We start from the raw sequence: 57,671 nt of genomic DNA, 5'->3' as shown, positions 1-57,671 counted from the left end.
GGCGCGGCCTATCAGGAGCAGCCGGTATCCGTCTCCGGAGGCCACAGCCAGTCGGTGAAGTTCACCACGTCCGCCAACGCCAACGGCCGGGCCACGGTGATCGCCCAGCTGTACACGTTGGACGGCCGGCGCTACGGCGAGGCCGTCACGTTCGACGTGAAGGTCACCGAGATCACCGCCACGGTGATGCTGGTCATCGGCGGCGGTGTCCTGCTCCTGGTCCTCGCCGGCTTCCGGATGTACACGCAGCGCAAGCGGGCCGCCGCCCGTGCGGACCAGGGCGGATCCGGCAAGGACCCGGAAGCCGATGACGACGAGGACGGGGCTGAGAAGCCCGGTGCCTCCGAGAACCCCGACGACCCCGAGGCGCGTCCCACGGAGTCCGAGGACCGCTCACGGGCAGGTGACCCGGAGCAGCCGAGTGACCCGGCACCGGACACCGCAGCGGAAAACGCCGACCCGTCCGGCACGGGTGAGAGAGTGGACCGTTGAGGATGTCGTGGCCGGTCGGCCCGGGACGATGAGGTGGGGTAACCATGAACGCGCCGTACGACGGTGACCGCGGTCAGGCCGTGGACGGCTCGGGCCACCCCGAGGGTCCCGTGCCCGACCACGGCCAGACGCCGCAGCCGCCCGCGGACATGTACCTCCAGGACGCCTACGACCAGGATCCCTACCGGGCGCAGGACCTCTCCGCCCAGGACCCGGTCTCCGAGGCGCTCTACGACCGCGCCGCGCACCCCCCGCCGCCCCCGGGTACGTACCCGCCGCAGCAGCAGCTGTACGGCCCGCCGTCGCAGTCGCCGTACGCCCCCGACCCGCGCGTCTGGGCCCAGACCCCGGCCCCCGAGCCGGAGGGCCCCACCCAGTACCTGCCGTACGGCGACGACCCGCGCACGACCCAGTTCGTCGGTGTCGACGACCTGGTAACCCAGGCCGGCGAGCAGCGGCACGAGCCGGACGCCTTCGCCCATCTGTTCCGCGACCAGCAGCAGGGCGGCGGTCACCCCTCCTACGACGACCAGTCCCAGGTTCCCTCGCCCGTGCCCGCTCCCGGGCAGTACGGCGCGACGCCCGGGCCGGACGAGTACCGCGGCTCCCAGGGCCCCGGTCCGTACGGCGGTGCCGCTCCGGCGCCCGGGCAGTACGCGGCGCCCGCGCCGGGCCAGTACGCGGCGGCCCCCGCCCCGGAGGCGGCCGAGGCGCCGGTCCAGGAAGCCGGCGGCCCCGCCGCGCCACCGGCGGCCGCTCCCAAGAAGGGCGGCCGTGCGGGCGGACTGCTGAAGTCCAGCGCCGTGATGGCGGCGGGCACGATGGTGTCCCGGCTGACCGGCTTCATCCGCTCGGCGCTGATCGTCTCGGCGCTCGGCGTGGGCCTGCTCGGCGACACCTTCCAGGTCGCCTACCAGCTGCCGACCATGATCTACATCCTCACCGTCGGCGGCGGCCTCAACTCGGTCTTCGTGCCCCAGCTGGTACGGGCCATGAAGGACGACGAGGACGGCGGCGAGGCCTTCGCCAACCGTCTGCTGACCCTGGTCATGGTGGCGCTCGGCGCGCTCACCGCGATCACCGTCTTCGCCGCCCCGCTCCTGATCCGGGTCCTGTCCAACCCCGTCGCCAGCAATCCGGCCGCGAACGACGTCGGCGTCACCTTCGTCCGCTATTTCCTGCCCTCGATCTTCTTCATGGGCCTGCACGTGGTGATGGGGCAGATCCTCAACGCCCGCGGCCGGTTCGGCGCGATGATGTGGACCCCGGTCCTGAACAACATCGTCATCATCGTGACCCTGGGCATGTTCATCTGGGTCTACGGGACCGCGGAGACCTCCGGCATGAAGGTCACCAGCATCCCGCCCGAGGGCCAGCGCCTGCTCGGCATCGGCGTGCTGCTGGGCCTGGTCGTGCAGTCCCTGGCGATGATCCCGTATCTGCGTGAGACGGGCTTCCGGCTGCGGCTGCGCTTCGACTGGCGGGGCCACGGACTCGGCAAGGCCGTCACCCTCGCCAAGTGGACGGTCCTGTTCGTCCTCGCCAACCAGGCGGGCGCCATGATCGTCATCCAGCTCTCCACGGCCGCGGGCACGGCGTCCCCCGTCGACGGCACCGGCTTCGCCGCCTACGCCAACGCGCAGCTGATCTGGGGACTGCCGCAGGCGATCATCACGGTCTCCCTGATGGCCGCCCTGCTGCCGCGCATCTCGCGCTCGGCCTCCGAGGACGACGCCGGCGCGGTCCGGGACGACATCTCCCAGGGCCTGCGCACGACGGCCGTCGCCATCGTGCCCGTGTCCTTCGGGTTCGTCTCGCTCGGCATCCCGATGTGCACGCTGATGTTCGGCTCCTCGGGCACCAGCGAGGCCACCAACATGGGCTACATGCTGATGGCATTCGGCCTCGGCCTCATCCCCTACTCGGTGCAGTACGTCGTCCTGCGCGCCTTCTACGCCTACGAGGACACCCGGACGCCCTTCTACAACACGGTCATCGTGGCCGCGTTCAACGCCGCCGCGTCCGGTCTGTGTTACGTCCTGCTGCCCGCCCGCTGGGCGGTGGTCGGCATGGCCGCCGCCTACGGCCTGGCCTACGCGATCGGCGTCGGCGTCGCCTGGCGCAGGCTGCGCAAGCGACTCGGCGGGGACCTGGACGGCGCCCGGGTGCTGCGCACGTACGCCCGGCTGTGCATCGCCTCCGTCCCGGCCGCCCTGCTCAGCGGCGCCGCCTGCTACGGGATCGGCCACAGCCTCGGCCAAGGCGTCGTGGGATCCCTCGCCGCTCTGCTGGCCGGTGCGGCGATCCTGTTCGGTGTCTTCTTCGTCGCCGCCCGAAAGATGCGGATCGAAGAGGTCAACTCATTGGTCGGTATGGTGCGCGGACGCCTGGGACGCTGAGACCGGGGGTAGGCGCACAACCATCGTCCGCCGCTGTGTGTCGTGCATAGCGGCGGACTGTGGGCACAATTGGGTTCGGCGTCGGGCTGCGCGCATCGGGAGTCGGTCGGCGTGCATCGAATGGGGAGGCAGGAACGACGGTGGCGGAACGGAGCACAGCTGCCGTCGACGTGGCAGACAACAGCGGTGACAAGCCGCTGACCGCAGAGGCGGACCAGTCCACGGCCGACGGACCGGCCAACAACCGGGAGCGGGACACGGACAGCGACGAGGCACAGGGGAGCCCCACGAGCGAGGATTCCGGCAAGGCCTCGCCTCCCGAACTGCACAGCGGGCACAAGCTCGCCAGACGCTACCGCCTCGAGGAATGCGTCACCCGTCTGGACGGCTTCAGCAGCTGGCGGGCCGTCGACGAGAAACTCCGCCGTGCCGTCGGGGTCCACGTCCTGCCGGCGGACCACGCGCGGGCCCGTTCCGTACTGGCCGCCGCACGCTCCGCCGCGCTGCTCGGCGATCCGCGTTTCGTCCAGGTACTGGACGCCGTCGAGGACAACGACCTCGTCTACGTCGTCCACGAATGGCTCCCCGACGCGACCGAACTGACCGCGCTCCTCGCCGCGGGCCCGCTCGACGCGTACGACGCCTACCAGATGGTGAGTCAGGTCGCGTCCGCGATGGCCGCGGCACACCGCGAGGGCCTCGCGCACCTGCGCCTGAACCCCAACGCCGTGCTGCGTACGTCGACGGGCCAGTGGCGGATCCGCGGACTGGCCGTCAGCGCCGCCCTGCGCGGGATCAGTTCCGACACCCCGCAGCGCACCGACACCGAGGCCATCGGCGCCCTGCTGTACGCCACGCTCACCCAGCGCTGGCCGTACGAGAGCGACGCCCACGGCATGGCGGGGCTGCCCAAGGACATCGGCCTGATCCCGCCGGACCAGGTACGCGCCGGCGTCCACCGCGGTCTGTCCGAGCTCGCCATGCGGGCGCTCGTCAACGACGGCGCCACCGCCTCGCGCCACGAGGCACCGTGCACTACGCCGGAGGAACTGGTCAAGGCGATCGGTGAGATGCCCCGCATCCGCCCGCCGGAGCCGACGTTCACCGCTCCACCCGCCTATCAGCGCACGTCGTACCAGCAGGGCACGTACGGCCGTCCGGCACCGCACCCCGGCGTCACCCAGCCGGTGCCGACGCCTCCGCCGCCGCTGCAGAGCCGTACCGGCAAGGCGCTGAAGTGGACCGTCTCCGCCCTGCTGATCGCCGCGCTCGGCCTCGGCAGCTGGCAGTTGGCCGACGCGCTCATGGAACGGGGCGGCAAGGCCGACGACCAGAACCAGACCCAGACGACGGACGGCGACGACAAGAGCCCGAAGATTCCGGCGTCCGGCAAGCCCATCAGCATCAGCGCCGCCCGGGACTTCGACCCCTTCGGCGACCAGTCCGAGAAGCCGTCCGAGATAGAGAACGTCTACGACGGCAGCCCCTCCACGTACTGGCAGACGGACTACTACCTCAGTTCCGACTTCGGCCGCCTCAAGTCGGGGGTCGGCGTCATCGTGGACCTCGGCAAGGTCCAGCAGGTCGGGAAGGTGACGGTCACCTTCGTCGGAAATACGTCCGTCGAACTGCGCAGCGCGAGTGCGGACGCCACCGAGGAGCCGACGTCGTTCGACGACTACGGCAAGGTCGCCGAGGGCTCCGGAACCACAGTGGAGCTCAAGCCCTCCAAAGCCTTCCAGAGCCGGTATCTGCTGGTGTGGCTCACCGATCTGCCCAAGCAGGCGGACACCGGGGAGTGGCGCGGCAGGCTGGCGGACGTCAAGGTGACCAGCTGACGGCATCTGCCGCGAGGAGAGGGTGCGATGGCGGACGGCACGAGGGGTGAGGGGCCCACCGATCAAGAGTTGCTCGCCCGCCACGTCGAGGGCGATCCCGATGCCTTCGGTGAGCTTGTGCGGCGGCATCGGGACCGGCTCTGGGCGGTAGCCCTGCGCACTCTGGGGGACCGTGAGGAGGCCGCTGACGCCGTCCAGGACGCACTCGTCTCCGCCTACCGTGCCGCGCACACCTTCCGCGGCCAGGCGGCCGTCACGACGTGGCTGCACAGGATCACCGTGAACGCCTGCCTGGACCGGGCCCGTAAGGCCGCCTCCCGCAAGACCGCGCCGGTCGACGACGCGGAACGCCTGGAGCAGCTGCTGGAGCCGCACGAGTCCGCCTCGGCCCCCGCCGAGCGCCACGACCTGCACCGCCAGCTCGTCGAGGCTCTGGGAACGCTCCCGGCCGATCAGCGGGCGGCCCTCGTCCTCGTCGACATGCAGGGTTACCCCGTCGCCGAGGCGGCACGGATCCTCGACGTGCCCGTCGGCACGGTCAAGAGCCGGTGTGCCCGTGGCAGAGCCAGGCTGCTGCCGCTCCTCACCCATCTGCGCCCGGACGGCAGCGGTGACGACGAGAAGCCCGGCCCCGAGGGGAACCGGACGCGAGGCGCATCCGTCCCACCCGCAGCGGGACCGCACCGGACGGGCCCGCCGGCAGCAGGCCAGAGCGATTCAGCCGCAGTGAAGGGCGGAGGTGGACGAGCGTGACGTCGTCGACGACAGACATGGCCGGGCATCCGGACGTCGCCGAGATCTCCGACCTCGCCGAAGGCCTGCTCCCCCCCGCACGGACCACGGACGTACGGCGGCACCTGGAGACCTGCGAGCCCTGCGCGGACGTCTACGCATCGCTGGAGGAGATCCAGGGCCTGCTCGGAACCCTGCCGGGGCCCCAGCGGATGCCCGACGACGTGGCGGAACGCATCGACGCCGCCCTCGCCGCCGAAGCACTGCTGAACGCGGCAGCTCCGGCAGCACCGGATGCGTCCGCCGAGGACGAGGGCCACGACGGCACGCATGTTTCACGTGAAACATGCGCGACCGACCGTCCCTCCGGCCGTGCCCGCACCTCCACCACGGGCCCGGGCCGCAAGGACCGCAGGCGCACCGGACGGCGCAGGATCGCCGCCCTCGGCGCCGTGGCCGCGGCAGCCGCCCTGGGGATCGGGTCCGTCATCGTGGCGTCCGTGACTGGAGGCAGCCCGGCCGACGACACGGCGGCCCACAAACAGCAGACCGCGCCCGTGGACACCTTCTCCGAGGCCAAGCTGCAGCAGCAGGTCACCGAGCTCGTCGGCGGCGACGGGCAGGACACGCGGAGCGGGCCGCGAACGCCGCACAGCTTCGGCACGCAGTCCGAGACGGAGAACCACGTCCTCACCCAGCCGACGATCGTTCCCGAGTGCGTCCAGAAGGCCATCGGCCGCGACGACGCCGCGCTCGCCACGGAGGAGGGCGTCTACAAGGGCAGGGAAGCACTGCTCGTGGTGCTGCCGGACACCCTCAACGGCAGCCGGGTCACCGCCTACATCGTCGACTCGGCCTGTGTGGACCAGCCCGCCGTCGGCAAGGCCACCGTGCTGCTGCAGCACACCTACACGCAGCCCTGAGCCGCCCTTCCTCGTCGTCCGCCGTGTGCCCCGACACAGCGGGAATGCGCGCCCCTTAGGATCCGTTGGGTGGGATGAGAGCTCCGACCGAAGCTCCACCCGGACCTGAAGACGCAGTCCAGAGACGAGGAATGAAGCCGTGAGCGACGTCCGAAACGTGATCATCATCGGCTCCGGGCCCGCCGGCTACACGGCGGCGCTCTACACCGCGCGCGCGTCGCTGAAGCCGCTGGTGTTCGAGGGCGCCGTCACCGCGGGTGGTGCGCTGATGAACACCACCGAGGTGGAGAACTTCCCGGGCTTCCAGGACGGCATCATGGGCCCCGAGCTCATGGACAACATGCGCGCCCAGGCCGAGCGCTTCGGCGCCGAGCTCATCCCGGACGATGTCGTCGCCGTCGACCTCGCCGGCGAGATCAAGACCGTCACCGACACCGCGGGCACCGTCCACCGGGCGAAGGCCGTCATCGTCACCACCGGCTCCCAGCACCGCAAGCTCGGTCTGCCCAACGAGGACGCCCTGTCCGGCCGCGGCGTCTCCTGGTGCGCGACCTGCGACGGCTTCTTCTTCAAGGACCAGGACATCGCCGTGATCGGCGGCGGTGACACCGCGATGGAGGAGGCCACGTTCCTCTCCCGGTTCGCCAGGTCCGTGACGATCGTCCACCGTCGCGACACCCTGCGTGCCTCCAAGGCGATGCAGGAGCGCGCCTTCGCCGACCCGAAGATCTCGTTCGTCTGGGACAGCGAGGTCGCCGAGATCCAGGGCGACCAGAAGCTGGCGGGCCTGAAGCTGCGCAACATCAAGACCGGCGAGCTCTCGGACCTGGCGGTGACCGGCCTGTTCATCGCCATCGGTCACGACCCGCGCACCGAGCTCTTCAAGGGCCAGCTCGACCTGGACCCGGAGGGCTACCTGAAGGTCGACGCCCCGTCGACCCGCACCAACCTGACCGGTGTCTTCGGCGCCGGTGACGTGGTCGACCACACCTACCGGCAGGCGATCACCGCTGCCGGCACCGGCTGCTCCGCCGCTCTCGACGCCGAGCGCTTCCTCGCCGCGCTCACCGACGAGGACAAGGCCGAGCCCGAGAAGACCACTGTCTGATCCCCACCCTCCCCGCACCAACCAGTTAAGGAGCCCGCCGTGGCCGGCACCCTGAAGCAAGTGACCGACGACTCCTTCGAGCAGGACGTCCTCAAGAACGACAAGCCCGTGCTGGTGGACTTCTGGGCCGCCTGGTGCGGACCGTGCCGCCAGATCGCGCCGTCCCTCGAGGCGATCGCTGCCGAGTACGGCGACAAGATCGAGATCGTCAAGCTGAACATCGACGAGAACCCGGGCACGGCCGCCAAGTACGGCGTCATGTCCATCCCCACGCTGAACGTGTACCAGGGTGGCGAGGTCGCCAAGACCATCGTCGGCGCCAAGCCCAAGGCCGCGATCGTCCGCGACCTCGAGGACTTCATCGCCGACTGATGTTTCACGTGAAACACGAAGGGGCCGACCCGTCTGGGCCGGCCCCTTCGGCTTGCAGCGCTTGAGGTGCTTCAGTGCGCTTGAGGTGCTGCGAGGCCTCCAGACCTCGGCATCATCACAGCGGCCGCAGCACCGGCTCCTTCTGTACGGCTCCGAGCAGCCGGTCCAGCGCCATCTCCACGTCTTCCTTCCAGGACAGCGTGGACCGCAGCTCCAGTCTCAGCCGCGGATGGTAGGGATGCGGCCGTACCGTCTTGAAGCCCACGGCCAGCAGATGATCCGCCGGCAGCACACACGCGGGCTCCTTCCAGCGGGCATCCCCGAAGGCCTCGATCGCCTTGAAGCCTCGCCGCAGCAGATCCTTGGCGACCGTCTGCACCATCACCCGTCCCAGCCCCTGCCCCTGGTACCCCGGCAGCACGAAGGCCGTCATCAACTGCACCGCATCCGGAGCGACGGGACTGGTGGGAAACGCCGCCGAGCGCGGCACATAGGCGGGAGGGGCATAGAGCATGAAGCCCACCGGTACGTCGTCGACGTAGACCACCCGACCGCAGGACCCCCAGTCCAATAGGACCGCGGAGATCCATGCCTCCTTCTCCGTCTCGGAGGTCCCCCCGGCTACCGCGGCTTCGCCGCTGACGGGGTCGAGCTCCCAGAAGACGCACGAACGACAGCGCTGGGGGAGATCTTGAAGGTTGTCCAGCGTGAGCGGTACGAGCCGACGCCCCATGAACGCTGTTCCTCGCTTCCTTCGCCCGTCGCATGGCGGGCGGCTGTGAGAGCACTCCGTTCCCTGAGCAGGCTGCCGATGAATCCACCGGCCGCGCCCAGCCCCAGTCCCGCGCTCACCAGTCCGGTGCGGCTGATCGTTCGCATGGCCCCTGCCTGCCTCTCAGAGGTGCTGCCGGGTGATTGCGCCGTCTCGTAGGCATCGTATCCACGATGGAGGACGTGGGCACCGACGGAAAAGCAAAGGGCGAGCCGTGTTCCGGTAGCACCGGACACAGCCCGCCCCTCGGCAACCAGAGCACCCTCAAGTGCTCCACCTGCCCGAAGGTCAGGACTCGGTTTCCTCGTCCTCTCCGGCCGCGAGGCCCTTCTGCAGCACGGGGCCCTCGCCGGGAGCGAGGCTTCCAAGAATGCGCTCGAGGTCTTCCATGGAGGCGAACTCCACGGTGATCTTCCCCTTCTTCTGCCCCAGGTCGACCTTCACCCGTGTCTCGAAGCGGTCCGAGAGCCGGGTCGCCAGCTCAGACAGCGCCGGAGAGACGAGAGCACCCGCCCGCGGCCCCTTGGCCCGCTGCGGCTTCTGCGGCCTCGAACCCATCAGCGTCACGATCTCCTCGACCGCCCGCACCGAGAGCCCCTCCGCCACGATCCGGTGAGCCAACCGCTCCTGCTCCTCCGAGTCCTCGACGGAGAGCAACGCCCGGGCATGCCCGGCGGAAAGCACTCCGGCGGCCACACGGTTCTGCACCTTCGGGGAGAGCTTCAGCAGACGCAGCGTGTTGGACACCTGCGGGCGGGACCGGCCGATGCGGTCCGCCAGCTGGTCGTGCGTGCAGTTGAAGTCCTTCAGGAGCTGGTCGTAGGCGAAGGCCTCTTCCAGCGGGTTCAGCTGGGCGCGGTGCAGGTTCTCCAGCAGCGCGTCCAGGAGGAGCTGCTCGTCCTCCGTGGCCCGCACGATCGCCGGAATGGCCTCCAGCCCTGCTTCGCGGCTGGCGCGGAGACGCCGCTCACCCATGATGAGCTCGTAGCGGCCGGGCCCCGTCTGCCGGACGACGACCGGCTGAAGGAGACCGACCTCCTTGATCGACGTCACCAGCTCCGCGAGAGCGTCCTCGTCGAACACCTTGCGAGGCTGCCGCGGGTTCGGAGTGATCGAGTCCAGGGGCACTTCCGCGAAGTGAGCCCCCAGGGGAGGCTCGGGCAGTCCCGCCACGGCACTCGGCGCCGACTCTTCTGTTTCACGTGAAACAGAGGTCAGCGTGGCCACCTTCGCAGCCGCCACTCCCCGGTCGCCGGACAGCCCAGGCACCGAGGAAGAGGACGCGGACGCCGCGTTCCCCAGGGCGGCCGAGGCCACCGACTTCTCGGTCGGGGCTGCGGGAATCAGTGCGCCAAGACCACGGCCCAACCCCCTTCGTCGCTCACTCACTGGATCCCCTCCACCATGTTCGGGTCATTCTGTGCGCCGATATGAGCCTGGGCCGGGTCGTAGTTGACCCCCACGCCCCTCAGCGCGATCTCGCGTGCCGCCTCCAGGTAGGAGAGGGCTCCACTCGATCCTGGATCGTAGGTCAGCACCGTCTGCCCATAACTCGGGGCCTCCGAGATACGGACGGAACGCGGGATACTCGTCCGCAGGACCTCTTCGCCGAAGTGGCTGCGCACCTCGTCCGCGACCTGCGACGCCAGCCGTGTGCGGCCGTCGTACATGGTGAGCAGGATCGTCGACACATGCAGGGTGGGGTTGAGATGCCCTCGCACCAGGTCGACGTTCCGAAGGAGCTGCCCCAGCCCCTCCAGCGCGTAGTACTCGCACTGGATCGGGATCAGCACCTCCTGGCCCGCGACGAGTGCGTTGACCGTCAGCAGACCAAGGGAAGGCGGGCAATCGATGAGGATGTAGTCCAGCGGCTGCTCATACGCCTGGATCGCCCGCTCCAGCCGGCTCTCCCGCGCCACCAAGGAGACCAGCTCGATCTCCGCGCCGGCGAGGTCGATGGTGGCGGGGGCACAGAAGAGGCCCTCGACGTCGGGAACCGGCTGGACGACCTCGGAGAGCGGCCGGCTCTCGACCAGCACGTCATAGATGGACGGAACCTCGGCGTGGTGATCGATGCCCAGCGCGGTGGAGGCATTGCCCTGCGGATCGAGGTCGACGACCAGCACACGGGCCCCGTGCAGCGCCAGCGACGCGGCGAGGTTGACGGTCGTCGTCGTCTTGCCGACGCCGCCCTTCTGATTGGCGACCACGATCACGCGGGTCTGCTCGGGCCGCGGCAGCCCCTCACCGGCTCGGCCCAGAGCCTCCACCGCCAGTTGGGCCGCTCGACCGATCGGCGTGTCGTCCATCGGAGGCGGTGTTTCACGTGAAACATCCGCCCCCATCGACTCGGCGCGGGGACCGGGGACCGGATCGGTCATCGGTCCCGCGATGTTGGCGTCGGACCGCAAGGATTCACTCTCCTCGACTTCAGGCTCGCAATGAACAGAGCCTCCCATGCCTTCGGGGTGGTGAACCAGTGAGGCCTGACGTTCTGTGGAGAAATCCACCTCTGTGGACAACTCCCTAGCCCGCAAGAGGGTCGGATCCTCGGGAGAGTCCGGATCCTCCGCGAGAGAACCGAGAGGCCTCCGGTCGCGAGGTTCGGCCGCGGCGCGACCGCGGCTGATGATGCCGTGCAACAGTGAGCGACGTTTCACGTGAAACACGATGCACAGCACCCGAGGGCGATCCATCGCGACACTCCGGCACGCACAGGCGGGGAGGCTTGTGTGGAGTACGGAGCACCCTCGGAGCACCGCCCTGAGGGGCACTGCTATCGGAGCACCGCCCTCAGGGCACTGCCCCCAGAACCGCGCCCCTCAGGGCAGCGTCGTCAGAGCGCCGCCCTCATCCACGCCGCCGGCGTGCCCGTCCCGTCCGGGCCGCCTTGGCCCGCTTCGCGGCGAAGCGCACTCCGCCAGGGCTCTCGCCGACCTCGACGCGCACCACCGTGGACTGGGGATCCACGACGCCCTCACCCACATGCAGGATCGACGTCTCCACCGCACCGAGCTTGCTCAACGCCGTGGCCGCGGCCTTGAGCTCTTCCTCCGCCGTGTCGCCCTTGAGGGCGAGCATCTCGCCGTAGGGGCGCAGCAGCGGAATACCCCAGGTGGCCAGGCGGTCCAGCGGCGCGACGGCACGGGCTGTCACCACGTGCACGGGCGGAACCTTGCCCATGACCTCCTCGGCCCGGCCCCGCACCACGGTCACATGATCCAGGCCCAGCAGCTCCACCACCTCGGTCAGGAAGTTGGTGCGCCGCAGCAGCGGCTCCAGAAGCGTGATCTTCAGATCGTCCCGGACCAGCGCCAGCGGAATCCCGGGCAGTCCGGCGCCCGAGCCGACGTCGCACACCGTCACTCCCTCGGGCACGACCTCCGAGAGCACCGCACAGTTCAGCAGGTGCCGCTCCCACAGGCGCGGGACCTCACGGGGACCGATCAGGCCCCGCTGCACTCCCGCCTCGGCGAGCAGCTCCGCATAGCGGACCGCGTCCGCGTAGCGATCACCGAACACCTCACGTGCCTGCTCGGGCACAGGGGGAAGCTCCGCTGCCTCCGTCACGGGGGACCGTCCTTCCGTACCGCATCGGCGCCCGGGCGCCGATGCCAGAACCACCAGAACTATCAGGCTGACAAAATTCGGCCCCGCCTGCGCAACAGACGGGGCCGGAGAACGTGGGAACCGATCAGGCGGGAAGTACGACGACGAAGCGCTGCGGCTCCTCGCCCTCGGACTCGCTGCGCAGCCCTGCGGCCTTGACCGCGTCGTGCACGACCTTGCGCTCGAACGGCGTCATCGGCTGCAGCCGCACGGCCTCGCCGCTGCTCTTGGCCTCGGCTGCGGCCTTCGCGCCCAGCTCGGAGAGCTCGGCGCGCTTCCGGGCCCGGTAGCCCGCGATGTCGAGCATCAGCCGGCTGCGGTCCCCGGTCTCCCGGTGCACGGCCAGACGCGTCAGCTCCTGCAGAGCCTCCAGCACCTCACCGTCCCGGCCGACCAGCTTCTGGAGATCACGGCTGTTCGTGTCGCTGATGATCGAGACAGAGGCACGGTCGGCCTCGACGTCCATGTCGATGTCGCCGTCCAGGTCGGCGATGTCGAGCAGACCCTCCAGGTAGTCCGCGGCGATCTCGCCCTCCTGCTCGAGGCGAGTCAGGGTGTCTGCACCCTCGGCAGCGGCGGAGGTGGTGCCTTCCGTCACGGGATGGACTCCTTCTTACTTCTTCGACGGGGACTTGGGCCGCTGCGGGCCCTTGCGCTGTCCGGACTGGGCCTTGCTGCGACCACCGCTGCCGGGCTTCTGAGCGGACTTCTTGGCTGCGGCGGACTGGGTGCCCTGCTTGGCACCCTCCGGCTCGTCGGACTTGCTGAGCGAGGTCTTCGGCTCGGCCTCGCCGGCCGCCTTCGTCGACTGCCGCTGGGACTTGCTCTGCCGCTTGGGCTGCTGACGCTTCGGTGTGCCCGTCGTGACGGGAGCACCGTCCTCGGTCTGCGCGGCGACAGCGGCGTCGCTCTTCACCACGGTGCCGTCGGGCTGAGCCGCGAGGCCCGCCTTGTTCAGACCGTTGATGAACTTGCGCTCGAACTCGTTGCGGTCCCGTCCCTTGGCGACGATCGCCTTGACGATGGCCTTCTCACCACGTCCGCGCGTCTTGCCGTGCTCGGTGACGTGCTTGTGCAGGCGCTCCAGGTAGGCGGCCTGGGCCTTGGAACCCGGGGTCGGGTTGTTGCGGATGACGTACATCTGCTGGCCCATGGTCCACACGTTGGTGGTCAGCCAGTAGACGAGGACACCGACCGGGAAGTTGATGCCGAAGACGGCGAACATGACCGGGAAGACGTACATCAGCATCTTCTGCTGCTGCATGAACGGCGTCTTCACCGTCGTGTCGACGTTCTTGGTCATCAGCTGGCGCTGGGTGAAGAACTGCGACGCCGACATCAGGATGATCATGATGGCGGTGACCACACGAACGTCGGTGATGGAGGATCCGAGGGATTCCACCTTGGACGCGCTGTCGGTGAACTTCGCCGCGAGCGGGGCACCGAAGATGTGGGCCTTCTGCGCGCTCTCCAGCAGGCGCTCGTTGATGACACCGATGGTGTCGCCCGTCGCGATGCCGTTGAGCACGTGGTACAGGGCGAAGAAGAACGGGGACTGCGCCAGGATGGGAAGGCACGAGGAGAGCGGGTTGGTACCCGTCTCCTTGTACAGCTTCATCATCTCTTCGGACTGACGCTGCTTGTCGTTCTTGTAGCGCTCCTGGATCTTCTTCATCTCCGGCTGGAGCGTCTGCATCGCGCGCGTCGACTTGATCTGCTTCACGAAGAGCGGGATCAGGCAGATGCGGATCAGAATCACCAGGGACACGATGGACAGGCCCCAGGCCCATCCCGTGTCAGGGCCGAAGATGGCGCCGTACACGCTGTGGAACTGGACGATGACCCAGGAGACAGGTGTCGTGATGAAGCTGAAGAGGCTGGCAATCGTGTCCACTAATCATGCTCCTTGGGCATGGGACTGGGTCTCTGCGGCCGGGCTCGAAGGACGGGACGGACTCGTGGGAGAAGCCTGTCCTTCGATGGCCGGTTCGGCGGCGGAGGGCCCGCCCCTGCGTGCACGCCAGGCGTCACGCAGCATTTCGTGCCACCGCGGGCGCTTGCGCGGCGGAACATGGTCCACCCCGCCCAGCGACCACGGATTGCACCGCAGAATGCGCCAGGCGGTGAGTGCCGTTCCCTTGATGGCACCGTGCCGGTCGATGGCCGTGTAGCCGTAGTGGGAACACGACGGGTAGTACTTGCAGACCGGCCCCAGCAGAGGACTGATCGTCCACTGGTACAGCTTGATCAGAGCCAGCAGCGGGTACTTCATCGCGCGCCCCCTCCCAGTAGCCGCTTCAGGGCGGCGTCCAGGTCTCGGGCCAGCTGTGCATGGTCGGCGTCACCCGCACCGGGCAGCGCTCGTACGACTACCAGGCTACCGGGGGGAAACAGGTCGATCCGGTCCCGCATCAGATGGCGAAGCCTGCGCTTCACCTTGTTGCGGACCACCGCACCACCCACGGCCTTGCTCACGACGAAACCCGCACGTGTCGGGGGAGCGCTCTCCCCAGGCGCGTGCGGGTCCGTGGCACCGCTTCGAAGGTGGACGACGAGGGCCGGACGGCCGGCCCGGCGGCCTCGTCGTACCGCGGTCGCGAAGTCCTCGCGCCGCCTCAGCCGGTTCTCGGTGGGCAGCACGACGTCATGACCTGACCGGGATCAGGCGGACAGACGGGCGCGACCCTTGCTGCGGCGGGACGCGAGAATCGCGCGGCCGGCACGGGTGCGCATACGCAGCCGGAAGCCGTGGGTCTTCGCGCGACGACGGTTGTTCGGCTGGAAGGTGCGCTTGCTCACTCGGGGGCTCCAGAAAGAATCGGGGTTGGCGGGGTGCCGTCCTGGCTGTCACCGTGCGCCCACGAGTAGCTCGCGTCACGCCCGAGTGCACCGCTTTTCGATCACCTTGGACGTGACCTGTGCCCATCGGAGGCAGGCGGCAGCAGCCATCGACAACTCGACCTGGTTACGGTACGTGAGACTGCGCCATTCGGTCAAACCAGAGATGACCAAGGCACACTTGTCCACAGGCTGGGGACAACGACTTGAACCCTACCCGTCGCGCTGACTACCGTGACTGAACTCCGATTCGTTCCCTTATCCCTGCCCCACCCGAGTTTCATCCCGACCCGTCCCCGAATCACACCTTCGAGGGACTCGTGAGAGAGCGTGCCCTGTGGCTGACGTACCTGCCGATCTTGCCGCAGTGTGGCCACGCGTACTGGAGCAGCTCCTCGGGGAGAACCGCGGACAGGGGGTCGAGTCGAAGGACGAGCACTGGATCCGCCGCTGCCAGCCCCTGGCGCTGGTCGCCGACACCGCGCTGCTCGCCGTACCCAACGAATTCGCCAAGGGCGTGCTCGAAGGCCGGCTCGCCCCCGTCGTCAGCGAGACGCTGAGCCGGGAGTGCGGCCGCCCCATCCGCATCGCCATCACCGTCGACGAGACCGCGGGCGAGACCCCCGCGCCGCCGGCGCCCCCCGCACGCCCCCAGCCGCGCTACGAGGAGCCCGAGCTCCCCGCCCCGGGCCAGGGAGCAGGCGGAACGGGCCAGGGCGGCCCGACGCCCCACAACCGCGACGACTACGAGGGATACGGCCGCCACCGCGCCGACCAACTCCCCACCGCGCGCCCCGCCTACCCGCAGGAGTACCAGCGTCCCGAGCCCGGCGCCTGGCCCCGCCCGTCCCAGCAGGACGACTACGGCTGGCAGCAGCAGCGCCTCGGCTTCCCGGAACGCGATCCGTACGCCTCACCGCAGCAGGACTCGTACGGCCCGCCAGCCCAGGACGGCTATTCCTCACCCCCGCAGGACGGCTACCCGCAGGACTCCTACTCCCAGGACTCCTACGGCCAGGAGTCGTACCCCCAGGACGCGTACCCGCAGGACCGGCGCCCCCAGGACCGCCGCCCGCAGTCACCGGAACGCCCCCCGTACGACGCGCAGCGCCCCGACTACGACCAGCCGCGCGGCGACTACGACCAGCGCGGTACCCGGCGCGACCTGCCCGAGCCGCCCCCCGGCTCCGGTCACGTCCACCGCGGCGGCCCCGTCGGGCCCGGACCCGCCACCGGCGCCCCCGGGCCGCTGGCCGCACAGCCCGCGCCGGCCACCGGCCCCGGCGAACCGACCGCACGACTGAACCCGAAGTACCTCTTCGACACCTTCGTCATCGGCGCCTCCAACCGCTTCGCCCACGCGGCGGCCGTCGCCGTCGCCGAGGCACCCGCCAAGGCGTACAACCCCCTCTTCATCTACGGGGAGTCCGGCCTCGGCAAGACCCATCTCCTCCACGCGATCGGGCACTACGCGCGCAGCCTCTACCCCGGCACCCGTGTGCGCTACGTGAGCTCGGAGGAGTTCACCAACGAGTTCATCAACTCCATCCGCGACGGCAAGGGCGACAGTTTCCGCAAGCGCTACCGCGAGATGGACATCCTGCTCGTCGACGACATCCAGTTCCTCGCGGACAAGGAGTCGACGCAGGAGGAGTTCTTCCACACCTTCAACACGCTCCACAACGCCAACAAGCAGATCGTCCTGTCCTCCGACCGGCCGCCCCGGCAGCTGGTGACGCTGGAGGACCGGCTGCGGAACCGTTTCGAGTGGGGCCTGACCACCGACGTGCAGCCGCCCGAGCTCGAGACGCGCATCGCGATCCTGCGCAAGAAGGCGGTGCAGGAGCAGCTCAACGCCCCGCCGGAGGTGCTGGAGTTCATCGCCTCCCGCATCTCGCGCAACATCCGAGAGCTGGAAGGCGCGCTGATCCGGGTCACGGCCTTCGCGTCCCTCAACCGGCAGCCGGTGGACCTGGGTCTGACCGAGATCGTCCTCAAGGACCTGATCCCCGGCGGCGAGGACTCCGCCCCCGAGATCACGTCCACGGCCATCATGGGGGCCACCGCCGACTACTTCGGCCTCACCGTCGAGGACCTGTGCGGCACCTCGCGCGGGCGCGCGCTGGTGACGGCCCGCCAGATCGCCATGTACCTGTGCCGCGAGCTGACGGACCTCTCCCTGCCGAAGATCGGCGCGCTGTTCGGCGGCCGCGACCACACCACGGTGATGCACGCCGACCGCAAGATCCGCAATCTGATGGCCGAGCGCCGCTCCATCTACAACCAGGTGACGGAGCTGACCAACCGCATCAAGAACGGCTGACGCGGCCGCCGGCGCGGGCCGGAACGCGTCCTGAAGGCGCCCCTGGAGAGTCCTGGGGCGCCTTTTCACGCCCGGCAAGCCAACCCGAGACGCAACCCGGCAAGCCAACCCGGGACGCGACCCGGGAAACGGCCACGAAACGGCCCAGGAAGAGGCTGAGGGTGCGGCTGAGGCCTCCTGGATGCGCCGGAACGCTCCCCCCCGCCACCCCCGCGCCACCCCCGCACCGGCTCCACCCCGCTCTCGCCCCGCCCCCGCTCCGCTCCTCCGCTGTTCGAATACCTGCCGGGTTACGGCCTCCCTCCACAGATTCGGTGACTTTTTCCCCTCCACAGCTTGGGGACCGGGAAGTTGTCCCGATCCTGTCCACAGGCTGGGATGCTGAGGAATGATCAGGGCAGGTCAGCCGCCTGTGGATCCGTGGACAAAAGATCTCCACAGCCTGTGGACAACGGAAAGACCCCCAGCCCGTACGTCAAGTTGTCCACGGGCAACCCACAGGCTGAGGCCGGTTGTCCCCAGCGATCACCCGCTTCTCCACATCCCTGTCCACTGTTCGGCAACCCGAGGCGCCCCCTCACCGGCACGAGTGAAAGGCGTCACATCAAGGTGCCGGATTGGGCTGTGGGAAAGGCGGGTAAACCTGGGGACGGCGTTGGGGAGAAGTCGCCCCTGCCTGTGCACGGCGTGTGCAGAACTTTCTGTTCTCCACAGAGACGCCCGGTTGTCCACCGGCTCCGCCCACAGGCTCCGTGGATAAAATTCCTGCTCTGACCTGCACAAACGCGGTTATCCACGGTATCCACAGGCCCTACTACTACTCCCGACTAGAGAGAGAGCGGGAATCGTTTCGAAGCGGGACCTGTGCACAACTCGCTCTCCCGGGCCCGACCGTCCCTCGTCGCGACTTGACCCCGAAGGGCACCTACTGTCAGTGCGGTGCGTCAGACTGGTCCCCGGTGTTCTGCCCCTCGGCGGGGCCGACGACACCGGGTCAGACGACGAAGGCGAAGCAGGGCGAGAAGCGCCGGCAACAGCAGGAGGCGGCAACAGTGAAGATCCGGGTGGAACGCGACGTACTCGCGGAGGCCGTGGCCTGGGCGGCCCGCAGCCTCCCGGCCCGTCCGCCGGCGCCGGTCCTCGCGGGCCTGCTGCTGAAGGCCGAGGAGGGGCAGCTGAGCCTGTCCAGCTTCGACTACGAGGTCTCCGCGCGGGTGTCCGTGGAGGCGGAGGTCGAGGAGGAGGGCACGGTCCTCGTCTCCGGCCGGCTGCTCGCCGACATCTCCCGCGCCCTGCCCAACCGGCCGGTGGAGATCTCCACAGACGGTGTACGGGCGACGGTGGTCTGCGGCTCCTCGCGCTTCACCCTCCACACCCTGCCTGTGGAGGAGTACCCCGCCCTGCCGCAGATGCCGAACGCCACGGGCACCGTCCCCGGCGAGGTCTTCTCGGCGGCCGTGCAGCAGGTCGCCATCGCCGCAGGACGCGACGACACGCTGCCCGTCCTCACCGGTGTGCGCATCGAGATCGAGGGCGACACGGTGACGCTGGCCTCCACCGACCGCTACCGCTTCGCGGTCCGCGAGTTCCTGTGGAAGCCGGAGAACCCGGAGACCTCCGCGGTCGCCCTGGTGCCCGCCAAGACGCTGCTGGACACCGCCAAGGCGCTGACCAGCGGCGACCAGGTGATCCTGGCGCTGTCCGGGTCGGGTGCGGGTGAGGGCCTGATCGGTTTCGAGGGCGCGGGCCGCCGGACGACGACGCGTCTGCTGGAGGGCGACCTCCCGAAGTACAAGACGCTCTTCCCGACGGAGTTCAACAGCGTCGCCGTGATCGAGACCGCCCCCTTCGTGGAGGCCGTCAAGCGCGTGGCCCTGGTCGCCGAGCGCAACACCCCGGTGCGGCTCAGCTTCGAGCAGGGCGTGCTCATCCTGGAGGCCGGCTCCAGCGACGACGCACAGGCTGTGGAAAGGGTGGACGCCCAGCTCGAGGGCGACGACATCTCGATCGCCTTCAACCCGACGTTCCTGCTCGACGGTCTGAGCGCGATCGACTCGCCGGTGGCCCAGCTGTCGTTCACGACGTCCACGAAGCCCGCGCTGCTCAGCGGCAGGCCCGCGGTGGACGCCGAGGCGGACGAGGCCTACAAGTACCTGATCATGCCGGTGCGGCTGAGCGGCTGAGGCCGTCCCGGTCGTCCGCTGTCTCATCCACTGTCCACAGGCTGAGGACAAAGCCCCAGGTGAGGGCGTACGTATGAGCGCGTATGCCCACAGCTGTGCATGGGGGTCCGGGTTTAGGGTCGTACGTGGGTACGAAAGTGCCGCGGCACGCATCCGCCGAGTGCGGGCGTGCCGCCACGCCACCTCGCAGACCTAAGGAACGCAACTGATGGAGCTCGGTCTCGTCGGCCTCGGCAAGATGGGCGGCAACATGCGCGAGCGGATCCGCCGCGCGGGCCACACCGTCGTCGGATACGACCGCAATCCGGATCTCGCGGATGTCCACAGCCTGGAAGAGCTTGTGGGCAAGCTCAGCGCGCCGCGCGTGGTCTGGGTCATGGTCCCGGCCGGTGAGCCCACCCAGGCCACCGTCGACCGGCTGGGAGAGCTGCTGGAGCCCGGCGACGTCGTCGTGGACGGCGGGAACTCCCGCTGGACGGACGACGAGAAGCACGCCGAGGAGCTGGCCGCCAAGGGCATCGGCTTCGTGGACTGCGGTGTCTCCGGCGGCGTCTGGGGCCTGGAGAACGGCTACGCGCTGATGTACGGCGGCGACGCGGAGAACGTCGCCAAGGTGCAGCCGGTCTTCGACGCCCTCAAGCCGGAGGGCGACTTCGGCGCCGTGCACGCCGGCAAGGTCGGCGCGGGCCACTTCGCGAAGATGGTCCACAACGGCATCGAGTACGCGATGATGCAGGCCTACGCCGAGGGCTGGGAGCTGCTGGAGAAGGTCGACTCCGTGGAGAACGTCCGCGAGGTCTTCCGGTCCTGGCAGGAGGGCACGGTCATCCGTTCCTGGCTCCTCGACCTGGCGGTCAACGCGCTCGACGACGACGAGCACCTGGAAGGGCTGCGCGGTTACGCACAGGACTCCGGTGAGGGACGCTGGACCGTGGAGGCCGCGATCGACAACGCGGTGCCGCTGCCGGCGATCACGGCGTCGCTGTTCGCGCGGTTCGCGTCCCGGCAGGACGACTCGCCGCAGATGAAGATGATCGCCGCACTGCGCAACCAGTTCGGCGGTCACGCGGTGGAGAAGAAGTAGGCAACACCCGAAGGTTGGGGAGGTCGGCGAACGACCATGCACGTCACGCATCTGTCGCTGGCCGACTTCCGCTCGTATGCCCGGGTCGAGGTCCCGCTGGACCCGGGCGTCACCGCCTTCGTCGGCCCCAACGGGCAGGGGAAGACGAATCTGGTCGAGGCGGTCGGCTATCTGGCCACCCTCGGCAGCCACCGGGTCTCCTCCGACGCACCCCTGGTGCGCATGGGCGCCGAGCGAGCGGTGATCCGGGCGCAGGTGCGCCAGGGGGAGCGGCAGCAGCTGGTCGAGCTGGAGCTGAACCCGGGCAAGGCGAACCGTGCCCGGATCAACCGGTCGTCGCAGGTCAGACCGCGTGACGTACTGGGCATCGTGCGGACCGTGCTGTTCGCGCCCGAGGACCTCGCCCTGGTGAAGGGGGACCCGGGTGAGCGGCGGCGTTTCCTCGACGAACTGATCACCGCCCGTTCCCCGCGGATGGCGGGGGTGCGCTCGGACTACGACCGGGTGCTCAAGCAGCGCAACACCCTGCTGAAGTCGGCCGCGCTCGCCCGCCGGCACGGGGGGCGCACGATGGATCTGTCGACGCTCGACGTCTGGGACCAGCACCTGGCCCGGGCGGGCGCCGAGCTGCTGGCGCAGCGCCTGGACCTGATCGCGGCCGTGCAGCCGCTGGCCGACAAGGCCTACGAGCAGCTGGCTCCCGGCGGCGGTCCGCTGGCGCTGGAGTACAGGCCGTCGGCACCCGGCGATGCCCACACGCGCGAGGATCTCTACGAACAGCTGACGGCCGCGCTGGGCGAGGCCCGCAAGCAGGAGATCGAGCGGGGGGTGACGCTGGTCGGCCCCCACCGGGACGACCTGGTGCTGAAGCTCGGTCAGCTGCCCGCCAAGGGGTACGCGTCCCACGGAGAGTCGTGGTCGTACGCGCTGGCGTTGCGGCTGGCATCGTTCGATCTGCTGCGGGCGGAGGGCAACGAGCCGGTGCTGGTGCTCGACGACGTGTTCGCCGAGCTGGACGCGCGGCGCCGGGAGCGGCTGGCGGAGCTGGTGGCGCCCGGGGAGCAGGTGCTGGTGACCGCCGCGGTGGACGACGACGTGCCGCACGTGCTGGCGGGGGCGCGGTTCTCGGTGGCGGAGGGTTCGGTGGAGCGCGTATGAGCGGGGACGGGCCGGTGCCGGGCAACGGCGAGGCCGGCCGGGGCGACGGCGGCAGGAACGGCAAGGCCCCTGAGCCGTCCGGCGTGGATCTGGCGCGGGTGGCGCTGAGGGCGGCGCGCGAGGCGGCCCGCGCGCGGGGTGACGCGGCGCAGCAGAAGAAACAGGCGCGGCGCGGCGGCCTGCGCTCCGGGGCGCGTGCCGACGGCCGCGACCCCATGGCGCTGGGCTCGGCGATCAACCGGCTGATCACGGAGCGCGGGTGGGAGACGCCGGCCGCGGTGGGCGGGGTGATGGGCCGCTGGCCGCAGATCGTCGGCGAGGACGTGGCCAAGCACTGTGTGCCGGAGCGGTACGACGAGGACGAGCGGGTGCTGGTCGTGCGGTGCGATTCGACGGCGTGGGCGACGAATCTGCGGCTGCTCGCCCCGACGCTGGTGGCGCGGCTCAACGAGGACCTCGGGCACGGTTCGGTGCGGGTGATCAAGGTGCACGGTCCGAGCGGCGCGGGCGGGTCCGCCCGGCGGTACGGGCCGTTGCGCGCACCCGGGAGCAAGGGGCCCGGGGACACCTACGGGTGAGGTGTCCGCCCGCGTTGCGGGTTGGTGAGGTACATCACATATTCGGGCGTCGACGGTCGGTGTGGACCGTCGGCGCCCGCTTCGTCGTGACGTCGCACGCGGTTGCGAATCCCGATCTGACTCCCAAGTAGCCAAGGGTTGACGCCTCGAAGCGCTGAGTGCCGTCGTGAGCCTCCTGGGGCCCCCATCCGCATATCGGGAGTCGGGAGAGGCTCGTTCAGGGCGGCACATGCGAACTCAGGCACCGGCAAACCCCCATCAGTGTCAGTGCTACCGGTAGAATGGAAGACAATCCCGCCCCGAACGTGGGGACCGTCCGGGACAAGCTGAGCAACGCTGATCAAGGCTTACCAACGCAACATGCCGCAGCCGCTCCGGCAACCCGCCGACGAGCCCGGCTCGTGCTGTGCCAGAAAGGGCGCTTCGTGGCCGATTCCGGCAACCCCAACGAGAACAACCCGTCCACCGACACCGGCGTGAACGACCCGGTGAGCACCGCCGGCGACGAAGCTCCCGCCTCGTACGACGCCAGCGCCATCACCGTCCTCGAGGGTCTGGACGCGGTCCGCAAGCGACCCGGCATGTACATCGGTTCGACCGGTGAGCGGGGCCTGCACCACCTGGTGCAGGAGGTCGTGGACAACTCCGTCGACGAGGCCCTGGCCGGTCACGCGGACACGATCGACGTGACGATCCTCCCCGACGGCGGTGTCCGGGTCGTCGACAACGGCCGTGGCATTCCGGTGGGCATCGTCCCGTCCGAGGGCAAGCCGGCCGTCGAGGTCGTACTGACGGTGCTGCACGCGGGCGGCAAGTTCGGCGGCGGCGGTTACGCGGTCTCCGGTGGTCTGCACGGCGTGGGCGTCTCCGTCGTCAACGCGTTGTCCACGCGGGTGGCGGTGGAGGTCAAGACCGACGGCTACCGGTGGACGCAGGAGTACAAGCTGGGTGTCCCCACGGCGCCGCTCGCCCGGCACGAGGCCACCGAGGAGACCGGCACGTCGGTCACCTTCTGGGCCGACGGCGACATCTTCGAGACCACGGACTACTCCTTCGAGACGCTGTCCCGGCGCTTCCAGGAGATGGCCTTCCTCAACAAGGGCCTGAAGATCAACCTCACCGACGAGCGCGAGTCGGCGAAGGCGACGGCCGGCGCGGACGAGGCGGGCGAGGACGAGAAGCACGAGGTCAAGAGCGTCTCGTACCACTACGAGGGCGGCATCGTCGACTTCGTGAAGTACCTCAACTCCCGCAAGGGAGAGCTGGTGCACCCCAGCGTGATCGACCTCGAGGCCGAGGACAAGGACAAGAACCTGTCCCTCGAGGTCGCCATGCAGTGGAACGGCGGCTACACCGAGGGCGTGTACTCGTTCGCCAACATCATCCACACGCACGAGGGCGGCACGCACGAGGAGGGCTTCCGGGCGGCGCTCACCTCGCTGATCAACAAGTACGCGCGCGACAAGAAGCTGCTGCGCGACAAGGACGACAACCTCACGGGTGACGACATCCGCGAGGGCCTGACGGCGATCATCTCGGTGAAGCTGAGCGAGCCGCAGTTCGAGGGCCAGACCAAGACGAAGCTGGGCAACACCGAGGTGAAGACCTTCGTCCAGCGTGTGGTCTACGAGCACCTGACCGACTGGCTCGACCGCAATCCGAACGAGGCCGCGGACATCATCCGCAAGGGCATCCAGGCGGCCACCGCGCGCGTGGCGGCCCGCAAGGCGCGTGACCTGACCCGTCGCAAGGGCCTGCTGGAGTCCGCGTCGCTGCCGGGCAAGCTGTCCGACTGCCAGTCGAACGACCCGACCAAGTGCGAGATCTTCATCGTCGAGGGTGACTCCGCCGGCGGTTCGGCCAAGTCCGGCCGCAACCCGCAGTACCAGGCGATCCTCCCGATCCGTGGCAAGATCCTCAACGTCGAGAAGGCGCGCATCGACCGGATCCTGCAGAACCAGGAGATCCAGGCGATGATCTCCGCGTTCGGCACCGGTGTGCACGAGGACTTCGACATCGAGAAGCTCCGCTATCACAAGATCATCTTGATGGCGGACGCCGACGTCGACGGCCAGCACATCAACACCCTGCTGCTGACCTTCCTGTTCCGCTTCATGCGGCCGCTGGTCGAGGCCGGGCACGTGTACCTGTCGCGTCCGCCGCTGTACAAGATCAAGTGGGGCCGGGACGACTTCGAGTACGCGTACTCGGACCGTGAGCGCGACGCGCTGATCGAGATGGGCCGCCAGGCCGGCAAGCGCATCCGCGAGGACTCGGTGCAGCGCTTCAAGGGTCTCGGTGAGATGAACGCCGAGGAGCTGCGCATCACGACCATGGACCAGGAGCACCGCGTGCTCGGCCAGGTCACGCTCGACGACGCCGCGCAGGCCGACGACCTGTTCTCGGTGCTGATGGGCGAGGACGTCGAGGCCCGCCGCGCATTCATCCAGCGCAACGCCAAGGACGTCCGCTTCCTCGACATCTGAGTCGGTCTCAGCTGACCGCACCAGGAAGGACCTTCACCAGCAATGACCGACGAGAACACTCCTGTGACGACGCCCGAGGGCGACGCCCTGGCGATGCGTGTCGAGCCCGTCGGGCTCGAGACGGAGATGCAGCGCTCGTACCTCGACTACGCGATGTCCGTCATCGTCTCGCGTGCCCTGCCCGACGTCCGTGACGGCCTCAAGCCCGTCCACCGCCGGGTCCTGTACGCCATGTACGACGGCGGTTACCGGCCCGAGCGCGGCTTCTACAAGTGCGCCCGCGTCGTCGGCGACGTCATGGGCAACTACCACCCCCACGGCGACAGCTCCATCTACGACGCCCTGGTCCGCCTCGCCCAGCCCTGGTCGATGCGGATGCCGCTCGTCGACTCCAACGGCAACTTCGGCTCGCCGGGCAACGACCCGGCGGCGGCCATGCGCTACACCGAGTGCAAGATGGCGCCGCTGTCGATGGAGATGGTCCGCGACATCGACGAGGAGACCGTCGACTTCACGGACAACTACGACGGCCGCTCCCAGGAGCCGACCGTCCTGCCCGCCCGCTTCCCGAACCTGCTGATCAACGGCTCGGCCGGTATCGCGGTCGGCATGGCGACCAACATCCCGCCGCACAACCTGCGCGAGGTCGCCGCCGGTGCCCAGTGGTACCTGGAGAACTACGAGGCCTCGCACGAGGAGCTGCTTGACGCGCTCATCGAGCGCATCAAGGGCCCCGACTTCCCGACCGGCGCCCTGGTGGTGGGCCGCAAGGGCATCGAGGAGGCCTACCGCACCGGGCGCGGCTCGATCACCATGCGTGCGGTCGTCGAGGTGGAGGAGATCCAGAACCGCCAGTGCCTGGTGGTCACGGAGCTGCCGTACCAGACCAACCCCGACAACCTCGCGCAGAAGATCGCCGACCTGGTGAAGGACGGCAAGATCGGCGGCATCGCGGACGTCCGCGACGAGACGTCCTCGCGCACCGGCCAGCGCCTGGTCATCGTGCTCAAGCGGGACGCGGTCGCCAAGGTCGTCCTGAACAACCTGTACAAGCACACGGACCTGCAGACCAACTTCGGCGCCAACATGCTGGCCCTGGTCGACGGCGTGCCGCGCACCCTCTCCCTGGACGCGTTCATCCGTCACTGGGTGAACCACCAGATCGAGGTCATCGTCCGGCGCACCAAGTTCCGCCTGCGCAAGGCCGAGGAGCGCGCCCACATCCTGCGCGGCCTGCTCAAGGCCCTCGACGCCATCGACGAGGTCATCGCGCTGATCCGGCGCAGCGACACCGTCGAGATCGCCCGCGGCGGCCTGATGGACCTCCTGGAGATCGACGAGATCCAGGCCAACGCCATCCTCGAGATGCAGCTCCGCCGGCTCGCGGCCCTGGAGCGGCAGAAGATCGTCCAGGAGCACGACGAACTCCAGGCGAAGATCAACGAGTACAACGAGATCCTCGCTTCGCCGGTCCGTCAGCGCGGGATCGTCAGCGCGGAACTGGCGGCGCTCGTCGAGAAGTACGGCGACGACCGCAAGACCAAGCTGATCCCGTACGAGGGCGACATGTCCATCGAGGACCTGATCGCCGAAGAGGACATCGTCGTCACGGTCACGCGCGGTGGCTACATCAAGCGCACCAAGACCGACGACTACCGGGCCCAGAAGCGCGGCGGCAAGGGCGTCCGGGGCGCGAAGCTCAAGGAAGACGACATCGTCAACCACTTCTTCGTGTCCACCACCCACCACTGGCTGCTGTTCTTCACCAACAAGGGCCGGGTGTACCGCGCGAAGGCCTACGAGCTGCCCGACGCCGGCCGGGACGCGCGCGGCCAGCACGTGGCGAACCTGCTGGCCTTCCAGCCGGACGAGTCCATCGCCGAGATCCTCGCGATCCGCGACTACGAGGCGGCGCCCTACCTGGTCCTGGCCACCAAGGCCGGCCTGGTGAAGAAGACGTCGCTGAAGGACTACGACTCCCCGCGCTCGGGCGGCGTCATCGCCATCAACCTGCGGGAGCAGGAGGACGGTTCCGACGATGAACTGATCGGCGCCGAACTCGTCTCCGCCGAGGACGATCTGCTGCTGATCAGCAAGAAGGCGCAGTCGATCAGGTTCACCGCTTCGGACGACACGCTGCGTCCCATGGGCCGTGCCACCTCGGGCGTCAAGGGCATGAGTTTCCGCGAGGGCGACGAGCTGCTCTCGATGAATGTTGTTCGAGCCGGTACGTTCGTGTTCACTGCCACCGACGGCGGGTACGCGAAGCGGACCTCCGTCGACGAGTACCGCGTCCAGGGTCGCGGCGGCCTCGGTATCAAGGCCGCCAAGATCGTCGAGGACCGCGGAACGCTCGTGGGCGCGCTGGTGGTCGAGGAGAACGACGAGATCCTCGCCATCACACTCTCGGGCGGTGTGATTCGTACGCGAGTCAGCGGAGTCAGGGAGACGGGCCGTGACACCATGGGCGTCCAACTGATCAATCTGGGCAAGCGCGATGCCGTCGTGGGTATCGCGCGCAACGCCGAGGCGGGACGCGAGGCGGAGGAGGTCGACGGCGACGTCGTCGTCGACGAGACCGCCGAGGGTTTCGCGACCACCGGCACGGACGAGGGTGAGGCGCCCTCGGCCGAGTAGCACGAGGAGAGAGTCATCGTGAGCGGAGCCACGGGCGCCGGATCGGCCAGTACCCCGAGGGGTGCGGAGACGGGCGGCGGCCGTGGCTCCGCCGCGCGTGCGGCGGATCCGCACACGACTCAGCTGCGCAAGATCGACGACGGCGCGACCGGCTCGCACGCGTCTGACACTCATGGATCCCAGGGGGGAACTGTGACGGACACCAGAGGCCCGCAGACCCGGCAGGCGGCCTCGCCGCTCCCCGGGGAACGCCAGCCCCAGCAGCCCGGCGGACCGTACCACCCGCCGCAGGCCTACCAGACCCAGGGCGGCAGCCCGGCCGCGACCGCCGCGCGCCGCCCGCGCACCGGCGCCCGTACCACGCCCCGCGTCCGCAAGGCGCGGCTGCGCGTGGCCAAGGCCGACCCGTGGTCGGTGATGAAGGTCAGCTTCCTGCTCTCCATCGCGCTCGGCATCTGCACGATCGTGGCCTCCGCCGTGCTGTGGATGGTCATGGACGCCATGGGGGTCTTCTCGACGGTCGGCGGCACGATCTCCGAGGCCACGGGATCGAACGAGTCCAACGGATTCGACCTGCAGTCGTTCCTGTCGCTGCCCAACGTGCTGATGTTCACGACGATCATCGCGGTGATCGACGTGGTCCTCGCCACGGCCCTCGCCACGCTGGGTGCGTTCATCTACAACCTCTCCGCCGGCTTCGTCGGCGGTGTCGAGCTGACGCTCGCCGAGGACGAGTGATCCGCGCGGGCGGTCCCGCCGGCTATCGATTTTGGGACTGCCCGCCTCGTGCGCTAATCTTCAGGAGTCAGCGCGCGGGACACACACCGCAGAGCGCGGCGGGGCTATAGCTCAGTTGGTTAGAGCGCATCCCTGATAAGGATGAGGCCACAGGTTCAAATCCTGTTAGCCCCACCAGCGAGAAGACCCCCAGTCGATACCGGCTGGGGGTCTTTGACATTCACGGCTGACATCAGTCGATGAGCGGATCATCCAGCAGTCCGGACGCGCGGTCGCGCTCGGGGTCGGTGACGTACCCGGCTTGTCAGTGGCCGGTGTTAGGTTCCCACGCGTGCTGCCGAGGAGATCATTTGCCGCCCCCCGGGTCCGACTTGATCGGTACCTGACATTCGGTAGCCGCGCGCGTGACACAGCCCGGTTCATCCGGACCGGGACCGTTCCTTGTGAAGGGGAAAGCTCGATGAGAAGCAGCGTGCTGGGTCTCGGGACTGTCCGTAGGGCGGCCGTCCTCACGGCGGCCGTGGCCCTGGCGGTGTCGGCGGCACCGCTGACGGGTACGGCGGAAGCCCATGAGGCGGTGACGGGATCGCTCAGCTTCGGCGGGGAGCCGGGCGAGTACATCTCCGGCGGCCAGTCGTACAGCTACACCCCCGGGACGACCGAGATGTTCGACATCTCCGGGCCGGCCTCGGAGTCCGCCGTGGGCGCCACGGTCGTCACACCCGAGGGCGAGCGCTGGTACCTGCACATGGAAGCGCCCTACGGACAGAAGCTGACGTCCGGCACCACCTACACCAATGCCTCCAGCTGGCCCGACGCCCAGCCGGAGGACCCCAAGCTGGAGCTCAGTTCGACCGACCGGTCCTGCGACACCGGTACCGGCTCCTTCACCATCTCCCACATCGCCTACGGCCCCTACGGCTACATCAGCGAGGTCGACGCCACCTTCGAGCGGTACTGCAGCGGCTCCACGCTGCCTGTGCGCGGCGAGCTGCACGCCCGCATGGCCGAGCCGCCGGCGGAGCTCGCCATCGGCATGGAACTGAACACCGCGGGCACGGTCGACACCCGCACCGGCGAGATCACCGTCGGCGGAGCGGTGACCTGCAACAAGCCCGCCAGCATCACCCTCACCGCCAGTGCCTACCAGACGCAGAAGAGTGGGACCGCGTCCGGTTCGTACGAGGACCTGGTCGTCGCCTGCGTGCCCGGAGCCCCGGTGCCGTGGTCCGTCTCCTTCCCCAGCAACATCGACCCCACCGCCTCCTTCAGGCCGGGCGACGCCGTACTCCGCGGTGTCGGCAGGGCGAACGACCCCGACTACCCGGCGACGGCCACCACCGGCTTCCTCACTGCCGACATCACTCTCGCCAGGTCCTGACTTCGACGCGGGGCCGGCCGCACGGCCCGGCCGGGCCCGCGGAGCGGGGGTGGAACCGCACGTACGGCGACGGCCCGGCTGCTCTGGTGAGCGGCCGGGCCGTTTCTCGCGTGCGGTGCGTACGCAATACGCCGTGACGTCAGGGTCCGGATGGCGGGGGCGCGGTGCGCCGGGCCGCTCAGCGCTGGAGCGGGACGGTGTGCTGCTCGGCCGGGGGCTCGGCGGTGTCGCAGGGGAGGGTCGTGACGGCCGACGCGGCATCCGCGAGCGGACGGTGCCGGCAACTGGGGGCCTTGCCGTGGGCCTCGGCGTGGATGCGCTGCTTCATCGTGGGGGGCAGGGCGCCTGCCCGGGACCAGGACCAGGGTGCCGCTGCCGCCGCCGGGTCAGCCGGCGCGGGCGCGGTCTCCGTGTTGCTGTGGGTCTCGGTCTGCGGTACGGCCGCCGAGGCGGTCGACGTGGCGAATCCGAGCGCCGTGCACAGCGCGAGGAAGGCGGTGACGATGGCGGTCCACAGCTTCATGACCTTGTTCCGGGCCATGGCCCCTCACTTTCGGGTCGGGCGATTTGCGTACTTTCCTCATGATGTGTATGTGGACCGCGAAGTGGTGGACCGACGCCCGTGGCGCCGCGATGTTCAGATGAACACCACCCGGATGGCGGCAAAGGGGAGGAAAAGGCGTGGAGGCGGGAGAAGTGCGGGCGAAAGTAACCGTCCGTGCGGGTGTGATCACCCTCCGATCGGAACGGCTCCGCCCGTTTCTACTGGGGTGTGGCGACGGGCAGTTGAGGGCCGACGCAGATCACCGAACGGTATCGGCCGGTGTGTATAGTCGGGCGCCAGAGGTCCCCTACGTCAAGGAAAGACGAGGTCGCGCGGTGAAGAAGCTTCTCCTGGTCGCACTGGCCGCCATCGGCGGGCTCCTCGTGTACCGCCAGATCCAGGCGGATCGCGCCGAGCAGGATCTGTGGACGGAGGCGACTGACTCCGTGCCCACGGGTTCGTGAGTACGACCGACAACCGGTCCTGAGCAGACCCCGGCCGTCATCGCGGTCGGGGTTTTGTGTTGTCCGGACCGGGCGCGCGGAGCACCGGACGCGCGGCAGGATGGGCCACGGTCCGTGCGACGGCGAGCGCGAGGGGTGGCGGATGAGGGTGCGGTGGTGTACGGCTCGGTGGCGGGCCGGGGCAGGAAGCGGCCGCCCACCGGCGCCGGTGCGCCTGGCCGTCGTGACCGCGGTGCTGGCCACCACCTGCGTCCTGCCGGGCGGGCTGGCGCTGGCGGCCGGTACGCCGAGCGGCTACGCCTTCGACGAGGACGCCCGGCGGGTCGAGGGCGCGAGCACCACCGCGGACGCCCCGCTCCTGGAAGCCGGCACGAGCTACCGCAGTTCCCTGCCGAGGAACGGCACCCTGCACTACCGCCTCGAACTCGACGCGGCCTCGGACACCTACGTCTCCGCCACCGCCGTCCCCGGGGAGGGCGACGAGCTCACCGCCGTCGACGGCATCCGGCTGTCCGTGCGGGACGCCGGCGGCGCCACCTGCTCGCTGGACAGCGCCACTTTCGGCGCCGCCCACAGCCCCCGCCCGGTCACGGCCCAGGCCGTGCGCGCCGTCTCCCCGGGCACGACGCGCTGCCAGGACGCCGGCACCTACGACGTCACCGTCGAGCGGGCCCGGCCGAAGGACTCACCGCCGGACCCCTGGGACCTGGAGCTCACCGCCGTCACCGAACCGCGCCCGGAGCGCACCGGCGCGACCCAGGCCCCCGAGGCATGGAACTCCGCCTCGCCCGCACCGCTCACGGGCGAACCCGCACGCCTCCGCGGCGGCAGCGGGTTCGCCGAGGCCACCGCCGCCGGCCCCGGAGCCTGGCGCGACGACATACGGCCCGGACAGACCCTCTACTACAAGGTGCCCGTGGACTGGGGCCGGCAGCCGTACGCGGCCGCCGAACTCGGCGGCACCGACAGCGGTTCCGGCTACGCGACCAGCGCACTGCGCCTGGCCCTGCACAACCCCGTGCGCGGCGAGGTCGTGGACGCCGCCAAGGGTTACACCGGCCGCCGGGTCACGGCCGCCCTCGCTCCCGTGCCGCCGGTGGCGTACGCCAACCGGTACGCCCACGACGACCGGGTCTCCGGCATGCGCTTCGCCGGCGAGTACTACCTCGTGGTGCACCTCGCGGCGCGGGTGGCCGAGGACTTCGGAGAGGGCCCGTTCCCGCTGGTCCTGCGCCTGCGGCTGGAGGGGACGGCACAGGCCGGACCCGGGTACGCGGGCGGGTCCGTGCCCGGCGGTGTCTTCGAGGTGCCGGCCCACGACCGGACGACGGCGCCGGCGGACGGCACGGACCGGGAGGACGGCGCCGCCATGACGGTGCTCGCCGTCGGCGGGATCGGTACGGGCAGCGTCCTGCTGGCGGGGCTCGGCGTGTGGACGGCGGTGGCCCGGCGCCGGGCCGTCTGACGGCGGGCCCGGGCGGGCAGGCGGCTCAGCTGCGGATCAGGGCCCAGAAACCCACGGCATAGCAGGCCAGCGCGAGCAGCAGCACCGGAATCACCACCCGGGCCGGGGGCCCCGGTCGGCGGCGCCGTGCCCCGCGGTGCTGGGGGCGTGCCGGCGTCTGCGGTCCCTGAGCCGCCTGTGCGGTGTACGCGGCGGTGGGCACGGTGGGCACATCGGGGCGCTGCCACGGCTGCGGTGCCGGGGCCCGGAGCGGAGGCGGGGACGGGGGCGCGTACGAGGGGACGGGCGCGGGAGCGGACGTGGCGGTGGCCTGTGGGGGCGGCAGGGGGAAGCTTCCGGTGTCCGGCACGGCGGGCGGCCGCGCGGGGGCGGGGAAGGGCTCCGGCGCGGGTGTGGGTTCGCGTGAAGGGGCTGGTCGTGGAGGTGATGCCGGGGGCGGTGGCGTGCTGTCCGGGGGCTGCGGCGGGGCGGAGGGGCGCCGCGGGTCCGCCGGTGCGTCCTCCACTCCCTTGGCCCGCTCGAGCGGACCGCCGGGCCCGAACCCCGGAGGCAGCGGGCCGATCTGGTCGAAGACCTCGATCAGCTCGTCGTCGGGACCCGGCTCCGGCAGCAGCTCCGCCGCCGCGGCGAGCGCCTTGCGTGCCCCCGTGGCCGTACGGAACCTCGCCTCCGGGTCGGGCTGCACCAAGGTGGCCACGACCTGCCACAACGGCTCGGGGATCCCCTGCGGAGCCGGTGGCGTCCCGTGCTCCGCGAAGTACCGCACCAGCGTCTTGGCGTCCGGCTTGGCCCCCTCCAGCAGATACAGCGCGACCAGCCCCACGGCGAACAGGTCCGCGGCGAAGTCCGGTTCCGCGCCCATCATCTGCTCAGGGGCGAGATAACCGGGCGTCCCCACCACCAGGTTGGTCTCCGTCAGCCGGGGCTCGCCCAGCCGCATCGCGATGCCGAAGTCGGACAGTCTGAGCCGGGGCCGCCCCGTGCCGGTGGCTTCGAGCAGCACATTGGCGGGCTTGACATCGCGGTGCACGACGTCCTCCGCGTGCACCGCCGCCAGGCCCGCCAGGAGCTGGTCCAGCAGCGTGCACACGAAACCCGGCGGCAGCGGTCCGTAGTCGCCGACCAGGTGGACGAGCGAACCGCCCGTGACCAGGTCCATGGTGAACAGGACCTGGTCGTCGTCGGCGGCCCAACTGGCCGGGGCCAGCACATGGGGGTGGTCGATCCGCAGCGCCTGCTCACGCACGAAGCGCAGCAGCGAGTGGGCGTCCCTCTGCTGAAGCACCTTGGCGGCCACATAGCGCCGGCGGCGGTGGTCCCACGCGCGCCAGACGGCACCCACCCCTCCACGGCCGATCGGATCGACCAGCTCGTACCGGCCAGCGAAGACCTCACCCATGGCTGTGTGCCGCTCCTCCCCCTCGCGCCGCTCCCCGCAGGGCCGGCCGAACCGTCGACGGCCGGGCCCCGGGGGTCAGTTCTGGTGGGACTGGTAGTGCGCGACCGCGTCCGAGGTCCGGCCGGCGCCGTACACCCGCAGGAACTCCGCCAGCTCGGGGTGGGACGGGGAGAGGGCGTCGGCGGCGTCGATTATGTCGCCGGCGGCCGCCACCGAACGCAGCAGCGACTGGATCTCGCGGACCACCCGCTTGACCGTGGGCGCGCCCGAACTGTTCGTCGTCTGCGTCGTGTTGCTGAGCACCGAGCCCCCCTGCGACTTCTTGATCTCGTCCATGCGCTCGGTGGCCTCGGCCGCGCTCACGCTGCCGTCCGCGACCTGCCCCGCCAGGTCCTGAAGCAGCTGCACCCGCTGCACCACCGCCGGATTCCCGATCTTCGCCCGCTGCCCGCTCATCAGCTGCGACAGCATCGGCGCGGACAGCCCCAGCACCCCCGCCAGACGAGCCTGGTTGAGACCAAGATCATCGATGAGCCTGCGGAACAGCGCCCCCAGCGGCTCCCCGTACCAGTTCCGCTGCAGTTCCCGCGCTCTCGCGGTGGCTTCCTGCTGTGCGGCGTCCATTGCGTCTCCCCATCGCTTCCCCAAAAACCGCAGTTCGCTCCAGCGAACCACGCCGAGCATCTTACGGAGCGTGGTGATTCCTCGGGAGCCCCAATCATTTGTGAGATACGGGGGGCGACCCGGTACTCTTGTCTGCGGCGCCCGCCGGTATCCGGATCTTCCGGCCGGACGTCTCCTCCGGGGCCTTAGCTCAGTTGGTAGAGCGCTGTCTTTGCATGGCAGATGTCAGGGGTTCGACTCCCCTAGGCTCCACATCCCGAGAGCCCGCCCGACCTGCGCGAACACAGGTCGGGCGGGCTCTTCGCGCCGCCGCCGTCACCCGACGCGCACAGCCGGTCGCCGCACCTTCGCCCGGTCCCCGCGGACGACCGGCAACCGGCCTCGGGACAATTGCAGTTGATGCCCCGACAGAGCCCCTCGAACCGCCGCTACCAGGGGAAAACGGGTGTGCGCGAGGCCACCGTTCAGCACCGGAGTGGCGCTGTCTGCTCTTGATATCGTCACCCCAGAGGGCACCAGCGCCACACCCCTGCGGGGCGGTGCCAAGCGGCGCACCGCCGCCGGAGCCGTCCGGTCGCTGCCGACGAGGTGAAAGGGGTAGAGCATGCGGGCCAAAGTACGAGCCGCTCTCGACGCGCTGTACATGAAGCGGCTGCTCAGGGAGCTCGAGGGACGCCCACGCCCCCAGCACATCGGCATCATGCTGGACGGCAACCGCCGATGGGCCAGAGAGTCGGGCATCGAGGACCCCCGAGAGGGCTACCGGGCCGGCGGTGCGAAGGTGCTGGACTTCCTGCGCTGGTGCGACTCCGCACAGATCGAGCACGTCACCCTCTTCATGCTCTCCGACGACAACCTCCACCGCCCCGAGGACCAGCTCAACCCTCTGATCGACATCATCGCCGAGGTCGTCGAGCGTCTCGCCGCCCCCGGCAATCCCTGGCCCGTCGAGGTCGTCGGCGCCCTCGACCTGCTGCCGGCCGAGTCCGCGAACCGCCTGAAGACCGCCACCGCAGCCACCCAGGGCCGCAAGGGCGGCACCAAGGTCGACGTCGCCGTGGGCTACGGAGGCCGCCGGGAGATCGTCGACGCCGTACGTTCCGCCCTCACGGAGCACGCGTCCAAGGGCGGCGACATCGACGAGTTCATCGAGACGTTCACCATGGAGCACATTTCGAAGCACCTGTACTCCAAGGCGCGCTCCGAGTCCGACCTCATCATCCGAACCTCCGGGGAACAGCGGCTGTCCGGCTTCCTCCTCTGGCAGTCCGCCTACGCCGAGGTGTACTTCTGCGAGTGCTTCTGGCCCGACTTCCGCGAGATCGACTTCCTGCGCGCCCTGCGCTCCTACTCTCTGCGCGAACGCCGCTACGGCCGCTGAGGAGAGCAGCGGGCCAGGGGAGCCGGCGGGGCCGGCCGACGTTCCACGTGAAACATCGCCGCGGGGCGGAAGACCCGGAAGTCTTCCGCCCCGCGGCGCTACACAGAGGTGGTGGCGTACCGACCCGCCCCGGGAGCCGTCAGCGCGGCTCGTCACCGCCGTCGGCGGCTTCGTCCTCGGCCTGCTTGGCCTGCACCTCGGGATCCAGTACGGCCCCGCCGGTGCCGTCCACCGACGTCAGCCGTCCGCTCTCGGGAACCTCCGTCGCCTCGGGCGGTTCCACCAGCCAGTCCGGGTTGGCCTGCTTGTCCCACCACTTCCAGGCCGCGAAGGCACCGCCCGCGACGGCACCCACCACCAGCAGAACCTTGGCGACACGTCCGGCCCGCGCTCGGCGCTCGTGCTTACGGGCCAGCTGCTGGATCTCCTTGGCCGAGACCTGGCCCCGCAGGGCGGCCAGCGCGGCGGCGCCACGCGCGGCGGCCTCGTCCCTCACGGGTCCGGCCGCGGCAACCGCCTGTTCGATCACCGGGCGGGAGTAGTCGGCGGCCTGCCGGGCGGCCAGGCGGGTACGGATCGCGGCCTCCTGAGCGGCCTGGTCGACCTTCGGCGGCACATGCGTGCGGGCCTGCTCCAGGCGAGGCGCCACATGCGCCCCGTACTGAAGCCGAGCCTGGCACGCGGCCTGCGACACCTTGGGCGCCAGCCGTACGCGCGCCTCCTGTGCGTAGTGAGCGGCCCTGTCCTTGGCCGTGTCGGCGTAGGGCGCCACCACTTCCGCGGCGTGCAGCACGCTGTCCTTCGCCGAACCGGTCGCGGCGCGCACGCTGTCGATGCGGGTCACGGGTTCCTCCTCCTCGGTGGCGTACGGTAATTCGACTTTCCACCCTTTTACGGATCATGCCTGCCGGCACACGGCCAGGCATGCGAGAGCGGGCATCCGGGTCACGCGCGACGACACCAGAGCCTCGAGGGGCACATGGTGCCGACGATGCGACGAAACGACGATCAACGGCACGAACAGACGAATACGGGGCAACAGCAGTCTGACGACGACAATGCCACGGATCGACGCCCGGCGCTCGCAACCACCGTGCGAGGATCGGGGAGCACAACAGGACGACGGAAGGCACATCGTGGCCGAGCAGCTCTACGCCACCCTGAAGACGAACCACGGCGACATCGAAGTCCGGCTCCTGCCGAACCACGCCCCGAAGACGGTCCGGAACTTCGTCGAGCTCGCCCGGGGCGAGCGTGAGTGGACCAACCCCGAGACCGGGCAGAAGACCACGGACAGGCTCTACGACGGCACCGTCTTCCACCGCGTGATCAGCGGCTTCATGATCCAGGGCGGGGATCCCCTGGGCAACGGCACCGGCGGTCCCGGCTACAAGTTCGCGGACGAGTTCCACCCCGATCTCGCCTTCGACAGGCCCTACCTGCTCGCCATGGCCAACGCCGGACCGGGCACCAACGGCTCGCAGTTCTTCATCACGGTCTCCCCGACCACCTGGCTGACCCGCAAGCACACCATCTTCGGCGAGGTCACGGACACCGCCAGCCAGAAGGTCGTCGACGCCATCGCCGCCACGGAGACCAACCCCCGCACCGACCGTCCCCTCAACGACGTCGTCATCGAGTCGGTCGTCATCGAGACCCGCCAGAGCTGACCACCGGCGCTTCCCGGCGGTCTCGCAGGTGTGTCCCAAGGGAACCAAATGCCCCGCTCGTCCGTAGGGAAGAGCGGGGCCGCGTGCCCCTCGGACACGGACGGACAAGGGAGGGGATTCCCATGGACCAGCCACCCAACGGCCCACAGGGCCCGGACGGCCAGACCACCCCGACCTCCCCGAGCCTGCCCGGCTGCTACCGCCACCCCGACCGCGAGACCGGCATCCGCTGCACCCGCTGCGAGCGCCCCATCTGCCCCGAGTGCATGGTCAACGCGTCCGTCGGCTTCCACTGCCCCGACTGCGCCCGCGGCACCGGCGGCACGGGGCCCGGCCCCGCCGCCGTTCGGCCTCGGACCCTCGCCGGAGGCAGCATCGCCGCCGACCCCCGGCTCGTCACCAAGCTGCTGATCGGTGTCAACCTGGCCCTCTTCCTGGTCCAGCTCTCCGTCGGCGACCGCTTCACCAACCAGTTCCAGATGCTCGGCCGGGCCTACGTCTCGTTCCCCGGCCCCGTGGAGGGCGTCGCAGAGGGCCAGTGGTACCGGCTGCTGACCGCGATGTTCCTGCACGGCAGCTACATGCACATCCTGTTCAACATGCTCAGCCTGTGGTGGCTCGGCGGCCCGCTCGAAGGGGCTCTGGGCCGTGCCCGCTACCTGGCCCTCTACTTCTGCTCCGGACTGGCCGGCAGCGCCCTTTCCTACCTGATCGCCGAACCGAACCAGCCCTCGCTCGGTGCCTCCGGCGCGATCTTCGGCCTCTTCGGGGCCACCGCCGCCCTGGTCCGACGGCTCAACGCCGACATGCGGCCGGTCGTCGCCCTCCTGGTGATCAACCTCGTCTTCACCTTCACCTGGCCCGATATCGCCTGGCAGGCCCACATCGGTGGTCTCGTCGCCGGTGCCGCCATCGGATACGCGATGCTCCACGCCCCACGTGAACGGCGGACGCTCGTGCAGTACGGGACCTGCGCGCTGGTCCTCGTGGTCGTCGTCGGCCTGACCCTGTTGAGAACCGCCCAGCTCACCTGAGCGGCCCGTTGTCCACAGGCGGTCGCAGGGCCTGTGCACAGCGTGCGGGAACAAGTGTGCCCCCTGTCACTGAACCGTGTTTCCGCAGGTCAGGCAGGGGGCGAACATGTTTTCGGTTGGTGGTACTTCCGTCACACCGGCGTCAATGCCCGATGGGTTATCCACAGATCGTCGTTTCTTTGTCCCCAGCGTGTGGACAGCCTGTGGATAACTCGGTGGATAGCCCTGGGGAGAGCTACTTCCACTGCGTGGAGACACCGAATCCGGCGGCGATGAAACCGAATCCCACGACGATGTTCCAGTTGCCCAGAGCGTCGATGGGAAGGGACCCGTCGGTGACGTAGAAGACCACGATCCAGGCCAGGCCGATGACGAACATGGCCAGCATGACCGGTGCGACCCAGCCGCGGCTGGTCAGCTTGATGGCGGTCGCCTGCTTGGCGGGAGGCGGCGTGTAGTCGGCCTTCTTGCGGATACGTGACTTCGGCACGAGGGTCTCTCCTGTCGATGCGCTGCGTGGCCGCGCAGGGAACGGTTCGGGCTCGGGACGGCGTACAAGGGGACCCTGAGCGCTCCCCCGGGCGTCCGTTAGCGTAGTGCTTCCGTGGCGCTTAAGGAGATAAGGGTACGTTGAGCAATTCTGCCGACTCCCCCGGGACGGGATCCAGCCCTGCCCGCAGGCGCCGATTCCGGCCGGTACGCGTGCTCACGGCGGCCGTCTTCGCTCTCGCGGGTCTCATTTTCTTCACCAGCTTCGATACCGCCAAGGGCACCAATATCCGTACCGACGCCTCTTTGCTGAAGTTGTCCGATCTCATCCAGGAACGCAGCCGTAAGAACGGTGAGCTGGACGAGTCCAACGCGGCTCTGCGGGACGACATCGAAAGCCTCGCCGAGCGCGACGACGGCAGTACGAAGGCGGAGGACGACAAGCTCGCGGAGCTGGAGGAGAGGACGGGCACCCAGGAGCTGAAGGGCGAGGCGGTCTCGGTCACGCTGGACGACGCCCCGCCGGACGCCACCGCGAAGCTTCCCGGCTATCCCGAGCCGCAGCCCGACTACCTGGTGATCCACCAGCAGGACCTGCAGGCGGTGGTCAACGCGCTGTGGCAGGGCGGTGCCGAGGGCATCAAGGTGATGGACCAGCGGCTGATCTCCACCAGCGCGGTGCGGTGCGTCGGCAACACCCTGATCCTCCAGGGCCGGGTCTACTCACCGCCGTACAGGATCCAGGCGGTCGGCGATCCGAAGCGGCTGAAGAAGGCGCTGGCCGAGTCCCCGGCGATCCAGAACTACATGGTGTACGTCAACGTGTACGGGCTCGGCTGGAAGGTCGAGGAGGAGGGCACGGTGACGCTGCCGGGGTACTCGGGCGCCGTCGACCTGCACTATGCGCAGCCTGTGGAGTGACGCCGTTCTCGAGGCCTCCGCGCCGTTAGTCTGGTGCCGTACGGCGTGAGTCTGGTGCCGTGGTACGACGGGAAGGGACGGCATGTACGGCTGGATCTGGCGGCATCTGCCGGGGAACGTGTGGGTGAGGGCGCTGCTGTCGCTCGTACTCGTGATGGCCGTGGTCTACGTCCTGTTCCAGTACGTCTTCCCGTGGGCCGAGCCGCTGCTTCCCTTCAACGATGTGACGGTGGACAACCAGTGAGTGCGCGCATCCTCGTCGTCGACAACTACGACAGCTTCGTCTTCAACCTGGTCCAGTACCTGTACCAGCTGGGTGCCGAGTGCGAGGTGCTGCGCAACGACGAGGTGTCCACGGCGCACGCCCAGGACGGTTTCGACGGCGTGCTGCTGTCGCCGGGTCCGGGCGCGCCGGAACAGGCCGGGGTGTGCGTCGACATGGTGCGGCACTGCGCGGCGACGGGCGTGCCGGTCTTCGGCGTCTGTCTGGGCATGCAGTCGATGCAGGTGGCGTACGGCGGTGTCGTGGGCCGGGCACCGGAGTTGCTGCACGGGAAGACGTCGTCGGTGGAGCACGGGGGCCAGGGTGTCTTCGCGGGCCTTCCCTCGCCCTTCACGGCGACGCGCTACCACTCGCTGGCGGCCGAGCCGGGAACGGTGCCGGCCGAGCTGGAGGTGACGGCCCGCACCCACGACGGGATCGTGATGGGGCTGAGGCATCGGGAACTGCCCGTGGAGGGCGTGCAGTTCCATCCGGAGTCGGTGCTGACCGAGCACGGGCACCGAATGCTGGCCAACTGGCTGGTGGAGTGCGGTGACCAGGGTGCGGTGGCGAGGTCGGCGGGGCTCGCCCCGGTGGTGGGCAGGGCCACGGCGTGACCGCGCTGCGCCCCGAGCGTGAGTCCGGCGCGGCCGGGGATCAGGGCGTCTCGTACGGGGAGTCGTACGGGAGTTCTGGTGCGCTCGGGGCGGGCTCGTTCGGGGACGGTGCGTTCGGGGACGGGTGGTACGGGCAAGGCGCCTCGGGCGAGGTGGCGTACGAGCGGTACGACGAGCGGTACGACGAGCCGTACGCGCCGGTCCTCGACGACGAGACGGTGGCTCTGAGGGTCCCGGATCCGCCGCCGTCCGCCTCTCCGTCTTCCGCCCCGGCCGGACCGCCGGGCGGCGGCCGTGCGGCCCGCAGGAAGGCCGCCAGACGGCGCCACGGGCGCCATGGGGGCGCCGCGCGGGCTGCGGAGGCCCAGGAGTCCGCCGAGGCGCCGAAAGCCCCGCTGTCGCGGGTGGAGGCCCGTCGGCAGGCCCGGGCGCGCAAGCCGAGCGCCGCGGTGCTCGTGAGCCGCGCGATGGGCGAAATCTTCATCACGACCGGTGTGCTGATGCTGCTGTTCGTCACCTACCAGCTGTGGTGGACGAACGTACGGGCGCACGCGCAGGCCGACAGGGCGGCGAGCAGCCTCCAGGACGACTGGGCGAGCGGAAAGCGGAACCCGGGGACCTTCGAGCCGGGCCAGGGCTTCGCCATCCTGCACATCCCGAAGCTGGACGTGGTGGTGCCGATCGCCGAGGGGGTCAGCAGCAAGAAGGTGCTGGACCGCGGCATGGTGGGGCACTACGCGCAGGACCCGCTCAAGACGGCGATGCCGGACGCGAAGAGCGGCAACTTCGGTCTGGCCGGGCACCGCAACACGCACGGTGAGCCCTTCCGGTACATCAACAAGCTGGAGCCGGGCGATCCGATCGTCGTGGAGACGCAGGACGAGTACTTCGTCTACAAGATGTCGTCGATCCTGCCGGTGACTCCGCCGAGCAACACCAGCGTCCTCGATCCGGTGCCCAGGCAGTCCGGGTTCACGGGTCCCGGACGCTACATCACGCTGACCACGTGCACCCCGGAGTTCACCAGCAAGTACCGGATGATCGTCTGGGGCAAGATGGTCGAGGAACGGCCGCGCAGCAAGGGCAAGCCGGATGCGCTCGTCAATTAAGGGCAGATGACCAGTGGCAGCGACCACCGACACGGATCACGAAGAGCACACCGACGCCTCCGGCCGGCCGCCGTCCGCGCCACGCCGCCGTCGTCGCGGCCGGGGCATCGCCCTGGTCGTCAGCGTCTTCGGTGAACTCCTCATCACGGCGGGCCTGGTGCTGGGCCTGTTCGTCGTCTACTCGCTGTGGTGGACGAACGTCGTCGCCGATCGCGCGGCCGACAAGCAGGCCGACAGGGTCCGGGACAACTGGGCCCAGGACCGGGTCGGTTCGGACGGGCCGGGGGCGCTGGACACCAAGGCGGGCATCGGCTTCCTGCACGTGCCCGCGATGGGCAAGGGCGACATCCTGGTGGAGAAGGGCACGTCGATGAAGATCCTCAACGACGGCGTGGCCGGCTACTACACCGACCCGGTGAAGTCGGAGCTCCCGACGTCGGGCAAGGAGGGCAACTTCGCGCTGGCGGCCCACCGGGACGGGCACGGGGCGAAGTTCCACAACATCGACAAGATCGAGAAGGGTGACCCGATCGTCTTCGAGACGAAGGACACCTGGTACGTGTACAAGGTCTACGGCATCCTCCCGGAGACCTCGAAGTACAACGTGAAGGTGCTCGGCGCGGTCCCCAAGGAGTCCGGGAAGACGAAGGCGGGCCACTACATCACGCTGACGACCTGCACACCGGTGTACACCAGCCGCTACCGGTACGTGGTGTGGGGCGAGCTGGTCCGCACGGAGAAGGTGAACGGCGACCGGACTCCTCCGGAGGAACTGCGGTGATGTGACCGCGCTACGACAGAGCCCCGGACCTCTGGTGAGGTCCGGGGCTCTGTGCGTCCGTGCGTTCGGCGGGGTCAGTCGTCGTTGCGGCCCAGGCCGCCGAAGAGGCCGCCGTTGTCGCCGCCACCGCCGCCTCCGGCGGTCTGCAGCACGATCGGGGTGGCGGCCGGGTCGTCGACCTCGGTGTCACCCGGCGGGTTCTGCGTCACCACCAGCGCGTTGTCGTCCTGGGGGCCGCTCACCTGAATGTTGGTGAAGCCGGCCGCGGTGAGGGTCTGCTTGGCCTGGCCCAGGGGCGTACCGGGGGCGATGGCGGGCACCTTCGTCTTCGCCGGAGCCTTGGCGATCTTCACCGTGACCGTGCTGCCGCGGTCCACGTCGGTGCCCGGCGTGAAGCTCTGCTCGAAGATGGTGCCCGCGGGCTGCGCCGTGGACTCCTCCTCCGTCTGGGAGCCGAGGACGAGGCCCTTCTCCTCCAGGCGCTTCTTGGCGTCCTCCGGGCTCAGACCCAGCAGGCTCGGCACGGTCACCTGGGAGGTCTCCCGGGCGACGGTGAGTGTGACGGTCGAGCCCTTCTCGCGCGAGGTGCCGCCCTCGGGGTCCTGGGAGAGCACCGTGTCCGGCGTCTCCGTCGACTCCTTGGTCTCCTTCTCGACCTCGAAGCCCTTCTCCGTCAGGGCCTTCTCGGCGTCGGCGTAGGTCTGGCCCTCGACGTCGGGGACCTCGACCTTGGGCGCGCCGGTGGAGACGACGAGGTTGATCGTGGAGTTCTTCTTGACCTCGGTGTCCGGCTTCTGATCCTGCGAGCAGATGTGGTCCTTGGCCTGGTCCTCGCAGGGCTTCTGGGTGAAGGCCACTTCCAGGTCGGCGTTGGTCGCCTGGCTGCTGGCCTCCTGCTTGGTGAGGCCCACGAAGTTCGGCACCGGCACGTTGTCGTTGCCGACGCCCCCGCCGCCGATGGCGTACTTGCCGATGAGGATGGCACCGACGAGGACGAGGATGCCGGCCAGGACCAGCAGGATCGTGGAGGTGTGCGACTTCTTCTGCTGCTGTCGGCGCCGGCCGGGGCGGTCGTCGTAGCCGTAGCCGCCGTCGTCCGGGTTCATCGGCGGCAGCATGGTCGTGGCGCCGGCGCCCGCGCCGGAGTCCGAGCGCAGGGCGGTGGTCGGCTGGTCGTCGGGGTAGCCGCCGTAGCCGCCGGCCGCCATGACGCCCATCGCGGCGGTGGCGGCGACCGGCTGGCCGTCGAGGCAGGCCTCGATGTCGGCGCGCATCTCGTCGGCCGACTGGTAGCGGTAGTCGGGGTCCTTGACCAGGGCCTTCAGGACGATGGCGTCCATCTCGGGCGTGATCTCGGGGTCGAACACGCTGGGCGCCTGCGGTTCCTCGCGGACGTGCTGGTAGGCGACCGCGACCGGGGAGTCGCCGACGAAGGGCGGCCGGACCGTCAGCAGCTCGTAGAGCAGGCAGCCGGTGGAGTAGAGGTCGGAGCGCGCGTCGACCTGCTCGCCCTTGGCCTGCTCCGGGGAGAGGTACTGGGCGGTGCCGATGACGGCGGAGGTCTGGGTCATCGTCATGCCGGAGTCGCCCATGGCGCGGGCGATGCCGAAGTCCATGACCTTGACCTGGCCGTTGCGGGTGAGCATCACGTTGGCCGGCTTGATGTCACGGTGGACGATGCCGGCGCGGTGCGAGTACTCGAGGGCCTGGAGGATGCCGATCGTCATCTCCATGGCCCGCTCGGGCAGCAGCTTGCGGCCGGAGTGGAGGAGCTCACGGAGCGTGGAGCCGTCGACGTACTCCATGACGATGTACGGGATCGACACGTTGTCGATGTAGTCCTCGCCCGTGTCGTAGACCGCCACGATCGCGGGATGGTTGAGCGAGGCGGCCGACTGGGCCTCCCGGCGGAACCGGGCCTGGAAGGACGGGTCGCGCGCGAGGTCCGCGCGGAGCGTCTTCACCGCCACGGTGCGGCCGAGCCGGGTGTCGTGCGCGAGGTAGACCTCCGCCATGCCACCACGGCCGAGCACCTGGCCCAGCTCGTACCGGCCGCCGAGGCGACGCGGCTCTTCCATGGTTACCTACCAGCCCTCTCCGTCGGTCCCGACCGGCATGTTTGTACGGTCGGAGGCTGCCGTCCGGCCTACCGTACCCGGCTCGCTCCGTGTGACCTGGCGAAGCCCGGTACCCGATACAGGACCGGTATCGCAACGTGCGTCGATGTGAAGGAGACGTGAGCGGAGTCACGTTCCCTCCGGTGCCTGATCACTTCTTGCTCTTGATGACGGCCTCCATCACGTTCTTCGCGATGGGCGCCGCGAGGCCGCCGCCGGAGATGTCGTCGCGGCTGGCGTTCTCGTCCTCGATCACCACGGCCACGGCGACCGGCGAGCCGCCGTCGGTCTTGGCGTACGAGATGAACCAGGCGTACGGGTTCTCGCTGTTCTCGACACCGTGCTGGGCGGTACCGGTCTTGCCACCCACGGTGACGCCCTCGATCTGTGCCTTGGTTCCCGTGCCGTCCGAGACGACGGTCTCCATCATCGACTGCAGGATCTGGGCGTTGTCCGCGGAGAGCGGCTTGCTCATCTCCTGCGGCTCCGTCTTCTCGATCGTGTCGAGGTTCGGGGCCTGGAGCTCGTCGACCATGTACGGCTTCATCAGGGTGCCGTTGTTGGCGATGGCCGAGGTGACCATGGCCATCTGGAGCGGGGTGGCCGCGGTGTTGAACTGGCCGATGGAGGAGAGCGCGACCTGCGAGTCGTTCATGTCGTCGGAGAAGACCGAGGCGCTGGAGCGGACGGGGACGAACTGCTCCTCGGTGAAGCCGAACTTCTTGGCCGTCTCGAGCATCTTGTCGTTGCCGAGGTCGTAGCCGATCTTGCCGAAGACGGTGTTGCAGGAGACGCGCAGGGCCTCGCGCAGGGTGGCGTCCTCGCAGGGGAGGTCGCCCTCGTTGGGCAGCTCACGACTGGTGCCGGGCATGGTCCACGGCAGCGGCGAGTCGGTCTTCTCGTCCGCCGAGGTGTACTTCCCGTGCTCCAGCGCCGCGGCGGCGGTGACGACCTTGAAGGTCGAGCCGGGCGGGTAGACCTCGCGCAGGGCGCGGTTGAGCATGGGGTCGTCGGGGTTGTTCTTCTTCTGCAGCTTGTTCCACGCCTCGCCGGCCGCGTTGTTGCTGCCCGCGATGGTGGTGGGGTCGTACGAGGGGTACGAGGCGAGGGCGAGGATCTTGCCGGTGGAGGGCTCGATCGCGGCGACGGCGCCCTTGCCGCCCTGCTTCTTCAGGCCCTCGTAGGCGGCCTTCTGCGCGGCGGTGTTGAGCGTGGTGACGACGTTGCCGCCCTCGCGCTTCTTGCCGGTGATCATGTCGAGGGTGTTGCGGAAGAAGAGCCGGTCGTCGTTGCCGGTGAGGATGCCGTCGTCGATGTTCTCGAGCTGGGTGGCGCCGTAGGCCTGGGAGACGTACCCGGTGACGGGCGCCCACATGGCGCCGTCCTTGTAGGTGCGCTTGTACTTGAAATCGCCCTCGGTGGTGGCGTGCCCGGTGATGGCCTTGCCGTCGACGATGATGTCGCCGCGGGGGGTGGCGTAGCGCGCTATGGCGACGCGGCGGTTCTCCTCCTGGCTGCTCAGTGCGTCGGCCTTGACGTACTGGATCCAGTTGTCGCGGATCAACAGGGTGAGGACCAGGAGACCACAGAAGATCGCGATGCGGCGCAGGGGCTTGTTCACGGTCGGACCACCTGGGTCATCTCGGCGTCGGGGTTGGCGGCGGGTGCGGGGGCGGGCCTGCGGGCCGTGTCGCTGATGCGGATCAGGATGCCGATCAGAGCCCAGTTGGCGATGACGGAGGAGCCTCCGTAGGCCAGGAAGGGCATCGTCATACCGGTGAGCGGGATGAGGCCCATCACACCGCCGGCGACGACGAACACCTGGAGGGCGAAGGCGCCGGACAGGCCGATGGCGAGGAGCTTGCCGAAGGGGTCGCGGGCGGCGAGGGCGGTGCGGACACCGCGTTCCACGATCAGCGCGTACATCAGCAGGATCGCCATGACACCGGCCAGGCCGAGTTCCTCGCCGAAGGTGGCGAGGATGAAGTCGGAGTTGGCGGCGAAGCCGATGAGGTCGGAGTTGCCCTGGCCGAGCCCGGTGCCGAGGGTTCCGCCGGAGCCGAACGCCCAGAGGGCCTGCATCGCCTGCTCGGAGTGGACGATGCCGTCCTGGACGCCGGCGCGGGAGAGCTCGTATTCGTGCATCGGGTCGAGCCAGGCCTGCACACGCGTCTGGATGTGCGGCTCGAAGCTCGCCACTCCGACGGCGCCGACCGCGGACATCAGCAGACCGAAGACGATCCAGCTGGTCCGCTCGGTGGCGACGTACAGCATGATGATGAACATTCCGAAGAACAGCAGCGACGTACCGAGGTCGGTCTCGAAGACGAGGATGAGGATCGACATCGCCCAGACGACGAGGATCGGACCGAGGTCGCGGCCACGCGGCAGGTACAAGCCCATGAAGCGGCGGCTGGCCAGCGCCAGGGCGTCTCGTTTGACCATGAGATAGCCGGCGAAGAACACCGCGAGGACGATCTTGGCGAATTCGCCGGGCTGGAGCGTGCCCAGGCCGGGGATCTTGATCCAGATCTTGGCACCGTAGACGTTCGCGCCGAGCCCCGGGACCAGCGGCAGGATCAGCAGGACCAGCGCGCCGGCCATGGAGATGTAGGTGTAGCGCTGCAGGGCTCGGTGGTCCTTGAGGAAGACCAGGACGGCCACGAGCAGGGCGACACCGAGTGCGGAATACAGCAACTGGCGGGGGGCCGCCTCGACGAACGTTCTGCTCGCCTGGAGCCGCTCGGACTGGTCCAGGCGCCAGATGACGACCAGACCGATGCCGTTGAGCAGGGTGGCCAGGGGCAGCAGCAGGGGGTCGGCGTAGGGCGCGAACTTGCGGACGACCAGATGGCCGACACCGGCCAGCAGGCCGAGGCCGAGGCCGTAGCTCAGCAGACCCGCGGGGACCTCGTCGTTGAGGGCCAGGCCCACGTTGGCGTAGGCGAAGACCGGGATGACGACGGCGAACACCAGCAGGGCCAGCTCGGTGTTGCGGCGGCTGGGCGCGCCGATCGAGCCGATCGTGGACGTGTGGTGCGTCGGCGAGTTGGTAGAACTGCTCATCGTGTGACAGGGCCTCTCACGGCTTGCCTACTGCTTACCGCACAGCGAGACGACCTTCTGCTCTTCCTCCGAGAGGCTGGGGCCGGGGCTGGTAGTGGGTGCGGTCGTGGACGGGGACGGGGACGCGTCGGGCGTCTTCGGCGATCCCGACGGGTTCGGGCTCGGTGAGGCCTTGGACGTGAAGGAGGCGGGTGTGGTTCCCGTGGTCCCCCCTGCCTCGCCTTCGCCCGACTTGGCGTTCTCGCTGTCCGCGGCACGCCGTTCGGCCTGCTTCTTGCAGGCGGAGGCCTGGACCGACAGCTCTTCGATCTTCGCCCGGGCGTCGTTCAGATCGCCTTCGGCGATGGTCGATTCGACGAGTTTCTGCTGGTAGGGCGGCAGGTACTTGAGTTCGATCTCGGGGTGGTCCTTCTGGACCTTGGAGAGCGAGACCCAGGCGAGGTCCTGGCTGATGCCCCGGTAGAGGGCGACGTGGTCGTTGTTGATGCCCACGTAGTACTGGGTCTGGGTCCAGCGCCAGCCGCCGTAGAGGCCGCCGCCGACGACGGCGAGGGCCAGCACGGAGTAGAAGGACCGCTTGAGCCACTTGCGGTTCTTGCGGGGTTTGACGAAGTCGTCCTCGTCGTAGTCGCCGAAGCTGCCCGCGGGGACGTAGCCGGTGGTGTCGCCGCTGCCGGGCGGGCCGAACTCGCCGCCCCCGCCGTGCCGGCCGCCGCCCTGCCGGCCGAGGCCCGCGGCGCGTCCGGCCGGGGTCTGCATGATCCCGTTGTCGCCGAACTGGGCCTGGTTCTCCGCGACGGCGCCGACGACCACGGGGGTGTCGGAGAGCTGGCCGGCGAGGGTGTCGCCGGTGTCGAGGTCGAGGACGTCCGCGACGATGACGGTGATGTTGTCGGGGCCGCCGCCGCGCAGGGCGAGCTGGATCAGCTCCTGCACGGTCTCCTGGGGGCCCTGGTAGCTGGCGAGGGTGTCCTCGAGGGTCTGGTGGGAGACGACGCCGGAGAGCCCGTCGGAGCAGATGAGGTAGCGGTCGCCGGCCCTCACCTCCCGGATGGACAGGTCGGGCTCGACGTGGTCGCCGCTGCCGAGGGCGCGCATCAGCAGGGAGCGCTGCGGGTGGGTGCCGGCCTCCTCCTCGGTGATGCGTCCCTCGTCGACGAGGCGCTGCACCCAGGTGTGGTCCTGGGTGATCTGGGTGAGGACGCCGTCGCGCAGGAGGTAGGCGCGGGAGTCGCCGACGTGGACGAGGCCGAGACGCTGGCCGGTCCAGAGCAGGGCGGTGAGGGTGGTGCCCATGCCCTCGAGGGCGGGGTCCTCCTCGACCATGTGCCGCAGCTGGTCGTTGGCGCGCTGCACGGCGGTGCCGAGCGAGGTGAGGATGTCCGAGCCGGGCACGTCGTCGTCGAGGGCGACGATGGTGGAGATCACCTCGGAGGAGGCGACCTCACCGGCGGCCTGACCGCCCATGCCGTCGGCGATGGCGAGCAGGCGGGGGCCGGCGTAGCCGGAGTCCTCGTTGCCCTCCCGGATCATGCCCTTGTGCGATCCGGCGGCGAAGCGCAGTGACAGACTCATGCGCACCTCGCCCGTCGGCTCCGACTGCAGCCGGTCGTGTCGAGCCACACTGCCCACCCTCCGGTCGGGAGCGCGCCGTGGCCCGGGGTGCCGGCCGCCGCTGCGTGCTCGCTCCGCTCGCGCTCATTCATTGGTGTAGCACTACTTCCGCAGCTCGATGACGGTCTTGCCGATGCGGATCGGCGCCCCCGGGCCGATGGGTGTGGGGGACGTCAGCCGGGACCGGTCCAGGTAGGTGCCGTTGGTGGAGCCCAGGTCCTCGACGATCCACTGGCCGTTCTGGTCCGGATAGATCCTGGCATGGCGGCTGGAGGCGTAGTCGTCGTCCAGCACGATCGTCGAGTCGTGGGCCCGGCCGAGAGTGATGGTCTGGCCCTGGAGGGCGACGGTGGTGCCGGTGAGGGTGCCCTCCGTCACGACGAGTTTGGTGGGCGCGTTGCGGCGGCCCCGGCCGCTGGGCTGCTGGCGCTGCGGTGGAGGCGCCTGGCCCTGGCGCGCGGCCTGCTGCGGTCGTGCGGAGTCGCGCCGCGATCCGCGCTGGGTGACCCGCGTACCGAACAGGTCGCTGCGGATGACCTGCACGGCCACGATCACGAACAGCCACAGTACGGCCAGGAAACCCAGCCGCATGACCGTGAGGGTCAGCTCTGACATTGCCCCCGGATCACCCTTCGGCTTGCCTATAGATAACGGTGGTGCTGCCCACGACGATCCGCGAGCCGTCGCGGAGCGTAGCGCGGGTGGTGTGCTGCCCGTCCACCACGATGCCGTTGGTGGACCCGAGATCCTGGATCGTCGAGGGCGTTCCGGTCCGGATCTCGCAGTGCCGGCGGGAGACGCCGGGGTCGTCGATCCGCACGTCGGCCTCGGTGCTGCGTCCGAGGACGAGAGTCGCGCGGGAGATCTGATGGCGGGTGCCGTTGATCTCGATCCAGTGGCGGGTGCGGGTGCCGGGCGCGGGTGCGGCCGGGGGGTGCTGGCCGCCCGCGGGCTGCGGGTAGCCGTAGCCGCCGGGGCGTGCGCCGGGCGGCGGCGCGGCCGGCATGGGCGGGGCGCCGGCGGGGCCTGCTGCGGGCGGGTAGCCGTAGCCGCCGCCCGGGGCGCCGGGGCGTCCGGACGGGGCGGGGGGCGCGGCGGGCCCCGCGGGGCCAGGGCCACCCTGCTGGTTGCTGGAGGAGGCGAGCGTGCGGCTGCGGACCCGGTACAGGCCGGTGTCGAGGTCGTCCGCCTTCTCCAGGTGGACCTTGATCGGTCCCATGAAGGTGTAGCGCTGCTGCTTGGCGTAGTCGCGCACCATGCCGGCGAGCTCGTCGCCGAGCTGGCCGGAGTAGGGGCTGAGGCGCTCGAAGTCGGGTGTGCTCAGCTCGACGATGAAGTCATTGGGTACGACGGTGCGGTCACGGTTCCAGATGGTCGCGTTGTTGTCGCATTCACGCTGGAGCGCTCCCGCGATCTCCACGGGCTGCACCTCGGACTTGAACACCTTCGCGAAGGTGCCGTTGACCAGACCTTCGAGACGCTGCTCGAACTTCTTCAGGACTCCCATGGGGCACCTCCTCCGTCGCTGCCGTCCTGTCCACTGCCTTGCGTACTGCTCGTCGTGCTCGTCGTGCCGCTTCTCGTGCGGCGTGTTCGCGCACTGTCCACCTGGTACTGCTTACTGATCGTATCCACGCGCCGGTCGATCGGCTGGTTCCCCCTGTCGGCCCCGTCGACGGGTGTCGACGCCTCTCGGAGTTCCCGCTGGAGCTCCTCTTCGAACTCCTCCGGCTGTTCGAAGCTGCTCCCGCAGGTCCTCCTGCACCAGGATCGTAGAGGCGGCCGTGGACCAGTGTCCCGCACCTGACTGCGGACCCCTACCGGCTCCTGGGGAGACGGGCGGGACCGGTACGAGGTTGATACGTGAACGGCTACGGGCCGGTACGAGTGCCCGGGCCGGCCGGCCAGGGTTCGTTCACCCGCGAACAAGGGATGTGAATCCACCCCGCACAGCGTGCTAATGTTCTGGGTGTCGGAAGGCGCCGGGCCGAAAGGAACGGAGCCTGAGGACACACCCAATGCGCGGGTGGCGGAATAGGCAGACGCGCTGGATTCAGGTTCCAGTGCCCGCAAGGGCGTGGGGGTTCAACTCCCCCCTCGCGCACCAGAGGGAACGAGCGGCATCGTGATCACGATGCCGCTCGTTCTTCTTTGTCTGGGCGGTGGGAGCGGTCCGCGGTGTGCTCCAGACCTTCGGCTGGGTGGCCCTGCGGGGCATGGGCTGTGACGAATATCTCAGGGTAGGGTGGCGGGCGAGATCCACCTGCCTGCCGCGCCGGAACGCGCCGGCTGTCCCCGGCTGTCCCCGGCTGTCTTCGCCTGTCCCCGGCTGTCTTCGCCTGTCCCCAGGTGCCCCCAGGTGCTTCCCAGGTGCTCCCTGGGTCGGGTCGGGGCGACCAGTGCATCGTGATCCGCACGGCCGGAACGAGAGGCCCTTTTCATCTCCGAAGCCCGGATGAGCGGCGTTCCGCGCTTCGGCCGATATCGCGGAGCATGCGGCGGACGAGAATGCGGTGCCCGCCGGAACCGATGACGAGCCCTCGGTAAAGAGCGCCGGGCAATTTTGGGAACAAAGCGTGTGAACGTGCGCTGAGAAGTGTTCCGTCCGGGTGGTCCGCCAGCGAGAAAACGAGTGCGTAGCGCGAGAAACGATGCCTGCCCGCGAGGGTGAGGCGTTTCCCTTCCAGGCTTTCCGCCACCGCGAACCCGGGAATTGTCGAGCCTTGCCGCGGCAGAGTGCCGGTGACGCCACGCGGCTCGGTGCCCACGAGATGCGCGAATGAGCTGCTGACCCCCAGGTGGGTCCGGGCGATCCAGGCGATGAGTGCGTCCCAGGTCCCCGGCACGGATGCCGCGACACGTACCTGGTGCTCGTCGATGAAGGGGAGTCCGGACGTGGGGTCGGTCGGTTCCATAGGGGTGCTTCGTCCTCCGCGGCGCGGTCGGGTCGGGCCCGCACAGGGTCCCAGAGGATCGTCCGCCGCCGAGGCCGGTTCCGCCGGCAAGTCGGCTCGCACCCCGTGTCTCAGCGGCCCTCCAGTCGTTCCCGGAGACGAGCCGCCCGCCGCGGAGGCCGTGCGACGCCGAGCGGATCGGCGGCTCCCGAGGCCTGATCCCCTAGACGTTCCGTCACTGTCCGGTGGCCGAAAGTCGCTGTCGGTGTGAGGGACGGGCGGCGCTCCGGGGTCGCACGGGCGCCCGATGTGAGCGCGACGCGCAGGTGAGCTGTTGACCTGGACAGACGCGAGCATGGGCGCGGGATCGGTGCCGCGCGGCTGACGCGCGGAGCCCAGGATCGGATACGCGCATTCACTCGGGAATTCCGTTGGTTTTACGCCAAAGTGTAAGCGTCGACGGGGCCCAACAAACCGGTTGGAACGATGAAATGTGAGCGCGGCCGTAAGGTTACTGGCAAGTTTAAATGAGTGTGATTGAGATCACGTAGTGAGATTTCCGTTCTCGTGTCTGCTAGCGTCCTGCGAGCCGTGACCGCGTGACCCGGCGTACGGGTAAATCGCGAGTTGTGCATGGCCAACGGGGGCTGTCAATGGCACGGGGGAATGTCATGACTGAAGTGCGTCGTCATCGGGTTGCGATCATCGGAATTGCGGCCCGATTTCCGGATTCAACCGGACCTCATGAGCTCTGGGGCCTGTTGCACGGGGGCGTCGACGCGATCCGGCCCCGTGCCGCCCATCGTCCTTTCGGGCCGGCGCGGGGCGGTTTCGTCTCCGGCGTCGACGAGTTCGATCCGGAATTCTTCGACATCACGCCCCGTGAAGCTGCCTACATGGACCCCCAGCAGAGACTCGCGCTCGAACTGGCGTGGCAAGGGCTGGAGGACGCAGGGATCGTTCTCCCGCCGCACACGTCGACCGGGATGGGCGTCTTCCTCGGGGTCATGGCCGCCGACTACGCGGATCTCGTGGCCATGGCGGGCACACCGGGCATCACCCGCCACACCCTGACGGGTGTCGGACGCGCGATCGTCGCCAACCGGATCTCCCACCGGCTCCGCCTGGACGGCCCCAGCATCACGGTCGACACCGGCCAGTCGTCCTCGCTCGTCGCCGTCCACCTCGCGTGCGAGAGTCTGCGCCGTGGCGAGAGCGAGGTCGCACTCGCCGGCGGCGTCCACCTCAACGTCTCGCCCCTCAGCAGCGCCGTCGTCGAGGCGGCCGGCGCACTGTCACCGGACGGCAAGTCCTACGTCTTCGACGAGCGGGCCAACGGCTACGTCCGAGGCGAGGGCGGCGGCCTGGTCGTCCTCAAGCCACTCGACCGGGCCCTCGCCGACGGCGACCACGTCTACGCCGTGATCGAAGGCAGCGCCACCGCGACGGGTTCCGGCGACGGCGGACTGACGGTCCCCAGCGCCGACATGCAGACACGCACCATCAACGAGGCCCTTGCCGACGCCCGGATCGACCCTTCCCAGGTGCAGTACGTCGAACTCCACGGAACGGGCACCCGCGTCGGCGACCCGATCGAGGCCCGGGCACTGGCGTCCGTGTTCGCCTCCTCGCGCCCCGCCGCGAGCCCGCTCACCGTTGGCTCGGTCAAGACCAACATCGGTCACCTGGAGGGTGCCGCGGGCATCGCCGGCCTCATCAAGGCCGCCCTCTGCATCGACCGACGCGAACTCGTCCCCAGCCTCAACTTCGAGCGCCCCAACCCACAGATCCCCCTGGACGAGTGGGGACTTCGCGTCGTGACGGACAACGAGCCGTGGCCCACCACGGACCGCCCCCTCACGGCCGGAGTGACATCGCTGGGCATCGGCGGCAACTGCTGCCACGTGGTACTCACCGCCGCCCCCTCTGCTGCCGACGTGCCATGCCCTGAGCCACGCGTCACTCCGCCGGTGGTGCCGGTGGTGGTGTCGGGTAGGAGCGGGGCTGCGCTGCTCGGGCAGGCGGAGCGGCTGCGGTCGCATGTGCTGTCGCGTGCGGGGCTGGGTGTGGTGGATGTGGCGTTCTCGGCGGTGATGTCGAGGGCGCAGTTCGATGAGCGTGCGGTGGTGACCGCCAGCGATCGGGATGGTCTGCTGGCGGGGCTGTCGGCTCTTGCTGGTGGGCAGCCGGCTGCGGGTGTCGTCACGGGGCGGCCCGTGTTCGGTAAGACGGGTTTCTTGTTCACTGGGCAGGGTGCTCAGAGGGCCGGTATGGGCGTAGAGCTGGCTGCCGTCTATCCCGTGTTCGCTGAGGCCCTTGACGAGGTATGCGTCCGGTTGGACGGCCTGTTGGGTCGTTCGCTGAAGGAGCTTTTGTTCGCGGCGGAGGGTTCGCCGGAGGCTGGGCTGCTGGATCGTACGGAGTTCACGCAGCCGGCGTTGTTCGCCGTCGAGGTGGCGTTGTTCCGGCTGCTGGAGTCCCTCGGGGTGCGGCCGGACGTCCTCGTGGGGCATTCGGTGGGTGAGCTGGCGTGTGCCCATGTGGCGGGTGTGCTGTCTTTGGAGGACGCGTGCACGCTGGTCGCCGCGCGTGGCCGGCTGATGGGTGCGCTGCCTGCCGGTGGTGGCATGGTCGCGGTGCAGGCGACCGAGGCGGAGGTGGCCGAGTCTCTGGCCGGTTTCGAGGGGCGTTTGTCGGTCGGTGCGGTGAACGGTCCGACGGCGGTGGTGGTCTCGGGTGAGCTGGCCGCGTTGGAGGAGTGGCTGCCGTACTGGCAGCAGGCCGGTCGTAAGACGACTCGGTTGAAGGTCAGCCATGCCTTCCACTCGCCGTTGATGGAACCCATGCTGGACGAGTTCCAGGCCATCGCCCAGAGTCTGACGTTCCACGCTCCTCAGGTTCCGGTGGTGTCGAATGTGACGGGCACGTTGGTGTCCGGTGAGCTGACGGATCCGGGTTACTGGGTTTCCCACGTCCGTGAGGCAGTCCGCTTCGCCGACGGGGTACGCACCCTCGCCGAGCAGGGCGTCACGCGCTTCGTCGAGGTCGGTCCCGATGCGGTGCTGACCCCGGCGGCCCGTCGAACCCTGGACTCCCTCGACGGCCGGAGCGCGGTGTTCGTTCCGGTGCTGAAGGCTCGCGTTCCGGAGGCGGAGGCATTCGCCACCTTCGTCGGACAGGCCCACATCGCCGGACTTCCGGTCGACTGGGATGCCTTCTACGCCGGTACGGGTGCTCAGCGCGTCGAACTGCCGACCTACGCCTTCCAGCGTCAGCGGTACTGGCTGCCCGAGAACGAGGGGGCTGCTGATCCGGGCGCCGCCGCGTGGGAGCGACCGGCGGAACCCACGGGGCCCGAGCCCCTGGCCGGTGTGCTGGTGCAGCGGCTGGACGGTGTCCCGGAGGCCGAGCGTGAGCAGGCCGTGCTCGACCTGGTCCTCGCGCAGGTGGCCGCGGTGATCGGTAAGCCTTCCGGTACGGGGATCGCCCCTTCCCGGGTCTTCAAAGATCTCGGTTTCGACTCCCTGGCGGGAGTGGAACTGCGTGACCGGCTCATGGAGGCGACGGGTCTCCACCTGCCTACCTCCCTGGTTTTCGACCATCCCACCTCCTCCGCGATCGCCCGTCTGCTGCTCTCGGAGATCGACGGGCCCGACCCGGCGGCCGAGCTCGGACCCAGGTCACAACGTGCCCAAGCCGATGAACCGTTGGCGATCGTGGGTATGGCGTGCCGTTATCCGGGTGGGGCGACGTCGCCGGAGGAGCTGTGGCGGCTGGTGGCCGAGGGCCGCGATGCGGTCTCGGGGCTGCCTACCGACCGGGGCTGGGACCTGGAGCGCCTGTACGATCCCGACCCCGAGCGTGTCGGCACCATATATATGCGCAGCGGCAGCTTCCTGAACGGCATCGGCGAGTTCGACGCCGGGTTCTTCGGGATCAGTCCGCGTGAGGCGACGGCGATGGACCCGCAGCAGCGGTTGCTGCTGGAGGCCGCGTGGGAGGCCCTGGAGGACGCCGGGATCGACCCGGCCTCGCTGCGGGGCAGCGACACCGGGGTCTTCGCCGGCGTGATGCCGATGGACTACGGCACTTCACCTGACTTCAGCGGCTCGATGCCCCCGGAGGCCGAGGGGTTCCGGTTGACGGGGACGACGTCGAGTGTCGTCTCGGGGCGTATCGCGTACAGCTTCGGGTTCGAGGGTCCGGCTGTGACGGTGGATACGGCGTGCTCGTCGTCCCTGGTCGCGGTGCACATGGCGTCCCAGGCGCTGCGGTCTGGGGAATGCTCGCTTGCCCTGGTGGGTGGTGTGACGGTGATGGCGGGGCCGTTCCTGTTGCAGGAGTTCAGCCGGCAGCGTGGTCTTGCTCCGGACGGGCGGTGCAAGTCGTATGCGGCGGGTGCGGATGGGACCGGGTTCTCGGACGGGCTCGGTCTGCTGGTGGTCGAGCGGCTGTCGGATGCGCGGCGCAACGGGCATCGGGTGCTGGCGGTGGTGCGGGGTAGTGCGGTCAATCAGGACGGTGCGAGCAACGGTCTGACGGCGCCGAACGGGCCGTCGCAGGAGCGGGTGATCCGCCAGGCGCTGGCGAATGCCGGTCTGAGCCCCGCCGACGTGGATGCCGTCGAAGGCCATGGCACGGGGACCCGGCTTGGTGACCCGATCGAGGCTCAGGCGCTGCTGGCGACGTATGGCCAGGAGCGGGTGAATGGTCCGCTGCGGCTGGGGTCGATCAAGTCGAACATCGGTCATACGTCTGCTGCGGCGGGTGTGGCGGGTGTGATCAAGATGGTGAAGGCGATGCAGCACGGGGTGCTGCCGCGCACGCTGAACGTGGACGAGCCCTCGCCGCACGTCGACTGGACCGCAGGCGACATCGCCCTGCTCACCGATCCCGTGCAGTGGCCTGCTGACGGGGAACGGCCGCGCCGTGCGGGTGTGTCCTCCTTTGGCGTCAGCGGGACGAACGCGCACCTGATTCTGGAAGAGGCTCCGCAGGAGGAGCCCGTTGTCCTGCCAGAGCCCTCGGGCACTGAGCACCTGGTGGTTCCGGTGGTGCCGGTGGTGGTGTCGGGTAAGAGCGGGGCTGCGCTGCTCGGGCAGGCGGAGCGGCTGCGGTCGCATGTGCTGTCGCGTGCGGGGCTGGATGTGGTGGATGTGGCGTTCTCGGCGGTGATGTCGAGGGTGCAGTTCGACGAGCGTGCGGTGGTGACCGCCAGCGATCGGGATGGTCTGCTGGCGGGGCTGTCGGCTCTTGCTGGTGGGCAGCCGGCTGCGGGTGTCGTCACGGGGCGGCCCGTGTTCGGTAAGACGGGCTTCTTGTTCACCGGGCAGGGTGCTCAGCGGGCCGGTATGGGCGCGGAGTTGGCCGCTGTCTACCCGGTGTTCGCTGAGGCCTTGGACGAGGTATGCGTCCGGCTTGATGGTCTGCTGGATCGTTCGCTGAAGGACCTGCTGTTCGCGGCGGAGGGTTCACCGGAGGCTGGGCTGCTGGATCGTACGGAGTTCACGCAGCCGGCGTTGTTCGCCGTCGAGGTGGCGTTGTTCCGGCTGCTGGAGTCCCTCGGGGT

The 57,671-nt window shown here is 69.4% G+C and carries 47 protein-coding genes, 3 tRNA genes and 1 pseudogene (1 of these 51 running past the window's edge); 30 read left to right on the top strand and 21 right to left on the bottom strand.

All coding sequences use genetic code 11. The features are described from left to right. From AB0E77_RS22980 to trxA, 7 genes are all read left to right on the top strand, one after another. A protein-coding gene (locus AB0E77_RS22980; protein WP_361573487.1) for a DUF6049 family protein crosses the window boundary here: on the top strand, positions 1 to 492 show its final stretch. The gene continues 1,914 nt to the left of window position 1, outside the view; the window shows 492 of its 2,406 coding nt (coding positions 1,915-2,406); its start codon lies off the left edge, out of view; the stop codon is at positions 490 to 492. A 44-nt stretch (positions 493 to 536) separates the two neighbouring features. Further along, positions 537 to 2,891: a murein biosynthesis integral membrane protein MurJ gene (murJ, locus tag AB0E77_RS22975; RefSeq protein WP_361573485.1), complete on the top strand. Its 2,355-nt coding sequence runs from the start codon at positions 537 to 539 to the stop codon at positions 2,889 to 2,891. 140 nt (positions 2,892 to 3,031) lie between these two features. Beyond that, positions 3,032 to 4,729 carry a protein kinase family protein gene (locus AB0E77_RS22970; protein ID WP_361573483.1) on the top strand — a complete coding sequence of 566 codons (1,698 nt, stop codon included), beginning with the start codon at positions 3,032 to 3,034 and terminating at the stop codon, positions 4,727 to 4,729. A gap of 27 nt (positions 4,730 to 4,756) precedes the next feature. Continuing rightward, complete coding sequence (gene sigM, locus AB0E77_RS22965) at positions 4,757 to 5,482, top strand: RNA polymerase sigma factor SigM (protein ID WP_361573481.1); 726 nt, start codon at positions 4,757 to 4,759, stop codon at positions 5,480 to 5,482. Positions 5,483 to 5,499: 17 nt separating this feature from the next. After that, positions 5,500 to 6,384 (top strand): zf-HC2 domain-containing protein, encoded by an 885-nt coding sequence (locus tag AB0E77_RS22960; RefSeq protein WP_361573596.1) that lies wholly within the window; start codon positions 5,500 to 5,502, stop codon positions 6,382 to 6,384. A gap of 139 nt (positions 6,385 to 6,523) precedes the next feature. Continuing rightward, positions 6,524 to 7,492 carry a thioredoxin-disulfide reductase gene (gene trxB / locus AB0E77_RS22955; protein ID WP_361573480.1) on the top strand — a complete coding sequence of 323 codons (969 nt, stop codon included), beginning with the start codon at positions 6,524 to 6,526 and terminating at the stop codon, positions 7,490 to 7,492. Positions 7,493 to 7,531: 39 nt separating this feature from the next. Next, positions 7,532 to 7,864, top strand: a complete 333-nt coding sequence (gene trxA / locus AB0E77_RS22950) for a thioredoxin (RefSeq protein ID WP_121748009.1) — start codon at positions 7,532 to 7,534, stop codon at positions 7,862 to 7,864. A gap of 115 nt (positions 7,865 to 7,979) precedes the next feature. On the opposite strand, the gene AB0E77_RS22945 is transcribed toward trxA, so the two are convergent. From AB0E77_RS22945 to rpmH, 9 genes are all read right to left on the bottom strand, one after another. Further along, complete coding sequence (locus AB0E77_RS22945) at positions 7,980 to 8,597, bottom strand: GNAT family N-acetyltransferase (protein WP_361573478.1); 618 nt, start codon at positions 8,595 to 8,597, stop codon at positions 7,980 to 7,982. A gap of 327 nt (positions 8,598 to 8,924) precedes the next feature. Continuing rightward, entirely contained in the window at positions 8,925 to 10,025 is a 1,101-nt protein-coding gene (locus tag AB0E77_RS22940; protein WP_361573476.1) for a ParB/RepB/Spo0J family partition protein, read from the bottom strand. Continuing rightward, on the bottom strand, positions 10,022 to 11,095 hold the full coding sequence (locus AB0E77_RS22935; protein ID WP_361573594.1) for a ParA family protein: 1,074 nt from the start codon (positions 11,093 to 11,095) through the stop codon (positions 10,022 to 10,024). Before AB0E77_RS22935 ends, AB0E77_RS22940 begins: the two co-directional genes overlap by 4 nt. A 391-nt stretch (positions 11,096 to 11,486) precedes the next feature. Next, entirely contained in the window at positions 11,487 to 12,206 is a 720-nt protein-coding gene (gene rsmG, locus AB0E77_RS22930) for a 16S rRNA (guanine(527)-N(7))-methyltransferase RsmG (protein WP_189230177.1), read from the bottom strand. 124 nt (positions 12,207 to 12,330) lie between these two features. Then, entirely contained in the window at positions 12,331 to 12,843 is a 513-nt protein-coding gene (locus tag AB0E77_RS22925; RefSeq protein WP_361573474.1) for a R3H domain-containing nucleic acid-binding protein, read from the bottom strand. Between the two features lie 15 nt (positions 12,844 to 12,858). Beyond that, positions 12,859 to 14,139: a membrane protein insertase YidC gene (gene yidC / locus AB0E77_RS22920; protein ID WP_361573472.1), complete on the bottom strand. Its 1,281-nt coding sequence runs from the start codon at positions 14,137 to 14,139 to the stop codon at positions 12,859 to 12,861. 3 nt (positions 14,140 to 14,142) lie between these two features. Continuing rightward, complete coding sequence (gene yidD / locus AB0E77_RS22915) at positions 14,143 to 14,517, bottom strand: membrane protein insertion efficiency factor YidD (protein WP_361573470.1); 375 nt, start codon at positions 14,515 to 14,517, stop codon at positions 14,143 to 14,145. Further along, positions 14,514 to 14,885: a ribonuclease P protein component gene (gene rnpA, locus AB0E77_RS22910; protein WP_077798181.1), complete on the bottom strand. Its 372-nt coding sequence runs from the start codon at positions 14,883 to 14,885 to the stop codon at positions 14,514 to 14,516. The genes yidD and rnpA overlap by 4 nt, the downstream gene beginning before the upstream one ends. 21 nt (positions 14,886 to 14,906) lie before the next feature. Further along, on the bottom strand, positions 14,907 to 15,044 hold the full coding sequence (gene rpmH, locus AB0E77_RS22905) for a 50S ribosomal protein L34 (protein WP_003956500.1): 138 nt from the start codon (positions 15,042 to 15,044) through the stop codon (positions 14,907 to 14,909). 376 nt (positions 15,045 to 15,420) lie between these two features. Here rpmH and dnaA point away from each other — a divergent pair, with 376 nt between their 5' ends. The 10 genes from dnaA (at position 15,421) to AB0E77_RS22855 (ending at position 29,651) form a co-directional block, all read left to right on the top strand. Next, a complete protein-coding gene (gene dnaA / locus AB0E77_RS22900) occupies positions 15,421 to 17,406 on the top strand; it encodes a chromosomal replication initiator protein DnaA (RefSeq protein WP_361573468.1) in 1,986 nt (661 codons plus the stop codon). Positions 17,407 to 18,458: 1,052 nt separating this feature from the next. Further along, entirely contained in the window at positions 18,459 to 19,589 is a 1,131-nt protein-coding gene (gene dnaN / locus AB0E77_RS22895; protein ID WP_161163705.1) for a DNA polymerase III subunit beta, read from the top strand. A 208-nt stretch (positions 19,590 to 19,797) separates the two neighbouring features. After that, positions 19,798 to 20,673, top strand: a complete 876-nt coding sequence (gene gnd, locus AB0E77_RS22890) for a phosphogluconate dehydrogenase (NAD(+)-dependent, decarboxylating) (RefSeq protein WP_077798184.1) — start codon at positions 19,798 to 19,800, stop codon at positions 20,671 to 20,673. A gap of 36 nt (positions 20,674 to 20,709) precedes the next feature. After that, on the top strand, positions 20,710 to 21,831 hold the full coding sequence (gene recF / locus AB0E77_RS22885; RefSeq protein ID WP_361573466.1) for a DNA replication/repair protein RecF: 1,122 nt from the start codon (positions 20,710 to 20,712) through the stop codon (positions 21,829 to 21,831). Further along, a complete protein-coding gene (locus AB0E77_RS22880) occupies positions 21,828 to 22,409 on the top strand; it encodes a DUF721 domain-containing protein (protein ID WP_361573464.1) in 582 nt (193 codons plus the stop codon). Before recF ends, AB0E77_RS22880 begins: the two co-directional genes overlap by 4 nt. Before the next feature lie 425 nt (positions 22,410 to 22,834). Further along, positions 22,835 to 24,895 carry a DNA topoisomerase (ATP-hydrolyzing) subunit B gene (gene gyrB / locus AB0E77_RS22875; RefSeq protein WP_361573463.1) on the top strand — a complete coding sequence of 687 codons (2,061 nt, stop codon included), beginning with the start codon at positions 22,835 to 22,837 and terminating at the stop codon, positions 24,893 to 24,895. A gap of 42 nt (positions 24,896 to 24,937) precedes the next feature. Continuing rightward, positions 24,938 to 27,532: a DNA gyrase subunit A gene (gyrA, locus tag AB0E77_RS22870; RefSeq protein WP_361573461.1), complete on the top strand. Its 2,595-nt coding sequence runs from the start codon at positions 24,938 to 24,940 to the stop codon at positions 27,530 to 27,532. Positions 27,533 to 27,550: 18 nt separating this feature from the next. Continuing rightward, positions 27,551 to 28,270: a DUF3566 domain-containing protein gene (locus tag AB0E77_RS22865; protein WP_361573459.1), complete on the top strand. Its 720-nt coding sequence runs from the start codon at positions 27,551 to 27,553 to the stop codon at positions 28,268 to 28,270. 100 nt (positions 28,271 to 28,370) lie between these two features. Continuing rightward, positions 28,371 to 28,447, top strand: a tRNA-Ile gene (locus tag AB0E77_RS22860). 283 nt (positions 28,448 to 28,730) lie between these two features. After that, positions 28,731 to 29,651: a hypothetical protein gene (locus AB0E77_RS22855; protein ID WP_361573457.1), complete on the top strand. Its 921-nt coding sequence runs from the start codon at positions 28,731 to 28,733 to the stop codon at positions 29,649 to 29,651. A gap of 178 nt (positions 29,652 to 29,829) precedes the next feature. Here the strand turns inward: AB0E77_RS22855 and AB0E77_RS22850 are convergent, their stop codons facing one another. Continuing rightward, positions 29,830 to 30,192, bottom strand: a complete 363-nt coding sequence (locus tag AB0E77_RS22850) for a DUF6344 domain-containing protein (protein WP_361573456.1) — start codon at positions 30,190 to 30,192, stop codon at positions 29,830 to 29,832. Between the two features lie 338 nt (positions 30,193 to 30,530). On the opposite strand from AB0E77_RS22850, the gene AB0E77_RS22845 reads away from it, so the two are divergent. Then, positions 30,531 to 30,659: a DLW-39 family protein gene (locus AB0E77_RS22845; RefSeq protein WP_003999697.1), complete on the top strand. Its 129-nt coding sequence runs from the start codon at positions 30,531 to 30,533 to the stop codon at positions 30,657 to 30,659. 142 nt (positions 30,660 to 30,801) lie between these two features. Further along, a complete protein-coding gene (locus AB0E77_RS22840) occupies positions 30,802 to 32,124 on the top strand; it encodes a hypothetical protein (protein WP_361573455.1) in 1,323 nt (440 codons plus the stop codon). Positions 32,125 to 32,149: 25 nt separating this feature from the next. Here AB0E77_RS22840 and AB0E77_RS22835 read toward each other — a convergent pair whose 3' ends face one another. Together AB0E77_RS22835 and AB0E77_RS22830 are read right to left on the bottom strand one after the other, a co-directional pair. After that, positions 32,150 to 33,523 (bottom strand): serine/threonine-protein kinase, encoded by a 1,374-nt coding sequence (locus tag AB0E77_RS22835; RefSeq protein WP_361573454.1) that lies wholly within the window; start codon positions 33,521 to 33,523, stop codon positions 32,150 to 32,152. Between the two features lie 75 nt (positions 33,524 to 33,598). Then, positions 33,599 to 34,147 carry a DNA-binding protein gene (locus AB0E77_RS22830; protein WP_161163400.1) on the bottom strand — a complete coding sequence of 183 codons (549 nt, stop codon included), beginning with the start codon at positions 34,145 to 34,147 and terminating at the stop codon, positions 33,599 to 33,601. Positions 34,148 to 34,326: 179 nt separating this feature from the next. On the opposite strand from AB0E77_RS22830, the gene AB0E77_RS22825 reads away from it, so the two are divergent. Together AB0E77_RS22825 and AB0E77_RS22820 are read left to right on the top strand one after the other, a co-directional pair. Next, positions 34,327 to 34,399, top strand: a tRNA-Ala gene (locus AB0E77_RS22825). Positions 34,400 to 34,751: 352 nt separating this feature from the next. Next, on the top strand, positions 34,752 to 35,528 hold the full coding sequence (locus tag AB0E77_RS22820) for an isoprenyl transferase (protein WP_361573453.1): 777 nt from the start codon (positions 34,752 to 34,754) through the stop codon (positions 35,526 to 35,528). A gap of 139 nt (positions 35,529 to 35,667) precedes the next feature. Here the strand turns inward: AB0E77_RS22820 and AB0E77_RS22815 are convergent, their stop codons facing one another. After that, complete coding sequence (locus tag AB0E77_RS22815) at positions 35,668 to 36,372, bottom strand: DUF5324 family protein (RefSeq protein ID WP_361573452.1); 705 nt, start codon at positions 36,370 to 36,372, stop codon at positions 35,668 to 35,670. Positions 36,373 to 36,664: 292 nt separating this feature from the next. Here AB0E77_RS22815 and AB0E77_RS22810 point away from each other — a divergent pair, with 292 nt between their 5' ends. Both AB0E77_RS22810 and AB0E77_RS22805 read left to right on the top strand, forming a co-directional pair. Next, positions 36,665 to 37,198, top strand: coding sequence for a peptidylprolyl isomerase (locus AB0E77_RS22810; RefSeq protein ID WP_361573451.1), 534 nt, complete (start codon positions 36,665 to 36,667; stop codon positions 37,196 to 37,198). A gap of 122 nt (positions 37,199 to 37,320) precedes the next feature. Next, on the top strand, positions 37,321 to 38,232 hold the full coding sequence (locus AB0E77_RS22805; RefSeq protein ID WP_361573449.1) for a rhomboid family intramembrane serine protease: 912 nt from the start codon (positions 37,321 to 37,323) through the stop codon (positions 38,230 to 38,232). 235 nt (positions 38,233 to 38,467) lie between these two features. Here AB0E77_RS22805 and crgA read toward each other — a convergent pair whose 3' ends face one another. After that, complete coding sequence (gene crgA / locus AB0E77_RS22800) at positions 38,468 to 38,722, bottom strand: cell division protein CrgA (protein ID WP_161163405.1); 255 nt, start codon at positions 38,720 to 38,722, stop codon at positions 38,468 to 38,470. A 140-nt stretch (positions 38,723 to 38,862) separates the two neighbouring features. On the opposite strand from crgA, the gene AB0E77_RS22795 reads away from it, so the two are divergent. The 5 genes and pseudogenes from AB0E77_RS22795 to AB0E77_RS22775 all read left to right on the top strand — a co-directional run bounded on the left by AB0E77_RS22795 (position 38,863) and on the right by AB0E77_RS22775 (position 42,411). Then, positions 38,863 to 39,642 carry a DUF881 domain-containing protein gene (locus AB0E77_RS22795; RefSeq protein ID WP_361573447.1) on the top strand — a complete coding sequence of 260 codons (780 nt, stop codon included), beginning with the start codon at positions 38,863 to 38,865 and terminating at the stop codon, positions 39,640 to 39,642. Positions 39,643 to 39,675: 33 nt separating this feature from the next. Then, a pseudogene (locus AB0E77_RS22790) lies at positions 39,676 to 39,886 on the top strand (hypothetical protein). Further along, on the top strand, positions 39,883 to 40,521 hold the full coding sequence (locus AB0E77_RS22785; RefSeq protein ID WP_361573445.1) for an aminodeoxychorismate/anthranilate synthase component II: 639 nt from the start codon (positions 39,883 to 39,885) through the stop codon (positions 40,519 to 40,521). The pseudogene AB0E77_RS22790 and the gene AB0E77_RS22785 overlap by 4 nt, the downstream one beginning before the upstream one ends. After that, entirely contained in the window at positions 40,518 to 41,630 is a 1,113-nt protein-coding gene (locus AB0E77_RS22780; RefSeq protein WP_361573443.1) for a class E sortase, read from the top strand. Before AB0E77_RS22785 ends, AB0E77_RS22780 begins: the two co-directional genes overlap by 4 nt. 13 nt (positions 41,631 to 41,643) lie before the next feature. After that, on the top strand, positions 41,644 to 42,411 hold the full coding sequence (locus AB0E77_RS22775) for a class E sortase (protein ID WP_361573441.1): 768 nt from the start codon (positions 41,644 to 41,646) through the stop codon (positions 42,409 to 42,411). A 74-nt stretch (positions 42,412 to 42,485) separates the two neighbouring features. Here AB0E77_RS22775 and pknB read toward each other — a convergent pair whose 3' ends face one another. The 6 genes from pknB to AB0E77_RS22745 form a co-directional block, all read right to left on the bottom strand. Further along, positions 42,486 to 44,489, bottom strand: coding sequence for a Stk1 family PASTA domain-containing Ser/Thr kinase (pknB, locus tag AB0E77_RS22770; protein ID WP_361573439.1), 2,004 nt, complete (start codon positions 44,487 to 44,489; stop codon positions 42,486 to 42,488). 190 nt (positions 44,490 to 44,679) lie between these two features. Then, complete coding sequence (locus tag AB0E77_RS22765) at positions 44,680 to 46,149, bottom strand: penicillin-binding protein 2 (protein WP_361573437.1); 1,470 nt, start codon at positions 46,147 to 46,149, stop codon at positions 44,680 to 44,682. Continuing rightward, a complete protein-coding gene (locus tag AB0E77_RS22760) occupies positions 46,146 to 47,594 on the bottom strand; it encodes an FtsW/RodA/SpoVE family cell cycle protein (protein ID WP_361573435.1) in 1,449 nt (482 codons plus the stop codon). Before AB0E77_RS22760 ends, AB0E77_RS22765 begins: the two co-directional genes overlap by 4 nt. A gap of 27 nt (positions 47,595 to 47,621) precedes the next feature. Beyond that, positions 47,622 to 49,169, bottom strand: a complete 1,548-nt coding sequence (locus AB0E77_RS22755; RefSeq protein WP_361573433.1) for a Stp1/IreP family PP2C-type Ser/Thr phosphatase — start codon at positions 49,167 to 49,169, stop codon at positions 47,622 to 47,624. 141 nt (positions 49,170 to 49,310) lie between these two features. Continuing rightward, positions 49,311 to 49,823: an antibiotic biosynthesis regulator FhaB gene (gene fhaB, locus AB0E77_RS22750; RefSeq protein ID WP_361573431.1), complete on the bottom strand. Its 513-nt coding sequence runs from the start codon at positions 49,821 to 49,823 to the stop codon at positions 49,311 to 49,313. Between the two features lie 10 nt (positions 49,824 to 49,833). Then, positions 49,834 to 50,715, bottom strand: coding sequence for a DUF3662 and FHA domain-containing protein (locus AB0E77_RS22745; RefSeq protein ID WP_361573429.1), 882 nt, complete (start codon positions 50,713 to 50,715; stop codon positions 49,834 to 49,836). A gap of 513 nt (positions 50,716 to 51,228) precedes the next feature. Between AB0E77_RS22745 and AB0E77_RS22740 the strand changes: the two genes are divergently transcribed. Further along, a tRNA-Leu gene (locus AB0E77_RS22740) sits at positions 51,229 to 51,315 on the top strand. Between the two features lie 331 nt (positions 51,316 to 51,646). Here AB0E77_RS22740 and AB0E77_RS22735 read toward each other — a convergent pair. Next, a complete protein-coding gene (locus AB0E77_RS22735) occupies positions 51,647 to 52,123 on the bottom strand; it encodes a hypothetical protein (protein ID WP_361573427.1) in 477 nt (158 codons plus the stop codon). 650 nt (positions 52,124 to 52,773) lie between these two features. Here AB0E77_RS22735 and AB0E77_RS22730 point away from each other — a divergent pair. Next, positions 52,774 to 57,671: type I polyketide synthase (locus tag AB0E77_RS22730; RefSeq protein ID WP_361573425.1), on the top strand; the 4,898-nt coding region annotated here is incomplete at its 3' end.

The sequence above is a fragment of the Streptomyces sp. NPDC032940 genome (assembly GCF_040636935.1).
Classification (GTDB): Bacteria; Actinomycetota; Actinomycetes; order Streptomycetales; family Streptomycetaceae; genus Streptomyces.
This window is presented reverse-complemented; position numbering and strand designations above follow the sequence as displayed.

What these genes read in the sequence shown, in the direction of transcription:
- gnd (WP_077798184.1), top strand. Translation starts at nt 19,798, where the DNA reads ATGGAGCTCGGTCTCGTCGGCCTCGGCAAGATGGGCGGCAACATGCGC.
- AB0E77_RS22745 (WP_361573429.1), bottom strand. Translation starts at nt 50,715, where the DNA reads ATGGGAGTCCTGAAGAAGTTCGAGCAGCGTCTCGAAGGTCTGGTCAAC.
- AB0E77_RS22855 (WP_361573457.1), top strand. Translation starts at nt 28,731, where the DNA reads ATGAGAAGCAGCGTGCTGGGTCTCGGGACTGTCCGTAGGGCGGCCGTC.
- gyrA (WP_361573461.1), top strand. Translation starts at nt 24,938, where the DNA reads ATGACCGACGAGAACACTCCTGTGACGACGCCCGAGGGCGACGCCCTG.
- yidD (WP_361573470.1), bottom strand. Translation starts at nt 14,517, where the DNA reads ATGAAGTACCCGCTGCTGGCTCTGATCAAGCTGTACCAGTGGACGATC.
- AB0E77_RS22835 (WP_361573454.1), bottom strand. Translation starts at nt 33,523, where the DNA reads ATGGGTGAGGTCTTCGCTGGCCGGTACGAGCTGGTCGATCCGATCGGC.
- AB0E77_RS22735 (WP_361573427.1), bottom strand. Translation starts at nt 52,123, where the DNA reads ATGGAACCGACCGACCCCACGTCCGGACTCCCCTTCATCGACGAGCAC.
- murJ (WP_361573485.1), top strand. Translation starts at nt 537, where the DNA reads ATGAACGCGCCGTACGACGGTGACCGCGGTCAGGCCGTGGACGGCTCG.
- sigM (WP_361573481.1), top strand. Translation starts at nt 4,757, where the DNA reads ATGGCGGACGGCACGAGGGGTGAGGGGCCCACCGATCAAGAGTTGCTC.
- AB0E77_RS22880 (WP_361573464.1), top strand. Translation starts at nt 21,828, where the DNA reads ATGAGCGGGGACGGGCCGGTGCCGGGCAACGGCGAGGCCGGCCGGGGC.
- AB0E77_RS22820 (WP_361573453.1), top strand. Translation starts at nt 34,752, where the DNA reads ATGCGGGCCAAAGTACGAGCCGCTCTCGACGCGCTGTACATGAAGCGG.
- AB0E77_RS22960 (WP_361573596.1), top strand. Translation starts at nt 5,500, where the DNA reads ATGGCCGGGCATCCGGACGTCGCCGAGATCTCCGACCTCGCCGAAGGC.
- AB0E77_RS22935 (WP_361573594.1), bottom strand. Translation starts at nt 11,095, where the DNA reads ATGGGAGGCTCTGTTCATTGCGAGCCTGAAGTCGAGGAGAGTGAATCC.
- fhaB (WP_361573431.1), bottom strand. Translation starts at nt 49,823, where the DNA reads ATGTCAGAGCTGACCCTCACGGTCATGCGGCTGGGTTTCCTGGCCGTA.
- AB0E77_RS22805 (WP_361573449.1), top strand. Translation starts at nt 37,321, where the DNA reads ATGGACCAGCCACCCAACGGCCCACAGGGCCCGGACGGCCAGACCACC.
- AB0E77_RS22945 (WP_361573478.1), bottom strand. Translation starts at nt 8,597, where the DNA reads ATGGGGCGTCGGCTCGTACCGCTCACGCTGGACAACCTTCAAGATCTC.
- AB0E77_RS22830 (WP_161163400.1), bottom strand. Translation starts at nt 34,147, where the DNA reads ATGGACGCCGCACAGCAGGAAGCCACCGCGAGAGCGCGGGAACTGCAG.
- AB0E77_RS22760 (WP_361573435.1), bottom strand. Translation starts at nt 47,594, where the DNA reads ATGAGCAGTTCTACCAACTCGCCGACGCACCACACGTCCACGATCGGC.
- pknB (WP_361573439.1), bottom strand. Translation starts at nt 44,489, where the DNA reads ATGGAAGAGCCGCGTCGCCTCGGCGGCCGGTACGAGCTGGGCCAGGTG.
- AB0E77_RS22850 (WP_361573456.1), bottom strand. Translation starts at nt 30,192, where the DNA reads ATGGCCCGGAACAAGGTCATGAAGCTGTGGACCGCCATCGTCACCGCC.
- AB0E77_RS22840 (WP_361573455.1), top strand. Translation starts at nt 30,802, where the DNA reads ATGAGGGTGCGGTGGTGTACGGCTCGGTGGCGGGCCGGGGCAGGAAGC.
- recF (WP_361573466.1), top strand. Translation starts at nt 20,710, where the DNA reads ATGCACGTCACGCATCTGTCGCTGGCCGACTTCCGCTCGTATGCCCGG.
- AB0E77_RS22755 (WP_361573433.1), bottom strand. Translation starts at nt 49,169, where the DNA reads ATGAGTCTGTCACTGCGCTTCGCCGCCGGATCGCACAAGGGCATGATC.